The organism is Rhodopirellula sp. SH410 (assembly GCF_055811895.1).
Map to the genome: position 1 here is coordinate 4,090,422 of NZ_CM147949.1, position 57,671 is coordinate 4,148,092.

The 57,671-nt window shown below is 57.4% G+C and carries 34 protein-coding genes (2 of these 34 cut by a window edge); 15 read left to right on the forward strand and 19 right to left on the reverse strand.

The features are described 5' to 3' along the window. The 6 genes from SH410x_RS14800 to SH410x_RS14825 all read right to left on the reverse strand — a co-directional run. Positions 1–1,266 carry the 5' portion of a BatA domain-containing protein gene (locus SH410x_RS14800; protein WP_473668340.1) on the reverse strand. 969 nt of this gene lie to the left of the window's left edge, so the window shows 1,266 of its 2,235 coding nt (coding positions 1–1,266); it begins with the start codon at positions 1,264–1,266; its stop codon lies off the left edge, out of view. Beyond that, positions 1,263–2,261, reverse strand: a complete 999-nt coding sequence (locus tag SH410x_RS14805; protein WP_473668343.1) for a DUF58 domain-containing protein — start codon at positions 2,259–2,261, stop codon at positions 1,263–1,265. Before SH410x_RS14805 ends, SH410x_RS14800 begins: the two co-directional genes overlap by 4 nt. A 10-nt stretch (positions 2,262–2,271) precedes the next feature. Further along, on the reverse strand, positions 2,272–3,270 hold the full coding sequence (locus SH410x_RS14810) for an AAA family ATPase (protein WP_473677316.1): 999 nt from the start codon (positions 3,268–3,270) through the stop codon (positions 2,272–2,274). A gap of 241 nt (positions 3,271–3,511) precedes the next feature. Then, the gene (locus SH410x_RS14815; protein WP_473668345.1) at positions 3,512–4,366 is read right to left on the reverse strand and encodes a DUF4159 domain-containing protein; all 855 of its coding nucleotides are present in this window, start codon (positions 4,364–4,366) and stop codon (positions 3,512–3,514) included. Beyond that, the gene (locus SH410x_RS14820; RefSeq protein ID WP_473668347.1) at positions 4,363–6,990 is read right to left on the reverse strand and encodes a tetratricopeptide repeat protein; all 2,628 of its coding nucleotides are present in this window, start codon (positions 6,988–6,990) and stop codon (positions 4,363–4,365) included. Before SH410x_RS14820 ends, SH410x_RS14815 begins: the two co-directional genes overlap by 4 nt. Positions 6,991–7,187: 197 nt before the next feature. Next, positions 7,188–8,543 (reverse strand): hypothetical protein, encoded by a 1,356-nt coding sequence (locus SH410x_RS14825; RefSeq protein WP_473668350.1) that lies wholly within the window; start codon positions 8,541–8,543, stop codon positions 7,188–7,190. A 225-nt stretch (positions 8,544–8,768) separates the two neighbouring features. On the opposite strand from SH410x_RS14825, the gene SH410x_RS14830 reads away from it, so the two are divergent. From SH410x_RS14830 to SH410x_RS14850, 5 genes are all read left to right on the forward strand, one after another. Beyond that, positions 8,769–10,157 (forward strand): DUF1501 domain-containing protein, encoded by a 1,389-nt coding sequence (locus SH410x_RS14830; protein ID WP_473668352.1) that lies wholly within the window; start codon positions 8,769–8,771, stop codon positions 10,155–10,157. Then, positions 10,154–11,629 carry a DUF1501 domain-containing protein gene (locus SH410x_RS14835; protein WP_473668354.1) on the forward strand — a complete coding sequence of 492 codons (1,476 nt, stop codon included), beginning with the start codon at positions 10,154–10,156 and terminating at the stop codon, positions 11,627–11,629. The genes SH410x_RS14830 and SH410x_RS14835 overlap by 4 nt, the downstream gene beginning before the upstream one ends. 198 nt (positions 11,630–11,827) lie before the next feature. Beyond that, positions 11,828–13,243 carry a DUF1501 domain-containing protein gene (locus tag SH410x_RS14840; protein ID WP_473668356.1) on the forward strand — a complete coding sequence of 472 codons (1,416 nt, stop codon included), beginning with the start codon at positions 11,828–11,830 and terminating at the stop codon, positions 13,241–13,243. Positions 13,244–13,292: 49 nt separating this feature from the next. Then, a complete protein-coding gene (locus SH410x_RS14845; RefSeq protein ID WP_473668358.1) occupies positions 13,293–17,924 on the forward strand; it encodes a DUF1549 domain-containing protein in 4,632 nt (1,543 codons plus the stop codon). 9 nt (positions 17,925–17,933) lie between these two features. Beyond that, positions 17,934–19,280 (forward strand): WD40 domain-containing protein, encoded by a 1,347-nt coding sequence (locus SH410x_RS14850; protein ID WP_473668360.1) that lies wholly within the window; start codon positions 17,934–17,936, stop codon positions 19,278–19,280. A gap of 100 nt (positions 19,281–19,380) precedes the next feature. Here the strand turns inward: SH410x_RS14850 and SH410x_RS14855 are convergent, their stop codons facing one another. Further along, the gene (locus SH410x_RS14855) at positions 19,381–20,811 is read right to left on the reverse strand and encodes a DUF1501 domain-containing protein (RefSeq protein ID WP_473668362.1); all 1,431 of its coding nucleotides are present in this window, start codon (positions 20,809–20,811) and stop codon (positions 19,381–19,383) included. 579 nt (positions 20,812–21,390) lie between these two features. On the opposite strand from SH410x_RS14855, the gene SH410x_RS14860 reads away from it, so the two are divergent. The 3 genes from SH410x_RS14860 to SH410x_RS14870 all read left to right on the forward strand — a co-directional run bounded on the left by SH410x_RS14860 (position 21,391) and on the right by SH410x_RS14870 (position 26,232). After that, positions 21,391–22,875 (forward strand): protein kinase domain-containing protein, encoded by a 1,485-nt coding sequence (locus SH410x_RS14860; RefSeq protein ID WP_473668364.1) that lies wholly within the window; start codon positions 21,391–21,393, stop codon positions 22,873–22,875. Positions 22,876–23,506: 631 nt separating this feature from the next. Further along, the gene (locus tag SH410x_RS14865) at positions 23,507–24,748 is read left to right on the forward strand and encodes a sensor histidine kinase (protein WP_473668366.1); all 1,242 of its coding nucleotides are present in this window, start codon (positions 23,507–23,509) and stop codon (positions 24,746–24,748) included. A 68-nt stretch (positions 24,749–24,816) separates the two neighbouring features. Continuing rightward, positions 24,817–26,232 carry a sigma-54-dependent transcriptional regulator gene (locus SH410x_RS14870; protein ID WP_473668368.1) on the forward strand — a complete coding sequence of 472 codons (1,416 nt, stop codon included), beginning with the start codon at positions 24,817–24,819 and terminating at the stop codon, positions 26,230–26,232. 171 nt (positions 26,233–26,403) lie between these two features. On the opposite strand, the gene SH410x_RS14875 is transcribed toward SH410x_RS14870, so the two are convergent. The 3 genes from SH410x_RS14875 to SH410x_RS14885 all read right to left on the reverse strand — a co-directional run bounded on the left by SH410x_RS14875 (position 26,404) and on the right by SH410x_RS14885 (position 32,826). After that, positions 26,404–27,963, reverse strand: coding sequence for a PP2C family protein-serine/threonine phosphatase (locus tag SH410x_RS14875; protein WP_473668370.1), 1,560 nt, complete (start codon positions 27,961–27,963; stop codon positions 26,404–26,406). A gap of 151 nt (positions 27,964–28,114) precedes the next feature. Beyond that, complete coding sequence (locus SH410x_RS14880) at positions 28,115–31,225, reverse strand: efflux RND transporter permease subunit (protein ID WP_473668373.1); 3,111 nt, start codon at positions 31,223–31,225, stop codon at positions 28,115–28,117. An 89-nt stretch (positions 31,226–31,314) separates the two neighbouring features. Then, positions 31,315–32,826, reverse strand: a complete 1,512-nt coding sequence (locus SH410x_RS14885; RefSeq protein ID WP_473668376.1) for an efflux RND transporter periplasmic adaptor subunit — start codon at positions 32,824–32,826, stop codon at positions 31,315–31,317. 72 nt (positions 32,827–32,898) lie between these two features. Here SH410x_RS14885 and SH410x_RS14890 point away from each other — a divergent pair, with 72 nt between their 5' ends. Together SH410x_RS14890 and SH410x_RS14895 are read left to right on the forward strand one after the other, a co-directional pair. Further along, complete coding sequence (locus tag SH410x_RS14890) at positions 32,899–33,195, forward strand: hypothetical protein (RefSeq protein WP_473668379.1); 297 nt, start codon at positions 32,899–32,901, stop codon at positions 33,193–33,195. A 242-nt stretch (positions 33,196–33,437) separates the two neighbouring features. Continuing rightward, positions 33,438–34,580, forward strand: coding sequence for a ligand-gated ion channel (locus SH410x_RS14895; protein ID WP_473668381.1), 1,143 nt, complete (start codon positions 33,438–33,440; stop codon positions 34,578–34,580). 399 nt (positions 34,581–34,979) lie between these two features. Here the strand turns inward: SH410x_RS14895 and SH410x_RS14900 are convergent, their stop codons facing one another. Next, on the reverse strand, positions 34,980–36,302 hold the full coding sequence (locus SH410x_RS14900) for a Gfo/Idh/MocA family protein (protein ID WP_473668384.1): 1,323 nt from the start codon (positions 36,300–36,302) through the stop codon (positions 34,980–34,982). Between the two features lie 30 nt (positions 36,303–36,332). Continuing rightward, complete coding sequence (locus SH410x_RS14905) at positions 36,333–40,229, reverse strand: PVC-type heme-binding CxxCH protein (protein WP_473668386.1); 3,897 nt, start codon at positions 40,227–40,229, stop codon at positions 36,333–36,335. Between the two features lie 408 nt (positions 40,230–40,637). Here SH410x_RS14905 and SH410x_RS14910 point away from each other — a divergent pair, with 408 nt between their 5' ends. Continuing rightward, on the forward strand, positions 40,638–41,807 hold the full coding sequence (locus tag SH410x_RS14910) for a lactonase family protein (RefSeq protein WP_473668388.1): 1,170 nt from the start codon (positions 40,638–40,640) through the stop codon (positions 41,805–41,807). 80 nt (positions 41,808–41,887) lie between these two features. Here the strand turns inward: SH410x_RS14910 and SH410x_RS14915 are convergent, their stop codons facing one another. After that, positions 41,888–43,675, reverse strand: coding sequence for an aspartate kinase (locus tag SH410x_RS14915; protein ID WP_473668390.1), 1,788 nt, complete (start codon positions 43,673–43,675; stop codon positions 41,888–41,890). A gap of 280 nt (positions 43,676–43,955) precedes the next feature. On the opposite strand from SH410x_RS14915, the gene SH410x_RS14920 reads away from it, so the two are divergent. Next, positions 43,956–45,011 carry a GNAT family N-acetyltransferase gene (locus SH410x_RS14920; RefSeq protein ID WP_473668392.1) on the forward strand — a complete coding sequence of 352 codons (1,056 nt, stop codon included), beginning with the start codon at positions 43,956–43,958 and terminating at the stop codon, positions 45,009–45,011. 425 nt (positions 45,012–45,436) lie between these two features. Further along, complete coding sequence (locus SH410x_RS14925) at positions 45,437–46,462, forward strand: glutamine synthetase beta-grasp domain-containing protein (RefSeq protein ID WP_473668395.1); 1,026 nt, start codon at positions 45,437–45,439, stop codon at positions 46,460–46,462. 184 nt (positions 46,463–46,646) lie between these two features. Here SH410x_RS14925 and SH410x_RS14930 read toward each other — a convergent pair whose 3' ends face one another. From SH410x_RS14930 to SH410x_RS14945, 4 genes are all read right to left on the reverse strand, one after another. Beyond that, positions 46,647–48,092, reverse strand: coding sequence for a DUF3748 domain-containing protein (locus tag SH410x_RS14930; protein ID WP_473668397.1), 1,446 nt, complete (start codon positions 48,090–48,092; stop codon positions 46,647–46,649). Positions 48,093–48,116: 24 nt separating this feature from the next. Next, entirely contained in the window at positions 48,117–49,394 is a 1,278-nt protein-coding gene (locus tag SH410x_RS14935; protein WP_473668399.1) for a sialidase family protein, read from the reverse strand. Positions 49,395–49,592: 198 nt separating this feature from the next. After that, positions 49,593–50,783 (reverse strand): Gfo/Idh/MocA family protein, encoded by a 1,191-nt coding sequence (locus tag SH410x_RS14940; RefSeq protein ID WP_473668401.1) that lies wholly within the window; start codon positions 50,781–50,783, stop codon positions 49,593–49,595. Next, positions 50,780–51,553 (reverse strand): phytanoyl-CoA dioxygenase family protein, encoded by a 774-nt coding sequence (locus SH410x_RS14945; protein WP_473668403.1) that lies wholly within the window; start codon positions 51,551–51,553, stop codon positions 50,780–50,782. Before SH410x_RS14945 ends, SH410x_RS14940 begins: the two co-directional genes overlap by 4 nt. Positions 51,554–51,805: 252 nt before the next feature. Here SH410x_RS14945 and SH410x_RS14950 point away from each other — a divergent pair, with 252 nt between their 5' ends. After that, the gene (locus SH410x_RS14950) at positions 51,806–53,377 is read left to right on the forward strand and encodes a sulfatase family protein (protein ID WP_473668405.1); all 1,572 of its coding nucleotides are present in this window, start codon (positions 51,806–51,808) and stop codon (positions 53,375–53,377) included. 16 nt (positions 53,378–53,393) lie between these two features. After that, the gene (locus SH410x_RS14955) at positions 53,394–54,773 is read left to right on the forward strand and encodes a sulfatase-like hydrolase/transferase (protein WP_473668407.1); all 1,380 of its coding nucleotides are present in this window, start codon (positions 53,394–53,396) and stop codon (positions 54,771–54,773) included. 191 nt (positions 54,774–54,964) lie between these two features. Here the strand turns inward: SH410x_RS14955 and SH410x_RS14960 are convergent, their stop codons facing one another. Both SH410x_RS14960 and SH410x_RS14965 read right to left on the reverse strand, forming a co-directional pair. Further along, the gene (locus SH410x_RS14960; RefSeq protein WP_473668410.1) at positions 54,965–56,788 is read right to left on the reverse strand and encodes a multiheme c-type cytochrome; all 1,824 of its coding nucleotides are present in this window, start codon (positions 56,786–56,788) and stop codon (positions 54,965–54,967) included. 40 nt (positions 56,789–56,828) lie between these two features. Then, positions 56,829–57,671: the 3' portion of a DUF1573 domain-containing protein gene (locus tag SH410x_RS14965; protein ID WP_473668412.1), read on the reverse strand. Its footprint extends 423 nt past the window's final position; 843 of the gene's 1,266 nt are visible here — the last part of the coding sequence; its start codon lies off the right edge, out of view; its stop codon occupies positions 56,829–56,831.

Consider the following 57,671-nt stretch of genomic DNA (forward strand, 5'->3'; position numbering starts at 1 on the left):
TTCCTCAGGCGGCATCGTTTGGGTCGTCACCGTTCTACGGCTCGTATTGAGCGGCACCCGCTGCAAATAATAGAATAGGCTGCTGCGTGTTTGATTCGCCGCGATGGCGTTCGCGGAAACGGCATTGGAACCATCTCGAGAGCCGGGGCGAGCGTCCGAATGGATAGCTGTACCGGCAGCCTCGTTGCCAAGATGCAGCAACGTTAACGACTCAGGCTGGGGGCTGACGACGTACCAGGTGTTATCAAAATCGTGATCATCACCTTGCAAGGTTAGCGTGGTGACATCGGGTGTTGGCGCGGGCATCCGCACCACACGTGACTCGCCCGGTGGAACCTGGATCGGCATTGTCGTGGATTCGATTGGTGTGCCGTCAGTGCCGGTCCAAGCAACGCGAAACGAAGATTGATCGGCATCGGCTGAATTTGATACACGGACACGAACGCGTTCATCTTTCTCCGGTGCATTGTCGGCAACCGGCAACAGCTGCGCCGATGCATTCGTTCTCCGATCGCTGCTGACCTGGCGAACGTCCAGACTCAGCTGCTTGGGCCACGCATAGACTTGCAGGCTTTCGATCTTGCTGCCGGCCTGCATGTCCGTGACGAGAACCATATGAGCCGGTCCGCTGTCGCGGGACATGTCCCGTGCCGAGGCATCCTGTGGATCTGCGTCGAGCGGTTCACGGTCATCGGGTTCGTAGGTCACCGCTAGGTCAGCCGCGTAGCCAATCGCCCGCCCCAGGTCCGTGCCCGACCAAGAGGGCGTCGTCTCGGCGAGCAGTGAATTGACAGACGATCTGACTTGGCCGGGCGTGAGGCGGCTGGTTTGATCGAAACGCAACAGTGTCGTCGGTTCGTTGTCAAATGCCACCAAGGCGATTTCGTCACCGGGGCGAAGGTCCGATAGAACCTCATCGACATTTGACTTGGCCTGCTCCCAAAGCCCAGCACGTTGCATGCTAGCGCTCGTGTCGACGGCGATCACGATCCTCCGCGTCGGTAGAACGGCATCCGATTCGCTGGGGCTACGCAAGTACGGTCGAGTAAACGCAGCCGCCAAGAGCAACAAGGCCAGCGCACGAATCAAGAGCAGTGGCCAATTGTCGAGTCTGCTCCGCCGTGTCAACCGTGGCGGAGTCGCTCGCAAGAACATCAGCGAACTGAATTTGACTTCGCCCCGCGGTCGGCGACGAATCATATGGAACAGGATCGGCAAGCCGATCGCTAATGCTCCCGCGAAATAGAGTGGTGCAAGCAGGCTCACGATTTCCCTCCTGATCGATTCGCACTGGCGAGCATCCCGCTACGAGCCGTCCGAGCACTGCGACGCTGTTGCGAGTTGACCAAGTGGAACAACACCTGTTCGATGGGTTGGTCGGTCGTAACGGGAAAGAAGTCGACGCCGAGTGAATCACAGATGCCTTGGACCTGGCGCTCGTGCTCTGCAAAGCGTTCGACGTAATCGCGTCTGGCCGCTTCGGGATCAATGTAGATCTCTTGGCCGGATTCCATGTCAACAATCATGCTTGGCGACTCGATCTGCAGTTGCATTTCGGCGGGATCAATGACTCGCAGAATCATGACCTCGTGCCCGCGTGATCTCAGGTACGCGAGATTCGTCCGCAATGATTCCACGGGCGCCAGCAGATCGGAGACCAGGATCACCAGACCACGACGGCGAATCAGCGATGCGATCTGCCGCAAAGGGGTTTCCAGGTCGGTTCCACTCCCGCGGATTTCTCGCGACAGTGCCACAAAGATTTGACGTAAGTGGCCGGGACGATTTCGGGCGCTAATGAAATCTCCGATCACTTCATCGAACGTCATCAATCCAACGCTGTCTCGTTGCAGCGTCAGGTAGTAGGCGAGCGTCGCGACCAACGTCCGCGCATAATCAATCTTCGCGTAATCCAGTGAGCCAAACCCCATCGATTGACTCTGGTCCAAAACGAGATAGCAACGGCGATTCGTTTCGTCTTCGAATTTCTTGATGTAGTGCCGATCGCTGCGAGCGAATAGTTTCCAATCGAGGCCGCGGAGATCGTCACCCACTGTGTACGGGCGGTACTCGCTGAACTCGACAGAAAATCCGTGAAAGGGGCTCCGGTGCAGACCATTGTAGAACCCTTCGACAACCGCCTTGGCACGCAATTGCAGATCCTTGATCCGCATCACCGCCAACGGATCCGCCTGCGCCGCTGTGATCGCTCGCGGGTCCGCACCGCTCTGACGTTTGGTAATCGGGTCTACGCTGGCCATGAAGATCCGATCAAGAAGCCGAGGTCGAAACAGTCGTGATCAATCGATCGATCACGTCTTCGATCGAGACGCCTTCGGCCTCCGCTTTGTAGCTGAGGAGCACTCGATGTCGAAGTGTCGGGTGCACGAGTGCGCGAATGTCGTCCATGCTGACGTGTGCGTTTCCATTAAGCAACGCCCGAGCCTTCGCCCCCAGCACCAACGTTTGCGCGGCCCTCGTCCCCGCGCCCCAACTCACCCAACTGTCGATGAAGTCGGGCGTGCCCTCTCGTCCCGGCCGCGTTGACGCCGCCAGCCGAACCGCGTAGGCGCCGACCTCGTCGGCGATTGGGACTTTGCGGACGGCTTCATGGAACCGAATCACATCCTCGCCTGTGAACAGTGGCTCGATTGCCTCGGGCTGCGATGATGTCGTCCGCAACACCACCGCGAGTTCATCCTCCTTCGGAAGGTAGTCAATCATCACGTTGAACATGAAACGATCGAGTTGTGCTTCCGGGAGCGGGTAGGTTCCTTCCATCTCGATGGGGTTCTGGGTCGCCAGAACGAAGAAGGGCTCCTCCAGTTGATGGCGTCTGCCGGTTGCCGTGACCTGGTGCTCCTGCATCGCCTCGAGCAATGCAGCCTGAGTTTTAGGCGGCGTTCGATTGATCTCGTCAGCGAGTACGACGTTGGCAAAAATCGGGCCTTTGACAAACTGCAACTGGCGGCGTCCATCCTCGGATTGTTCGAGAATCTCAGTCCCCGTGATGTCAGCAGGCATCAAATCGGGCGTGAACTGAATGCGTTGGAACTTAAGGTGAAAAACCTTCGCCACGCTGCTGACCAGCAACGTTTTGGCGAGGCCGGGAGCGCCCGTGATCAGACAATGCCCGCCGGCGAACAAACAAATCAATAGCTGTTCGATGACATCCTGCTGGCCAACAATCACTTTGGAAAGTTCGCGGTTGATTTGCTCTCGTCCCGCACGGATCTGTTCCACAACGCGGGCTTCCTCTTCGAAGGACATGGTTTCCATGGGCATCGGCAAACGAACTTCCAGATGAGGTGTTGGGGCAATCCGAAAACGATCGCGATCTCCGCAGCAAACGCTGTCGGTTCAGGATTTTCGGAAGGGAAGGATTGAGGGCGAGGTGTATGAGCCGGTGGACGCCAGCCCCGGTCTATTGAGACGCTTCGCGTCCCGCAGACGGCAACCGGGGCTAGCGCCGACCGGCTCATTGCACCAGCAAATTAAGTTGATTTGAATTTCAGTGTGTCATGGCATAGGTCACGATATTGATCCCCATAGGATAGGCTTTCTTGACGGAGAACTCTTCGAAATACCACTGGTCTTCGCCTTCGCGTTCCCAGCCGTCACCAAGATCGGTGTTGTGGCATATGAAAACCATGATTCGGTCGGCGTCATCGTAAATTGCTCGGTAGTGTGGTACCGAGTTATCGCTTCCGTCCCAGGTTGGCTCCCAGGTACCAACGCTTCCGTCGAAGCCGCGGCGGGCAGCGTTGATGGCGGGGACCTGAGGTTTTTCCTTCAAGTCGTAGACGCAGTGAAAAATCTCATGCGAGAGTGGTACTTCCTGAGGAGCGCGGTCGGGAAAGACTCGCTGCAGCTCCAGACGCAGGTTCTCGTATTGAGAGTCGCCCCAGAAATCGTCCACCATCAAAAAGCCTCCGTTGAGGCAGTAGCGGCGCAGGGCAGCGACTTCCGCTTCGTTAAACACCAATGAACCGGGTTCGATGATGTAGATGAACGGATAGTCGAACAGCTCTTCGTCAGTCAGTTCCAAGACCTTCGGTTCGGGGTTGACTTTCAACGTCGTCAGCTGCTGCAAGCGGAGCGAGAAATTGAGATCGCTATCGCGGTAATCGGTGCGCCAACCGCCACCACGTCGCCCCCGACCGCCATAAGACTCGTATTTAATCCGCACGAACGTAAAGAGGTCGCCCTTGAAATTCTCGTCGACCTCCCAGTCCGGAACACCGTTGCGTTCGGTAGAGATTCCGTCTCGCCACCAACCACGCTGCGCCACAGCAACACCTGAGAACAACACCGCCATCACGGTGAGTCCGACCAGCAGTTTTCGAAATGAAAGACGAGCGATCATCGACTCACCTCGCTCGGTTCGAGTGCGGGCGTTTCATCGTCGCTGGGTGGCTTGGATGGTTTCTCAACCAATTTCAGCAACAAGCGATGCGCGTCGCGGTAGCGTGGGGCTTCCTCGAGTGCTCGTAGCACGTGATGCTTTGCTTGATCGGTTTCTCCCATCGTCGCCAGCGCCTGGGCGAGACGAAAGTCGATGGCTGCGGGATCGACCGGGTCCATACTTGCGAGCGCACGAAGCGAGCGCACGGTGTCGCCGGGTCGATGGAGTTGCTCAGCCGCCCGGGCCAACTGTTCGTGACCGGTCGGCAGCAGCGGGTTAATCGACAAGACGCGTCCGGCATAGTTGGACAATTGATCCCAGTCTTGGTTTTCGACGGCCATCTCCATTAAACGCCGCAGGGCCGGTAAAGCATCGCTCGAAAGTGAAACAATTTTCTCAAGCGTCTCGCGTTCCTTTTGGGGCTGGTCCGTTTCGCGATAAACCTCGGCCAACATTTCGAGCGGTCCACCTCGCTCGGCTGTCACCGCGTCAAGCTCACGCAGGCGTTCGAGCGGCTCACGCGCCTGCTCAAATTGCTTCGCTGAGACGCGTGCCTCGGCGAGACGACGCAGCCCCCAATAGTTATCGGGATGTTGTTCGCCCCATTCCTGGAGCTGATCGACCGACATCTTTTCGGGTAGGCCCTCTTTCGACCAATCAACATCAGGAGCAAAGTCCTCGGCTCTCTGGCGAGCAAAATCGGAGAACTCACTATCCAATTTCCCTAATGATCCGACCGAACGAACAAGCGCATCATTGATGGGCAGGCCGTCTCCAAGATCGTTGAGGACCTGTTTTAACGCATCGATTCCGTACCGCTCGATCAAGAACTCGACGACCAGAGAGGATTCAAAATAGGCGAATTGGAGATGAGTTGCTGAGGGGGGACTGAGAAATGCGGCGCTCAGATTACTGACCCTCGTCAAGTTCTTGTCCAATAACATCTCCCGATACAGCGGCGTCATCGACTCACCCCAGGAGGGATCACGCTGCCGCTCTTCGTAGACGGAAATCCCCTCGCTGAGCCAGCGTGGCATTCGATTCTTGGTTTTTTCCAGCGTGACCACGTGACAGAATTCATGCCAAAGTACGCTTTGCCAATTGCTGGGCCGTGGCCCTTGCGATGCGGGGCTGTTCGCTGTGATCACACGACCGAAACAAACGCCTAGGAAGCCTGCACCACCGGGCAAACCGAATGTTCGGATTGCGAAGTCTTTCTGGTCGGGAAAGATCTCAACGACAATCGGCGCTGTCGGTTCGACGTCGTACTTCGCACACAGGACCGCCTCAGCCTCCGTCAACAGCTCCAGGACCGCTGCGCCGTAGACCTCAGCCTCGTGGCGGTCCATCCGCACGTGAATGTCGCCCATCTCCAGGATACTAAAGTTCTTCAGCCGATCATGGAGCGTGATCAAGTTATGGGCAACGACGTTGTACTCGTCTTCTTCCGCAACGACATGGGCGAGTTCCCACCCCACATCATCGTAACCCAGACGCAACAGATCTTGAGCCAATTGGAAACTGGCGGCGGAATGATCAGGCTCCATCGCCAGCGCCCGACGCTGGTACTCCGCCCCCTCTTCGAACCGATACTTCTGCGACAGTTTACGGCCGATCCAGTGATCCACCTGCGGGTTGTTTGCCCACGTACTGAGCGCCGCAGCTCGCATCAAGGCTTCGATGTCGGCGTTTCCCTGCAGGTGGGCCAGCACTGCCCGCAGCGCCCAAGCCTGCTGCTCGTGCGGATTAATCGCCAATACCTCTTGGAGGGTCGACTCCGCCGCGTCGTACTGTTCCCGGTCGATCTCACGGTCGGCAACAAACAGCAAACTGGGGATGTGTTTCGGGTTTTGCTTGAGTGCCTCCGCGATTGCCAAGGCTGCCTTTTCCGAATCGCTCGGTTCCCAAGCTCGCGCCAACAGGTAGTGGATGCGCGGATCTGTTTCGTCGACCCGCTGGGCTTGTTGGAGCGTTTCGGCAGCGACTTTGAAATCACTTTTTTGCAGTGCCAATTCGGCTGTGGCAATGTAGGCTTCGAGAAAAGTCGGATCGGCATCCCGCACGCGATCATAAAATAGCCTTAGGATTTGCCGTGCGTCCTCGCCACGCTCGGAAAAATAACGCCCCGCGGCAACCAAGTTGTCACGGCTGGCCAGACGAGCGGGCGCCGTTTCGATGAGTTGCAGGATCCGGGCCTGCGATTCGGCTGCTAAGTCCGGCAAATGATTGTACCGGAACACTTCCACCCCCAGCATTCGCAGCGTTAGACTCGTCGGATAGCGAGTGATCGTCGCGTTGTACGTCTGCAGAGCGTCAGCGTATTTACCCGTCGTGAGTTGGCACTGGATCAGCAATCGAGGCCAGCGTTCATTCCAAGTCCCACGTTCTACTTCCGCGGCCGCGGCCGACGCCGCCTCCTCGTACTGACCGGCTCGGAACTGTCGATCCGCCTCCGCGTAAACAGCGCCGGAAACCGCCGAGACACCCAATGACAGAGAGCAGATACATGTCACCACCAGCACCACGACAACTCGCAAAGCGGGTCGGGCGTGAGTGCAAATCGACTTCGAAATCGAATCAGACATTCGTGAGCGGCTCCCTTTTCAGAAGATCTTAGGCCTCCGTCATTCTAGCGTTACCGCGAGCGTGTGGTGGCAAAAGAGAGCAGCGGCCAGGAAATTTCAGGAATTGCGTTCGCCTACCCGACACTCGAAACCGGCGGCCGATCGACGAGCCCGATCATACCTAGAAGGTCGAGGTACTGGCAGGACTGAGTTCAACTTCACTTTAATCGCGGGACGGCAGCCGTCGGCGTTGACTTCAAACCGACAGTGTTCACCGTGATGACCTCATACTCGTGTGCATCATCGGCGGCCGTGGTATCAGTGAACTCCATTTTTGCCAGCGGTTGGGCGGGCGTATCGCTGTACTGCAGGTTCTGAAAGAGCTGCCGGCCGAAGTGATTCGGGCCACTGCCGGTGACTTCCGCGAGGAACTTCCCATCACGCATCACGATGAACTTTTCAATTCCGCTTTCCAGGTCCGCCTCGGCGTTCCAGTGCAAGTGGCTGCCGTCGCGTTGGAGGTGCGTCGGTGCGGGCGGTCGGGATCCATCTAGGACGTCCGTGTCTTGGCGAAACTGCATCCACGCATGGGCGATGTTTTCGCCGGGTAACCATCCCATCGCAAGCGGGTCACCCTTGAAATCAGACGCCGGGATCGCGGTCGTTCCCAGCGGTTCGGCCAACCACGCGTTGTCGTCTGAAATCGCGTTCATCGGTTCGCCAGGTAGGCTAGGTAAGCGCAGCTCAAGGCATTTATCCAACCACGGAATCGCCAGGTAGCGAGAGTTGCCGCATTCGTGTGCCGTCAATGGATCAATCGCAACGCCCAGCAATCCACCGCGTCCCCGCACCTGCTCGAAGAAAGCGAGGTTGGCGGGCCATACGTTATTAAACCGACCGTCTTTCACCGTCACGCCTTCCTTCGTCCCCAGATTGCACATCATGGGAACTTGAAGCGCGGCATCGGGAAGTGAATGCGATTGGATCTCGGTTCGATCAGGATTCGGTTGCAGCAACGGCACGCCAGATCGCAGCCACGCCGCAATGATCCGTTCGGGCTGTGTCATCACCATGCCGCCGCACCAGTGACCACCGCCGCTGTGTCCCCACAGCGCAAGCGGCGCCTCGGCGAGTTCCGTGTGACCAGACATCTCGCCGAGGTCCTGCAATGCACGATCGAACGTGACTGCCGAACCGTTCCGCGGATCGCACCACATTTGACAGTCCGCTGCCTGGGGCTGCTCGTAGGACGGAGACAGCAATGCACAGCCATGCTTCTTCGCGAGAGCTTGCCAGTGCAGGTCATAGGCGCCGGTCAATCCGGAACGGCACGAACCTTCCCCGCAACCATGCTGATGGACGATGATGCCGTGAAGCGTCGGAACGTTTTCTGGAATCCAGACGGTGTAGTTCACCGCGTACTTCAACTCGTTCGGTTGATCGGATGCGGGATACCGGACGCGATAGTACGGGGGTTCGGCATCGGGGAAGACATCGTAGGGAGGTTGTTGCGCAATCGCATCCGATGTCGCGATCACCAAGATGGCTACGAAGAAACGATATAGGAGTGGCATGATCTATCTTGAGTTCGGGAAAGGAGGTGGGAGAAACAGTGTAATGGATGTCCGTCGGTAACGTTTTGATTGCCTACGGGAGCTCAGTCACGGGGCCCACAGAAAATCCAAAGAAAATTCAGCGGTTTGACATCCGCTCACACCCGAGTATGCGCATCGTGTAGAATGACGTTCCCGCCAACGAAGACTATCCCACCTCAAAACCTGCCTTTCTGGGAATCTCCCATGCTTAAGCCACTCTATGGATTGGATCGCCGAGGATTGCTGCGCGCCGCTGCGGCGGGTGTCGTGGGGGCCTCGCTGCCGAAAAGAGTTTCTCTGGCCGACGAGCCGATGGCTGGGAAGCCAGTCGGTTTTGGGAAGGCCAAGTCGGTGCTGATCGTGCTGCTCAGTGGTGGCCCGAGCCAGCTCGATACACTGGATCCGAAGCCTGATGCACCGGCGGAAGTTCGCGGTGAGTTCACGCCGATCTCGACCACGATTCCTGGCGTGTCGGTTTGCGAACACCTGCCGAAACTTGCCCAGCAGACCGATCGCTGGGCCATCGTGCGTACGCTCGCCCATCGCGAGCACAATCATTTGCTGGCGACACACGTCGCGTTGACGGGCCGCCCCACACCCTTGCCACGTGGTGGATCTGACTTAGATCGCGTCGAAACTCGGAATGACTTTCCCAATTTCGCTTCCGCCTTGGATTTCATTCGTCCGCGCAGCGATGGCATGCCTTCGGGTATCTCGTTGCCGAACTATTTAATCGAAGGTCCGTTGACGTGGCCCGGTCAGCATTCAGGATTCTTGGGCGCCAAGCATGATCCATGGCAGATCAATGGCAATCCAAACGACAAGGATTTCCGGATGCAGGCGCTCACGATGCAAGACGGTGTCTCGACGGGGCGACTCCAGTCACGACGCGAACTGCTCGAGGAGATGAACCAAGGTCACCATCGGCTGAGTGGCGTTGAGACGGAATCACTCCGCGATCAGCAGAAACTCGCGTTCGGCTTGCTCACGTCCGGCAAGTTAACGCAAGCGTTTGAGCTCGATCGTGAGTCCGACGAAACACGAGATCGTTACGGTCGGAACAAGTTCGGCCAATCGTTACTGCTATCCAAACGCATGATCGAAGCCGGCGTGCCCATGGTCCAAGCGACGATGGGCATCGTGCAAACCTGGGATACGCATGTCGACAATTGGGGCAAACTCAAGAACAAACTGCTTCCACAACTCGATCAAGGCTTGGCAGCGCTGACGGATGATTTAATGGCATCCGGATTGATGGACGACACCTTGTTGATCGTCATGGGGGAATTCGGTCGGACTCCCAAAGTCACCACCTTGCCCGGCCAAACGATTCCAGGTCGTGATCATTGGGCGCACGCGTATTCGGGTTTGTTTGCCGGGGCTGGGATCAGGGGCGGTCAAGTACTCGGCCAGACCGATGCCCAAGCGGCCTACCCGGTGTCGAATTCTTGGTCACCCGCGGATATCTGCAGCACGATTTTCAATGCCCTGGGTGTCGACTCAGGGGCGACCTTGATTGACCCACTCGAGCGCCCACACCATCTACTCAACGGCAACGTGATCTCGAATCTGTACACGGGAGCGACGTCATGAGCGACCGGTCTGCCCATCAGACGGCATCGACATGGCAACACGCGAAGCGTTCGCGCCGCGAGGCGTTGCAAGCCGGTGCGATTGGAATCCTGGGACTCGGGATGAATCATCTCACGGGGTTGCGCCAAGCGACGGCGTCGGAGGGAGTCCCGCCGAGCGGTAAAGCCAAGTCGTGCATCTTCATTTTTCTTTCGGGCGGCCTCTCGCAGCACGACAGCTTTGACATGAAGCCGAATGCTCCGGACAATATCCGAGGCGAGTTCCAACCCCGGGCGACCAAAACTCCGGGGCTGCATATTTGCGAACATTTGCCGAAGCTCGCCCAGCGCAGCCAGATGTGGTCGCTCTGTCGTTCGCTCACGCATAGTTCCAACGAACATTCCGCCGCCCATCACATCATGTTGACGGGACATTCCGACTTGCCGACAGGATTCAGTCCGAACAACGCGAGTCGATCCGATCGTGCGTCGATTGCGTCCGTGGCGGGCTACGCGATGCGGGCGAAACAACAGAACAACTTGCCCACCGCGGTCGTGTTGCCGGAGCGTCTTGTCCATAGCAGCGGTCGCGTGATCCCTGGGCAACATGCCGGTGCGATGGGGCCACAACATGATCCGTGGATGATCGAAGCGTCCCCGTTCCATAGCACGTCCTATGGCGCATTTCCCCAGTTCACGTTTGATCATCAAGATCGCGGCAAGCCGGACGGTCGCCTGTTTCAGGCACCTCAGCTTTCCTTGCCAGACGGGCTTGGCATGCAGACCATCAACGGCCGACTGACGCTGTTGGATTCGTTGAATCGCCAGCGTGAGAATCTCGCCTCATTCGCTCAGGTCGAGAACTTCGATCGGCTGCGGCAAGGAGCTGTCTCTTTGTTGACAGAATCCTCTGTCCATCAAGCAATGGATGTGACCAATGCGGATGACAAACACCTCGATCGCTACGGGCGCAACTCGTTCGGCTGGTCGTTGCTGATGGCCCGGCGATTAGTGGGTACCGGAGTCAGCCTGGTGCAGGTTAATCTCGGCAACGATGAAACGTGGGATACGCACGGCAACGCATTTCCTCACCTGAAAGACAACTTGTTTCCGCCGACCGACCAAGCCCTTTCGGCTCTGCTTGACGATTTACATTCGACGGGTGAATTGGAAGAGACACTGATTGTGGTCGCAGGCGAGTTTGGGCGGACACCGCAAATCACATTGCTTGATAAACATTACAAATTGCCAGGCCGTGACCACTGGGGCGCCGTCCAATCCGTGTTGTTTGCTGGCGGAGGAATTCAAGGGGGCAACGTGGTTGGGAAATCCGACGCGCATGGCGCGTATCCCGACGAGCAACCCGTCAAACCAGAAAACTTCGCCGCGACCATCTACGATGCGTTGGGAATTCCCGCCACAGCAGCCTGGCATGACGCAGAAAATCGCCCTCACCACATCTACGCAGGCGAACCCATCGCTGGTTTGAGTTAGTCGGCCGCGGAGAGCCTATGCCCAAAGGCTCCCCGGCAGGGATCTCGACCGCACACATTCGACCACCAATTTCCACCGTTAAAAGTCCTGGCTCGTTTCCTAGCAGCCGATCCGTTGACGTCCCCTTTCGTCCCACCGTTCTCTCCCACCGTTCTCTCCCGCCGTCGCCCCCCTCCGCTCCCTCCCACCTAGCAAACCATGTCATTTCGTGAAACGAGCATGCCTTCGGGCTGCCGCGAATTCCGACGATCCAATCGCATAAGCCGCCGGCAAGTACTGCAGGCGGGCTCCCTTTCAGCGTTGGGGCTTGGCTGGGGGGAACTGGAGGCGCGACTGGCCTTGGCACAAGAAGCCGGTCAGAGCTTGCCCCAGAAGCGTGCCAAGGCGTGCATCTTCCTATTCATGTGGGGCGGGCCCAGTCAGCTTGATACGTTTGACATGAAGCCCGATGCGCCGGCGGAGGTTCGCGGCAGCTTCAACCCGATTTCCACCAAGGTTCCCGGGACTCAAATTTGCGAGCACTTCACGGGGCTCGCATCGATGACGGACAAGGTGGCGATCATTCGCTCGCTCACGCACGACGATCCCGCTCACCTGTCCAGCGGCCATACGACTCTGACGGGCCAGCTCGCGCCGGTCGTCAAGAGCGATGCTGATCCGCCCAGTGCCAAGGACTCGCCCCATTTAGGCGCGATCGTCTCGAAGCTTCGCCCCAGCACGAATGGTTTGCCCTCGTTCGTCGCGATGCCCTGGAAAGCGTATCATCCCGCCGCGCCAGGCGGCGAAGCCCCCGGGCAACACGGTGGCTGGCTGGGCTCAGCCTACGACGGCATGTTACTCAATGGCGACCTGAATGATCCGAACTGGCACCCACAGGGACTGTCTCTGCCGGCGGACATCGGTCTCGGCCGTTTGGAATCGCGAGTGGAACTGTTGAAGACACTCGATGCGCAGCGTGCGAGCTTGCATCGCTCGCTCGGCGCGTCATCGTATGGAAACCACCAGTCGCGGGCGATGGAGATGATTGGATCGGGCAATGTGCGTTCAGCGTTTGACTTGACTCAAGAAAGCGACGCGACCCGTGAGCGCTACGGCCGGAATATTCATGGCCAGTGCATCTTGATGGCGCGGCGGTTGGTCGAGCATGGCGTCCCGTTGATCTCAGTGAACTGGCACAACGACGGAAAAAACTTCTGGGACACGCACGGGGACAATTTCAATCGTTTAAAGAACGACTTGATACCGCCCGCCGACAGGGCGTTGTCAGCGCTTTTGACGGATCTCGACGAACGCGGTTTGTTGGACGAGACGATCGTTGCCTGGGTGGGTGAGTTCGGTCGCAAGCCACAGATCACGGCGGCGAATGCTGGTCGAGAACATTGGCCGTTCTGCTACAGCGGCCTCCTCGCCGGCGGCGGGATTCGGCCCGGCATGGTTTATGGTTCCAGTGACAAACATGCTGCCTACCCTGCCTCCGATCCAGTCACGCCACAAGACTTCGCCACCACCATCCTGCATGCGATGGGGCTGCCCACTCAAACCGCTCTGCTCGATCGAGAAGAGCGACCTCACCGAATCACTTCAGGGAGAGTTCTGCATGAATTACTCGTGTGACATCGTCCGAACCGTCACGGACACCCCTCTTTCCAATCGAATGGATTCCATGCGAAATCGAATACTCACGCTCTGCTCTGCAAACCTCGTCTGGCTGTGCTTGGCACCTCTACTCTCGGCCCAAACGATCACTGCGGTCCAACCGCGAACCTGCCAGCCGGGGCAAACAATCGAGTTAGTCGTTCAAGGAACCGACTTGAATGATTCGCTGCGACTCGCATCGAGTGATCAATCGGTGCACTGGAAAATCTCGAAAGCGGAGCCCACCAAAGTCACGGTTGCGTTGACGGTGTCGGAGACCGCGTCACTGGGCCCCATGAGTCTTTGGTTGGCAACGCCGACGGGCGTCGTCAGAGCACACACCCTGTTTGTCGACGACCTGGATAGGGTCATCGACAGTGGCAACAATCATTCGATCGAAACCGCACAGGAGCTCGCCACGCAATCAACCGTCGAAGGGGTTTGCGCTGCATCGGTCAGCGATTTCTATCGGATCCACGTGGCCGAAGGGGAGCGGATTTCCGCCCTGGTCCACACCCAAGCACTTCGCTCAACAATGGACCCGGTACTGCGTTTATTCAACGCGGCCGGAGAGACGTTGGCCCAGGCCGACGACACGTCAGTCGGCCCCGACTGTCGGTTTCACTACACATTTTCGGAGGCAGGTGACTACTGGCTGGAGGTTCACGACAGCCGTAACTCGGCCGGCGGCGCACTCTACCAATTGCGGGTCGGTCATTTTCCGATCATCAACCAATGTTTTCCTCTGGCCGCTCGCGGTGGCGAGAAGACAGAGGTTGCCTTCATCGGACCCGATGGGGAGAGTTTGTCGTCACGCGAGATCGAAGTTCCCGCCGAAGGAACTTCCATCCAGCAGGTTCCAGCAAGATTCGACGATGGGCAATCGTCGAGTTGGGTGCCGATCTATCGCAGCGCGTATCCGCAATTCAGTGAGACGGCATCGACGGACAGCCTGACGTTACCGATCGGTATCAACGGCCGGTTCGAGCAACCACGAGAAGTTGACAACTATCTGATTCGCGGTGCCAAGGGGCAAGTCGTTCGTATCGCGGCGAAAACACGAAGCCTCGGCAGTCCCTCGCTCGTGCAGATGCAGTTGTTCAACGCTGCCAACGCAAAACTCGGCGGGACGAACGTCACTAATGCGGACGAGTGGAGCTTTGATGTGACGTTTCCTGAAGACGGTGACTATCGCTTGGAGGTGGCTGACTTGCTCAAACGCGGGGGTGAGGAATTCACTTACTACATCGAGTGCGTCCCATCGGGAACGTTCACCGTCGCGATGAAGGCAGACGCTAAGACGCAGGAAGATTTCCAGGTGGAACCCGGCCACGGCGCCTTGGCTCTGGATCTGCAGGTCTCGCGTTTTGGTTTCGACGGAGAGATCGAGCTCGCGTTGGCACACCCTGAGTCAGGGTTGCGAATTCTAAATCCACGCATCCCCGCAAAAGCCGTCGAAGCCAAAATCTACCTGGCTGCCAACGAAGGCTGGCAAGCGGACGGTCTGGATGTACTGCGAATCAAGGCGACCTCGGTCGAAACTCCGGGGCACAGCTGCTTCGTCGACAGTCGTGCGCTGCGACGCATCCAGGAACCATTCGTACTCGCGCCCGCGACCCGGGCGGATGGCGAGATTCTCGTCGCGGCGACAACGACCACGGATGCACCGTTCACGATGGAACCAACCGGGCCCGTACAGTTTGCCCGTCCTGTCCTTTCCCACTCAGCCGTACTGACGCCCAAGCGGCTCCAGGAAGCTTTCAAAGCGGCCGTTACCGTACTGCCCAATCCACTGCCGCCGGGTTGGAGCGTTACCACGGCAGTCGATAAGGAAACGTACACACTGAGCCTGACACGTAGCGATCGAGTCGCTGGGGAAAGCGGGGAACCTGTCGAACCCGAGCAACTGCCGCTGCTCGTCTATGGTGATTTCAATGGGCACGGCCGGATCGAAACGTACAACCTGCCCATCGCGTGGATTGATCCCGTTCGCGTCACGACTCAGTTCCCGGAACCATGGGTTCGGGGCGGGCGAGTTGGCGTGGAAGTGAACTTGATCCGCGAGGGAGGTGATCCGCAGCCCGTGACGATCAGACTGGCGGATCTGCCCGCCGGCATTACGGGTCCCGAGACAGTCGCGATTGCGGCAGACCAAGCGACTGCGAAATTCGAATTGCAAGTTTCTGGTGACGCGGCTCTCGACACGGCTCACGCGATCACGCTCACCCTCGCCAGCAAATTTGAGGGGAAGGACTTCACGGTTGCATCGACGCATCCATTACCCACCCTCGTCGACAGTCCCACCAAATTGGTCGTTTACCCGAGCGAAATTGTGTTAGCGGATTCTCGGGGCAGACAGCAGATCGCGGTTACCGGGACCCACCAACAAAACCTCCCGCGGGACTGGTCCCGTGATGCTCGCTTGACTTCATCGAACCCCGAAATTGCCGAAGTGCGAGCAGGAGTCGTGTATCCGATCGCCGACGGAGAAACAGAGATCATTGTCGAAGTCGGCGGCAATCGACATGTGATTCCAACCCTTGTTTCGAACATGGCAACGCCGCGTCCGATCGAATTCGAATCGGAGGTGTTGGTCGGATTATCGAAGCAAGGTTGCAATTCGGGAGCCTGTCATGGATCGCCAAGCGGGAAAGGCGGCTTTCGACTATCGCTACGCGCCTTCGATAGGAAGCTCGATGAGTTGACCATGATACGCGAAGACTTTGGCCGTCGGACTAACCCGATTGATCCCGAGCAAAGCCTGCTCCTGCTCAAGCCCTTGATGAACGTGGCCCACGGTGGTGGCAAGCAACTGCACAAAGACGACGCGGCCTACACGATCCTGCGAGATTGGATTGCCAGCGGTGCTGCCGCAGATCCCGAGGGAACCGCACGTATCACGAAGCTTGAAGTCTATCCGAATGCAAAACAGATACTGGCTGTCCAAGATGGTGGCCAGCAGCTTGCCGTTACGGCGCATTTCGCCGATGGCCGTAAACGGGATGTCACCCATCTCGTCGCCTACGAGACTTCCGACACCTCCGTCGCGACGGTGAATACCAATGGGTTCGTGACGCCACATGCTCGAGGTGAAGTTGCGATTCTGGTGCGGTTGTTGGAGTACATCGAATCCGTACCGCTGATGTTTGTCGAGAACCTGGAAGACTTTGAGTGGAAATCTCCACCGCCGAACAACTACATTGACGAGCTCGTCAATGCCAAGCTGCAACAGTTGCAATATTTGCCCGCCGAAACCTGCAGCGACGATGAGTTTCTCCGCCGGGTAAGTCTCGACCTGTTGGGCATCCTGCCGTCTCTCGAAGAGACGACTGCGTTCTTGGCCGACACCGGCGAAGACAAGCGCGAGCGGCTTGTCGACTCGCTGCTCGAGCGAGAAGAGTACGCCAAGTTCTGGGCGTTGAAGTGGGGCGACCTACTGAAGATGACCCGCAAATTGGTCGGCGATGAAGGAGTGTACAAATACCATCGCTGGGTCGAGCAGTCGCTGCACGAAAACATGCCCTACGATGAGTTCGCCACACAGCTGCTCACCGGCGCCGGTAGCACGTTGGCAAACCCTCCCGCCAATTTCTATCGCACGTCCACAGATATGAACGAGTGCGTCGAAACGATCTCCCAAGTCTTCCTCGGCGCGAGGCTGCAGTGCGCGAAATGTCACAACCATCCGTTTGAGCGTTGGACCCAAGACAACTACTACGGACTGGGAGCATTTTTCAATCGCGTACAGCGTCGAAACACCGAACGTCCCGGTGAGATGTTCGTCTACACCAGCTTCACTGGCGACGTGACACAACCGAGGACCGGCGAAGTGATGGCCCCTTGGCTACCTCAAGTGGGCAGCATCGAATCACCCAATGACACCGACCGACGCACCGCGTTCGCCGAGTGGTTAGTGAACCCCGAAAATCCCTATTTCGCTCGCATCGAAGCCAATCGCATTTGGAGCCAGCTTTTCTCACGCGGAATTGTTGATCCTATCGATGACTTCCGCGATTCGAATCCCCCGTCCAACACAGCCTTGTTAGACGCTCTGGCGAACGAGTTTGTCGAAAGTGGCTATGATCGAAAGCACCTATTGCGAGTCATCCTAAACAGCCGAACGTATCAGGCGAGCTATCGCACGACCGAGTTCAACCAGGACGACGCCAAGTATTTTTCGCATCAAGAACCGCGTCTACTGGGTGCGGAGCAATTACTCGATGCGATCAATCGAACCCTGGCACTCGAGCAGAAGTTTGGCAGTCTCCCCGCCGGAACGCTGGCGACACAGTTACCGGCACCGGATGTCGTCAAGGTCGACTTCCTGAAAGTGTTTGGGCAACCGGAACGCAGCACCGTTTGTGCTTGCGAGCGGGCGGATGACTCCACACTGGGCATGGCCATCGAATTGTTCAATGGTCCGATGATCCATGGAAAGTTACGCGACGCGAGCAACCGCTTTCGCAAGTCCTTGGCAGCAGGGAAACCGCTCGAGGATGTCGTTCAAGAGATTTACTTGGCCGCCGTTTGTCGCCCGCCGTCGGACGTCGAGTTGAAGGCGGCACTCCAGCATTGCAGCAAGAATCCAGATCCCGTTGTCGGAGTTGAGGATGTTTGCTGGGCGTTATTCAATACCGATGAATTTTTGTTTCAACACTAAGGCTGATCCATGTTAAGAATCTACATTTTAGCCGTATTCGTGTTTTGCAATTTCGGCAATCGATCCTTTGGCGACGATGTCGCTGCCGTTAGCTTTCGCAGCGACATTGCACCGATACTGCTAGACAGTTGTCTCGCGTGTCACGGCCCCAAGAAAGCCGAGGGTGGCTATCGCGTCGATACCTATGACGAGTTGCTCAAACCAGGTGACTCGGGCGAATTGCCGATCGCGGCTTCGGCCGATCAAGTCAGCGAGTTTCTACGCCGCATCACCTGCGATGAGTCCGAGCGAATGCCGGCCGAGAATGAAGCTCTCGCGCCCGAACAGATCGAGTTGGTCACGAAGTGGATTGCCGCTGGAGCGAAATTTGATGGCCCAAACCCCAGCGAGTCTCTGGCGCTGGTCATTCCACCGGCCCAGTACGCAGACCCGCCGGAAGTCTACAGCCGAGCGGTGCCGATCACGGCGATGACGTTCTCGCCCGACGGGAAGCAGATTGTTACGAGCGGCTACCATGAACTGGCGATCTGGAATACCGAAGACGCAAAGCTGATCCGCCGGATCAAGAACGTCGGGCAGCGAGTTTTCTCCTTAGCGTTCGCGCCGGACGGAAAGACGTTGGCCGTCGGTTGTGGTCAGCCGGGGCGAAATGGCGAGGTACGGCTGGTTGATTTTGAGTCCGGTGAGATCAAGGGAGTCGTTTCTCGAACAAGCGATGTTGTTTTGGACCTCGCATATCGGCCGGGATCCAATGAGCTTGCCATCGCTTCTGCAGACAGCACGATCCGTATTCTCAATGTCGAAACTCTCCAAGAAATCCGCACCATCGCGAGTCACGCTGATTGGGTCACCGCCATCGCTTGGAGCGACGACGGCACACGTCTGGCCTCCGCGAGTCGAGACAAGTCAGCCAAGGTTTACGATGGCGCCACCGGTGATCTACTGTCGAGCTATCTGGGTCACGGAGCCGCCGTACGGGGTGTATCCGTTTTGGCCGACAACCTGCAGGTCGTTTCCGTGGGCAGTGACAACAAACTGCACCGCTGGAACGTCGAGGGGGCGAAGAAAGTAGCGGAGATCGGCATTGGGGGCGAAGGTCAAAAACTGATTCGCGCCGGGACCAATCTCTTTGTCCCATGCTCGGACACTCGGCTCCTGCGAATCGATTTAGCCACCAACAAGATTTCGCAGGAATTCAAGGGACACCGTGATTGGGTGCTGTCAGCATGTTCCCAGCCGACGACAACGGGTGACGACAACAACCCTTCGATTGCGAGCGGTTCCTTTGATGGCGAGGTTCGCATTTGGAACCTCGCCGACGCAGCAATCGTCCGAGAATGGATTGCCAAACCGTAGCTGGGTTCGGAATAAAGAGGGAAACGACGGTCTAAACTTGGGTTTGAAGCTCAGTGGTTGGTGATCCCAACCACCGAGCATGCGGCCTGCTGTTTTCCGCTCAGCCAAACAAGTCTTTGATGGGCTGGCCCTCGTCGAGAAGATTATAGGGGCGTCCTTGCGAGTCTTCCGCTCGGAGGTCGTCGATGCCTGCCGCATGGTAGACCGTCTTAGCGATGTCTGCGGGTGTCAGAGGATGATCCGATGGGAACTCACCCAATCGATCACTCGATCCATAGGTCTGGCCGCCTTGGATTCCACCGCCGGCCATGATAACGCTCTGACAATGCGTCCAATGGTCTCGTCCAGCGCCACTGACGCCGCCAGAACGCGGGTCGCCGATTTTTGGCGTACGCCCCATCTCACTGTTCACGACCAGCAGGGTTTGATCGAGCAAATTGCGTTGGTCGAGATCCTCGACGAGGGCAGAGAACGCGCGATCGAATTCGGGCAGCAGGTGGTTCTTCAAACAATCAAAGTTGTTGCCGTGCGTATCCCAGCCGCCAGCACTCTTACACTGGTTCTTGATCGCTTCGTTCTCTTTCCAAAACACGGTCACAAACGGTGTTTCAGCTTCGACGAGGCGCCTCGCCAACAACAAACTCATCGCATTGACGCCCGTTCCGTATCGTGCTCGAGTCGCCTCGCTTTCGCTCTCCAAGTCGAACACCTCGGTGGTGCTCGACGACAGCAATAGATCGAGGGTTCGCTGTTGATGCATCTTCCAGGTTCGCTCGACCGGAGAACTCTCAAACTGACTGCGTGCAACATCGAGTTGCTTGAGCAATTGCTGCCGCGACTGCAAGTGTTCCGCTGTCACATCTCCCGAGAGCACCAGCGACGGGACTTGAAATTTCAACGGTTCGTCGACCGTTCCTTGGACGTACAGTGGATCAAACTCGACACCTAACCGGGCTGCGAATTGTCCCGGACGCGTGTAAGGCAGTTTGCTGGGTTTATGCGGCAACGTGATCGCGTTGGGTAGCCCATCGAGACTCGGTCGTCGTGATCCAACGACCGAACCCATGAACGGCCAATCGTCGCCGTAGGGGCGGCGATCATTACCCTGCGTTTTGAACGTCGTGTCGGGAACGTGACCGGTCAAATTGTAGTAGTACCCCGCGTGATGATCGTTCGTATTGACCGTTCCACAGACCGAACGAATCACGGCGAGATGGTGAGCTTGCTTGGCGAGCATCGGCATATACTCACAGCACTGGACACCGGGAGCTGAAGTCGAAATCGGTTGAAAAGGTCCGCGATACTCGGCAGGTGCCTGGGGTTTCATATCCCACATATCGACATGAGAGGCTCCTCCACAGAGGAAGAACAGAATCACAGATTTGGCTCGCCCTCCACTGTGGACACTGTTGGATCCAGGCGCTGCTGCGGATTCACCCGAGAGCACCTTTGTGGGCGTACCGAAGTGAAGTCCTGCGAAACCGCTCGCCGATGCGACGAGAAACTCGCGACGATTGTTAACAATGGTCATAAGGCCTTACCGAAAAATGGCTTGGATTGGAGTTTCGTTGGAGATCAACCATCCAAACGAACTGAGTCCGCTCAGGCGTCGCCACTCGCGACACGCCAACCGATCACGTCGAGCCGTGTTGCAATCCAAAAACGAAAACACATCGCATTCCGATCAGCAGCACGTCTCTCGATGATTCCTCTCACTTCCCAACGACTGATCGCACATTGTACAACGAAAACGAGCGTGATCGGGGCTGTGATGAGCCTGTTCCAACGGAAACACAATGTTTCGGTGAAGACGCTCAATCGAGTGCAGCAGGCGAGAGTAGACGGTGAGATTTCAAGGCATGGCGGTGGCATCTCGAAGACTGCAGAACGGGTTTTGATAAACGCAAGTGGTCGGCCGAACGCTGACTGTCCGACAGTAGCCTCCTAGGACGCGGGCCCGACGGAAAGCGGCCTTAGCAACTCGTGTTGCGTCCGTGACGGCGTTGCCGATCACCGGGTACACCAAGGCGACCGAACACCCACATCTGTTATGCTTCTGGCTCGAACGCTACTAACCAATCAGCTTGCCGGTTAACCCAAAGGACAAGTCATGACCACCGTACAGCCCTGTGTCGTTGGGACAAAAGCCCCGCGATATCACTTGCAAGCTGCTACCCCCGACCTTCGCCACTGCGCCATCGAGTCCGAGGACTATCGAGGACGTTGGGTTGCAGTCTTGTTCTATCCGCGTGATTTCTCGTTCGTATGCCCGACGGAGCTCACCGGATTCAGTGCGGAGAAGCATCTGTTCGACCAACGCGGCTGTGAGCTGTTGGGGATCAGCATTGATACGGTCGACTCGCACATGAAGTGGATGGAGACTCCGGCAAGCGAAGGTGGAGTCGAGGGGCTGCGATTCCCACTCGCTTCCGATCCCCAAGGCGACCTGTGCAAACGCTTTGGAGTCTGGCGGGAGGAGGACGGTCTTCCCAATCGAGGTTTGTTTCTGATCGATCCCGATGGAAAGCTTCGCTACGCCGCGAGCTACGACTTGAGTGTCGGCCGCAATGTCGAAGACGTCTTACGCGCATTGGATGCATTGCAGGCGGGCGGCCTCTGTCCAGCCAATTGGAAGCATGCCGATGGCGTCTTGGATGTCGCATCGATGTTGAAACCCGGCCGCGTCCTCGGCCATTACCGCATTGTGCGAGAGTTGGGACGTGGTGCTTTCGGGCAAGTCCTGGAGGCGGATGACTTGCGTCTCGAACGCAAAGTCGCCCTCAAAGTCATCTTGAAACAAGATGGCCAGACGGAAACCAAGCTCCTGCAGGAGGCGAGATCGGCAGCCGGCATCCGCCACCCCAACGTATGCACGATTTTCTCCGCTGATACGATTGACACGCTGCCCACCATCGTCATGGAATACGTGGATGGCCGCTCGCTCGCAGATATCATGGGCAGCAAACTCGACGATCACGACTTTCGTAAACTAGCCCACCGAATCGCCCTGGGGCTGTCCGCCGCCCATTCGCAGGGAATTGTCCACGGTGACTTGAAACCGGAGAATATTCTCCTGCGGGAAGGTAGCGAACCCGTTATCGTCGATTTTGGGCTCGCCCAATCTCTACCTCAAAGCGACGCCTCGATGCGAGCCACCAAGGCGGCAGCGACTCCCTCTTCGACGACCGGGAACGACAATGACGCGGCGGCGCTCAACGAGTTCCTGCAGGACCCGGATGAGACCATGGACCTCGATGTCAAGCAAAACACCAGCACCACGATTACCACGTACCGCTCAGGTCGAATCTGCGGGACGCCGGCCTACATGTCTCCCGAACAAGCCAGTGGAGATTGCTTGACAGAATCCAGCGATATCTTTTCGCTGGGACTGATCCTCACGCAGATGTTGTCCGGTGAATCGCCCATGGGCGACCTGTCGGCGATTGAGATCATCTCGGCATTGCGTCGGAGCGAATTTCTCGAGTCCGTTGTTGAACGCATCCCCCACGCGTACCGCAACGACCTTCGTGACATGTTTTCCAGTGTCCCCGACCAACGCCCCAGCGCGGAGGAAGTGTGCAGACGGATGACGTAGCGACCTCGACGAATGGCCATCTCGTCCGGCCTTTAGCAACAAGCGGAAAACGACTGTCTGATGTTGTGGCCGAACGCTCCGCGGTCGACCATTCCGACCGCGGAGCGTTCGGCCACTTATTTTCCGCTCGCGCCTAAAAACGCAGCAAGGGACGCCACTTAAAATCTGTCCTTACCGGTGGCCAGATTCTTCTCACGCAATCACTGCGGCAAGTCGGGGAAGGTGAGCCAAGATTGCCGTTCGACAGAGAAATATGCGTGCCAGACGCGGAAACCAACATGGACAGGCCTCAATTTCATCGCTGGTACGTCGATTGCGTTCAGACAAACAATCGGGCCGTCGACACGGACCCGCTTCCTCTCGTCAGCCGGGGCCCCCCTGCGAACGAGAGGTGCCTGGCTTCGAACCGCATCTCCGTTTTCAAGTGATCTGACGCATGCAGGCTAAGCCCGTGGTAAACTGTGAGCCCCCGGATACATTCTGCCAGCAGGTTCTCAGTGACGCAGAGGGTTCCATCAGATCGACCTTCAGAGCATCACCGACACGGCCTACAGAGACGTCTCCGCGACTGCACGAACTTCTGCATATGCCCAACCGAATCTCCGCACTTTCCACGATATTGCGGTCACCCATGCGAATATTGGGTTTGGTACTGACGCTGGTCTTCATCGTGGAGCTCGCTGTGATGTTTGCCCTGCCACGCGTCATACCTGGGTCGCTAGGCGACTCGGCGAAGGCGATCGCTGACGCGGTTCTCCTAACGCTCGTGTGTGCCCCCGTGCTATGGTTGGTCATCATCGGGCCGCTGCGTCGAATCGCGATTCGGGAACATGAACGAAGCGAAACGATTGTTGCCAACGCCAGCGAGAGTATTTTAACGTTTGATGCCGATTGGAGAGTGCTGTCATGCAACCGCGCCGCAACGGATCTGTTTGGCGTCGAGATGGATTTGCTTTTGGGGTACTCTCTGCAGAAACTATTGCCGGCCCTTCCAACGGTCCTTGAGAAGCTACCGGCCGAGTATCGATTCGCTGCCGCCCGATACAACGGCGAGCAGTTCCCCGCACAAATTTCGGTCAGCGAGTACCCATCGGAGACAGGGCAAACTCGAATCGCGATTGTCCGAGATTTGACGGCATCTGAAAAGGCTGCTGAGGAGCGAATCACGATGGTTCGAGAGACGGAAGCGTTACGGGCGCAGCAAATGGCCACGCTCGCGCAGCTTGCCACGGGGGTCGCTCATGAGATTCGTAACCCGTTGACCGCAATCAAGATGCTGATTCAGGTGAACCGCGCGAAGTTCGCCGGTGAAGGATTACCGACAGATGACTTGGAGTTGGTGGAGCAAGAAATCCGCCGCATGGAGCGATCGGTCAACAGTCTCCTCGATTACGCGAGACCAGAAGCATCCGAACTCAAAGAGTTCCCCATTCAAGATGTCGTCCGTCGGACGGTCGAATTGATCAAGGGACGTTGCCAGGCACAGAACGTTGACTTGGTCATCGAAGCACCAGATGCTCCGATTTTCATCATGGGCGATGCCGCTCAGATCCAGCAGTTGCTGCTGAACCTTGGGCTGAATGCACTCGATGCGATGCCCGAGGGCGGCAAGATCAACCTGTCAGTCGTTCAAGCGGGCGAACACGTATCAGTATCCATTTGCGATTCAGGATCCGGCATCAGCGAGAGCGTTCTGGGAAAGCTATTCACACCATTCGTAACGACCAAGGCCAGTGGCGTCGGATTGGGCCTGGGTATCTGTCGGCGCATCGCCGAAGCTCATCAAGGCGAACTGACAGGCGTGAATCAACTCACCAGCGGAGCCAAATTTCAATTGACGCTGCCCGTTTGCACCAACGCCAACCCGACCTGAGCCGACGCGATATTCTGCCCCGACGATCACCCGCATAAACTTTTGCCGAATCCAGCGACGGAGAAATGATGCAAAGCCTGTTAGTCATTGATGACGAAGCCGCCATTTTGCGAGCTTTTGAACGCGCCTTCACCAGTGACACGACGACGGTGCTGACAGCGAAAAACGCGGCCGACGGCGAAGCGACTTTCATCGAGGCCCAACCCGACGTGGTCGTGATCGACCTGAGTTTGCCCGACACCTCGGGATTGGAATGTTTTGAGCGTCTTCGCGAGATCGACGCACGGGTCCCGGTGATCTTCATCACAGGGCATGGCACCGTGGAATCAGCAATCGAGGCAACCAAGCTTGGTGCGTACGACTATTTATTCAAGCCACTCGAACTCGATGAGATGCGAACGCTCCTCGACAAAGCATTCAACCTGAGTCGGATGGTGCGAGTCCAGCCCGTTTTAGCTGATGAAGTCGATACCGTCGCCGACGCGATCGTGGGTCGCTGCAAGGCGATGAAAGAAGTCTATCGGGCGATCGGCCGCGTCGCCTCGCAAAACCTGACCGTGCTATTGCTGGGCGAGAGCGGGACGGGAAAAGAGGTCGTCGCCCAAGCAATTTACCATCACAGCGCGCGGGCAACCGGTCCGTTTCAAGCGATCAACTGTGCTGCAATCCCAGACGCTCTACTGGAAAGCGAAATTTTCGGGCACGAGAAAGGCGCTTTCACGGACGCCCATCGGCAACGCATCGGAAAGCTCGAACAAGTCGATCAAGGCACGCTTTTTTTGGATGAGGTCGGCGATATGTCCCCGATGACGCAAGCCAAAATGCTGCGGGTCCTCCAAGATCAAACGTTCGAGCGTGTCGGCGGAAATACGCAGATCAAAGTCGATGTGCGGATCATCGCCGCGACGAATCACGATCTGAAGCAACTCGTTTCGGAAGGCTTGTTCCGATCCGATTTGTACTTTCGCCTCAGCGTCGTGACAATCCAACTGCCGCCATTGCGCGAGCGGGAAGATGATCTGCGAGTGCTGTCTGAGTACTTCCTGCGAAGGTACAGCACCGAGTTCGGCAAAGACATCCGCTCGCTCGCCCCCGAAACGCTCGAACTGCTCCAGCAATACCATTGGCCGGGCAACGTTCGCGAGCTCGAAAGTGTGATGAAACAATCCTTGCTGACGGCCCGCGGCAACATTCTGTTACCCGAGTTTCTTCCAACGCTGGCTAATCAAAGTGCCAACCGCACCGGCGGCAAGCATGACGGCGACTACCTCACGGAATCCTACATCGCCGAACGCTTGTCATCCGGTAGCGTGAACTTGCACGCCGAAGCGATCGGCAAAGCCGAGTACCAACTTTTCCGGCAGGTCCTCCAGCATACCGCAGGCAATCAGATGAAAGCTGCGACGATTCTCGGAATCTCACGAGTCACCCTGCGAAGCAAATTAAAATCGCTGGGTATCGAGCCCAGCGATTTCAATCCATAGCGATCATTCTTGATCACTCAGACGATGAGTTTGTGGGCCATCGCGATACGACTCCCCCTGATTTCATCGCGTGAAGAAACGTTGACGTCGATACGCTCGCCCGAGCGGGGGATCCACCGTTTGGCGGCAGTCGATACGGGACCATTCGCCACTTGATTGTTCACGCGATGCCTAGACGACCTGCGGTTGGTACTCATCGAGGGACCTGTTTCGTTGTTCTCTCGTCGCAAAAGCATTGGTTTTTGCGTCCTTCCACTGAAATTCCATTAGCAACAATGTCACGTCATCGGTCTGCTGACCGGAACCGCGATGCGAGTCAACGATTTGGCGAGTCTGTTCGTTGGTGTCGGATAGGGAATGGTTTTGGTACGACAACAATGCTTCGAGCAGTCTTTCTTTGCTGAACATTTCATCGTCAGCCCCGAACGTCTCGGTAATTCCGTCAGTCGAAATCGCCAGCCGAGAGTTTGTGGTCATCGCCAAAGCGACCTCTTCCCACGACTCATCCTCGTCAATTCCCAGTAGCGTGCCCGTCGAGATGAGTTCTCTTGCGGCGCCAGATGCCTCGATCCACCAGGCTGGATCGTGCCCCGCATTGGCGTAGCGTAGCATTTGGGTTTCCGAATTGATTTCGATCAGAATGATGGACGCGAAATCTCCGAAGATCTGTACTTGCATGAAGATGCGATTCATTTCGCGAAGGATTTCCGCCGGAGAATCCGATTTTTCACTCGCTTGCAGAAGCAATGTCTTCAGCATCGCCGCGCTCATTGCAGCGGGGACCCCGTGACCCGTTGCATCGGCGACGCAGATCAGCCAACGATTATCTCCTTGGGGTAGAATATCCAAATAGTCGCCCCCCACTTCTTCGGCGGGAGAGTAGGTGATCGCGATCTCGACCTCTGGGATTTGTACATCATGCGGAAGGAGGTTCTGCTGGATGTCACGGGCCTTCTGCAATCGCGACTTGCGATCACGCTCGGACTCGGCGAGCGAGTCGCTCATCGCGTTGATTTCCGATGAAAGAAAATTCAGTTCGCGAGTGCGAAATCGAGGCGACTGTACTCTGAAATCTCCTTGACCCACCGAACGCACCTGATCGGCCAGGCATTCCAACGGACGTACGATCAATCGGACGAGCAGGAGACTGACAAACCCAGCGGCGATGGTGCCCATCAATCCGATTCCCAGAAGCCGGAAGAGTTCATCTTCAAAAACGGCAGACCGCAACTGCGAAATATTCTCGCTAACGACGACCTGAGTACCACCCTCAGAGTAGCTTGCCAACAGCACGTCATCATCTTGCAATCGTAGTCCAGGCTGTTGAGCGTTTGCCGCGGCAAAGACCTCGGCAAGTCGCTCCTGGGGGACAATCTGTGACGTGTCTGCTTGAAGGTAGAGATCACCATCAAACCGAATCGCGATGTGGTGTTCCGGCGAGTTTTCGTCATCCATTCGCACGCAAATGCTATCGATGTATTTCTGAATTGTCGCCGTCCCATGATCCTGCAAGTGCACAACGCCCGGCAGAACGGTCCGAGCTTCGTCCACGAGGTCAGCGTACTTTTCGTCAAAGTGATGACCGATTTCCCTACGATAGTCCAGTGTGATGAGAATCCCAACGAACAATAAAATCACGCCACTTGTTGCGGCCAGCAAGCGAACCCGAATGGAATGCAGCCGCGTCGAGGGGGCGGTTGGATTGGCAATTGCTGTTGTAGAAGCAGACATGGTTAAAATCATCAGGTGAAGGAGTACTGCAATTTACGGACGCGACACCAAAGAGGTCGTCGCTGGGATGGGCTCGGTCTCATTCGAAATGTCCCAAGGTATTCCTGCCGGTGACGGACGTGCCAAACGCCCACCCTCGTCGGCTTTGGATTCAGTGCGATGTCGGCTTCGATTCGCCTTGATGAGTCAAATCCATGTGCTGGAGACCACGAGCAAACCAGGGGTACACGCATGGAACGAATAACGACGTCAATAGCGTCGATGTGATCAGCCCGCCGATCACCACGGTCGCCAGTGGTCGTTGCATCTCGGCACCGTCGCTCGTCGACAATGCCATGGGCAGGAAGCCGAGGCTCGCAACGAGCGCAGTCATCAAGATGGGACGGAGCCGAATGAGTGCCGTTTCATGTGCGACCAACCTGAGTGGCATGCCCGATTCCCGAAGGTTTTCGGCGGCGCTGACCCAAACCAAACCGTTGAGCACTGCGACCCCGAACAACGCGATGAACCCAACTCCCGCTGAAATACTAAACGGCATCTCCCGAAGGTACAACGCGATCACGCCACCGGATGCGGCCATGGGGACCGCTAGAAAAATCAAGAATGCGAGACGCATCGAGCCGAGGCTGGTGTGTAAGAGCAGCATGATGATCACCAGCACGATCGGCGTGATGATGGCAAGTCGGCGACTGGCTGATTGCAAATTTTCAAAGTCACCGCCCCACCGGATCTCGTACCCAGCGGGAATGTCCACTTTCTCCGGGACGACGCGCTGCGCCTCGGTGACAAATGTTGCCACATCACGCCCGCGTACGTTGGCGGAGACGAACGTCCGACGGCGATTTCCTTCGTGTTCGATCGTTGGCGGCGTTTCCTCCAAGCGAATGTCGGCGAGCTCCTTCAGTGGAACAGACTGCCCATTTGAATCCGTTACGGGAACTTGTTCGAGTAGCGTCAGATTCTCACGCCACTTCTGTGGCACACGAACGATGATCGGATAGCGAGCCCGCCCCTCGAAAATCTGGCCAACCTGATGCCCTCCGAGTGAGGACACCACATCCAAGACGACCTGAGCGTCAATGCCGTACTGCGCAAGTGCCTCGGGCTTGGTTTGAATGGTCAATGTCGATAGGTTCGCTTGATAGTCTGCTTTCACATCGACGGCGCCGGGAATCGATCGCAGCACCGCTTCGATTTCCTTTCCCTTTGCTCCCAACACTTCCATGTCGTCGCCATAGAGCAGCACGGCTACATCCGCCTTGACGCCGGCAACAAGTTCGTCGACCCGCATTTCAATCGGTTGCGTGAAACCGAATGCGACACCGGGAACATTTGCATTCAACTCTTCCGACATCTGTTCGATGAGCTCATCACGCGTCTTCGGCGTCGGCCAATCATGAATTGGATTGAGCAGCACCCAAACGTCGGTTTGATGGACGCCCATCACATCGTTGGCGATCTCGGGGCGACCCGTCTTAGAGAAAACGGTCTTCACTTCAGGATACTTTTTGAGGATCGTCTCGATCTGAGTTGACATTTCAACAGAGCCTTCCAACGTGGCGCTCGGCAATCGTAACGCTTCAACTAAAAGGTCTCCTTCTTCCAATCGCGGCATGAACTCGGCACCCAAGTTCGCACCCATCGGTAGACTGATCGCGAACAACGTCAGCGCGGTGGCGATCGTCACAATGGGGTGCTTGATCGCGCGCGAAACAATCGGCTCGTAGAACCATTTGACGATTCGTACGACGAACACCTCGTCCTCACTCATCTTCTTGGGCAAGAATATCGACGCCATCGCTGGCATGAACGACAGCGACAGGATCATCGAGCCACCCAAGGCGAACAGCACCGTCAAGGCCATGGGACGAAACAACTTCCCCTCCGTCCCTTCGAGCAACAGAATCGGCAGAAAGACGACGGCGATAATGAGTTCGCCGAACATGGTCGGCTTGCGAACCTCGACCGCAGCGTCGCGGATGATGTCTTCGTGTTTCGCGTCGCCATTGTCATGCGACAATTTTCGAATACAGTTCTCAACCATGATGACGCTGCTGTCCACGATCAAACCGAAGTCGATCGCCCCGAGGCTCATCAGACTCGCGGTGACTCCCGTGACGCCCATCACGGAAGTTGCGAACAACATTGATAGCGGAATCGCGAGTGCGACAATGATCCCAGCACGGAGATTTCCCAGCATGAATAGCAGTACCACGACCACCAACATGCCGCCTTCGGTCAGGTTCGTCAGCACCGTCTTGAGAGTCCGCCCGATCAATGCCGCACGATCGTAGGTGACGTCCAGGTGCACGCCCTCGGGCAATGTGATTTCAATCTCTTTCAGGCGTTCTTTCGCAGCGGTCACGACCTCGCGGGAGTTCTCACCGATCAGCATCATGACCAATCCAGTGACAATCTCGCCGCGGCCGTCGCGGGTGACTGCACCTTGACGGGTCATCGGTTGGATGCTCACGCTCGCGATATCGCGAACGAGTATCGGCGTGCCGTCTGCCTCACGACGGACCACAACATTTTCAATGTCCTCGGTCGAGTCGAGCAGTGACACGCCACGAATGAATCGCTGCTCACCGTGGTGAATAACGTACCCGCCGCCCGACGTGTTGTTATTGTTCTGCAAACGCGAGAACAGCAGATCCATGGCGACGCCATAGCTGCTCATCCGATCCGGGTCAGGCTGCACCTCAAACGTTTTATAGAACCCGCCGTGGGTGTTGATCTCGGTAACGCCGGGCACCTGGCGCAGCCGGGGCGAGATATCCCACTCCAGCATCGTTCGCAACTCCATGGGAGTGTGCCTGTCGCTACGAACTTCAAATTGTAGAATTTCGCCCAACGCCGTCGTTAGCGGTCCCACAGCAGGAGTTCCGTAGCCAGGTGGAATAACGGCCGCCGCATCCGGCAACCGCTCGGCAACCAACTGGCGGGCCCGATAGATATCGGTGCCCTCTTCAAATACGATCGTGACGACCGAGATACCGAACTTAGAAACGCTGCGTAATTCCTCGACGTCGGGCAATCCACCCATCGTGTTTTCGACCGGATAGGTCACGTAGCGTTCGACTTCAACAGGTGACAATGAACCCGCGTCGGTCACGACCTGCACTTGCACATTGGTCATGTCGGGGACCGCGTCGATCGGCAGCTTCAACGCCGAATAGACACCGGCACCCGCCATCAACAACGTCAGGATGATGACAAGGCCGCGATTGACGACCGAGAATTCAATGATTTTGGTGAGCATGGTGGCAGTTCAATAGTGCAGAAATGTGGAATGGGCTTGGGGGCCCGTTCATTCGGAGCAAAGGGGGTGGCGATGGAACCGAGGGGTCACTATTCGCCTTGGAGCAGCAGTTCAGACTTCAACAAAAACGCACCATGGGTCACCACCGACTGACCTGGCGATAGTCCCTCCGTCACTTCGATCCAGTCATCCGATGCAAGTCCTGTTGTCACATCCACTCGTCTGAACGTGCCGTCGTGCATGTCTAGAAATACAAACGACTGGTTTTCGTGCTGGACGACCGACTCTGGTTTCACGGACAGAACGTCTCGGGACTCGCCCATAGGAATCGTCACGCGAACGAACATGCCCGGTCGCAACAGGCCTTCGCTATTTTCAACCGTCGCCACCAACGGGACCGAGTTCGTGTCGGCTTGAACTTCGCGACCAAAATATCGAATGCGGGCTTCGAAGATACGATCATCGAGGGCGGGCACGGTCACCGAAATGACCGTACCTTGATCGAGCGAAACCGCGGACCAATCACTCTCACGGATGCTCGCGGCGACATAAAGTGAAGTGGTATTGGCAAGCACGAAAAGCGAGTCGCCTCGCATGACACGCTCGTTGTTTGCGTAACCGTGCGCCTCGACGGAGCCCGCGAACGGTGCTCGAACTTCGAGTCGCGATAAGGCATCGTCGTCGCTCAGATTGACGGATTCTTTGTCATCCTTGTACCCGAGCAATGTCTCAACCACTTGCCAGGCGAGATTCAGCTGACGATCCGCCTCGGATAACTTGGCCTCCGCATTGAGCTTGGCTTGGCTGGCTGCATATGTTGCCTGATCTCTTGAAGTTCTGAATGCCGTCTCAGCAACCTGGCGTTCAGTCTGACGCTCGCGAATCGTGCGTCCGGCAATCGCACCTGAATCGACAAGTGGTTCGATTTTCGCCAGAATCGCAGCGGATAATTGAACTTTTGCGTAAGCCGAGAGGACGTCTTGCCGGTAGCTTCCCATCGCTCGATTGCGAAAGATATCTTCAATCGCGTCGGCCGATTCGCCTTGGTCCAACATGACCGACATTTCTTCCAGGTTCTTCGCCAGTGCCACCTCTCGCTCGAGCACTTGCTGAGCGATTTCGCGTTCCTTCTTACGCTTGAGGATTTCCGCACGCGCTTTTCCAATCTCGGGACTACGGAGAACGGCGAGTAGCTGACCACTTTCGACATGTTGCCCGGTCGAGACCAATACTTCCGCGAGAATGCCATCCATCGGAGCCTTCACATCGACGTGCTTGGTATCGTCGTACCGAATGCGACCGGGAATCGTGTGAAAGTGTGCAACCGATCGAATCTGTGCCGGGACGGATTCGAATTGCGCCGCGTCAACTTTACCTGCGGGCAACATCAACATGTCCGGTATCGCCTCTTCGCTGGCAACGGCAACCTCCTCTTCTCGCTGGCCACTGGTCTTGATCTGATGAACCGCCAACCAACCGCCCCCCATGACCGTGAGCACAAACAGGGTCGGCCCGAATTTTGTCATCGCACGAAGCAAACGCGAACTCTGTGTCTCGATGCTTTTTTCAGTGCCATGCGTGTTCGAAGGTTCGGTTGTCATCACAGTTCGCTATGGAAAATTGGTTCATTGTTTCACGATGAACCTTCCTAAAGCAGGAACTGTGCCAACGCCTTGAAACCCCCGTTTCTCCCGTGTTTCACGTATGTTTGGAATGCAGCCGTCAAGGCCAGCGTCCGTAAAGAGAAAGACATTCACCAACGCCGTGGAAAGAAACTGTCCACGGCTGAAATGCGATGCTCTTCTGCAGAATCGGTGCGCAAGAACCATTTCAACGCCGCCGACAAAGTGCTGCTGAAACAAGGCATGCGTGACCTCATCGCCAACATTAGCGGTAGGGGAGAGTACGGTGAGGAGTGGATCTTGGACGCCAACTTGACCAGCATCCCAAACGTGTCCGCTGATTCTTGACGCGATGGCAAAGTACCTTTTCGTCTGCCGAGGCAACGCTATACTACGTTTCCTTGCAAGCCGCCGGACGGGCGTGGGCGAATGCTAGAGACGTTTGGACTGGGCGGTGAAATCCGTGAGATGCCCCTATCACGACTTGACAGAATCTCGCCTGAATGTACTGCTTCGCACTTGGAATACCTGAACGCGCCGGCATTCCGCTTCACCATCCTGAGTCACGAAGAATAAGCGAGAATACGTTGGTGGCAGACAAAATCGACGCGAACCCCGAATCCAGATTCCACTGGAGCACGGCATGCAAGCGGTTTGCCAGCGCGGTTCAATTCGCGTTGTTGGCAATATGCTGTTCGCTAGCGACCGCGGCCGAGCCTGTTGCCGCACCGACTCAGGCACCGGTGTTTAAGCCGCATCCACTCAATCCTCCAAAATCGGTTGGGTCGGTGTCGGTGCATGCGACTTTTGAACTTCTCAGTATCAGTGACATTAACGACGAGGCGGAGCAGGTCGGGTTGTCCGGTATCCTCACGCTCACGTGGAAGGACCCTCGGCAGTCATTCGATCCGGTGCAAGAGGGCGTGAGCGAGAAGGTCTTTTCTGGCGATTTTCAGTTCAACGAGGTTTTCGTCGGCTGGTATCCCCAGGTCACCCTTGCGAACACGGCTGGACAGTACGACAGCCTCGCGGTCGTGCTCCGCGTGAAGCCAGATGGAACCTGCACCTTGAGCCAGGCAATCGAGGCGGCTGCGAAGGTAGATCTGAACATGCGGCGGTTCCCCTTCGATCGCCAGCGTTTGGAGATCATATTCAGGCTATTCGGATTCGATTCCCATAACATCGAGTTTGATAGCGAATCAACCGCCGTTACCACGAAAGAATCGTTTACCAAGGTTCCACAGTGGTCCCTGAGGAAGATCCAAGCGTCGAATCGAACGCTCAACGCGTCCAACACCGTCGGGATGGGCGCTGCTTCCGCGTTTGTCGTGGCCATCGATGTAAAACGAGAACCGCTGTTCATGCTCCGACTCGTCGTGGTGCCCTTGAGTTTGATCGTCTTGCTCTCGTGGTCAGTGTTCTGGATGGACCGCTCCTCCGTGGGCGATCGCGTCAGCGTGTCATTCGTAGGGATCCTCACAGCAGTGGCTTACCAGATCACGCTGGTGGGAATTGTGCCCAACGTATCCATCGTCACGATGATGAATGCGTTTTTGAATCTCAGTTTATTAATCATGTGTGCCCCCGTCTTCATTAGCCTGTACGTGGGCACGGTCGATCGAAGTGGACATAAACGGGGTGATCGCATTGACCGGCGTTGTCGCTGGCTCTTCCCGCTCACCTACATTGGGCTCAACGCGGTCATACTCTTGGTGTCCTTTTTCGTACTTTAACCGGGAATCGACTGAGGGAATGTCGGGAAACATCTCAGGTGCCCTTCGGTCGCAGGGCCGAGCCCGGTGGCCGTCCGGAAACGTTGCGCAATTTCACGACAGCGCGGAGAGATGAGCGTGTCCCAATGGGTTGCAGAAGCCCTCGATCGAGATGCCATTCTGGTCGATCACGTGGGTCTGGGCAGTGAGCGGCGTGGCGCCCATTCGATCACGCTGCCGGAACCGCTCTAAGCTCCGATCGACCGAGTACCACGCTCCATGCGGGATGGTGTCGGTCGATCGAGCGGTTTCGTTCCTGCGAAAATAACCAACCGATCGATACGACGATCGGTTGGATTGCCAGCCGCGACATTTCACCAAGCTAGGTGATGCGGCTGCATTGAGTTACTGCAAGTTCGTTTAAACCTGCGGCGCCCAGCCATCGGCATACTCGCGGCCCCACAGGTTTTGGGCGTCGGGATTGTCCTTCGGTTTGCCAGTCGCGGGATCGACGTGCAGCGTGGAACTGGTGCGATAGGCCATGTTGCCGAGATGGCACAGCAGGGTGCTCCGGTGTGCTTCGGCGATATCCGCATTGGGCAGTCGGCCGGTGTGGATGCAGTCGATGAATTCTGCGATATGAGTGGCGTCGCCACCAGAATCGCTGACCGTTTCAATCTCTTTGTTGTGATCGTCGAACAATGTGTACCCAGTCCCGAGCACGACGAGGCTGCCCTCGGAGCCGTGAAAACTGACGCCGACTTGATTGTCATGGGGGCCCATGGGCGACCAACTGATCCCCTCCCATGTAATGGTTTTGTCCTCAGGGAAGTCGTAGGTGACCATCATGGTATCGGGTGTTTCCTGATCGTCGTCATGGCGGTACTTTCCACCACCAGCGGTTACCCGATTGGGATGGGTCACTTCCAATCCCCACCGAGCGAGATCGAGCATGTGGATTCCGTTATTACCAAGCTCGCCGTTGCCGTACTGCCATTTCCAGTGCCAATTGTAATGAACGAGATTATCGACGTAGGGTCGCCGTGGGGCTGGCCCTTGCCACAGTTCCCAATCCAACCAGTCCGGCACGCTAACCTGTTGTCCCATACCGATCGATGGACGGCGACTGTTGTACCAGGTTCGCGCGTATAAGGCTTTGCCAATTCGACCGGACTGAACCAGATCGATGGCCTTGATGATCGCTGGCCAACTGCGACGCTGGGATCCCATCATCACGGTGCGATTGTGTTTACGGGCCGCTTCAACAGCCCACACGCCCTCTTCGGCGGTATGACTGCAGGGCTTCTCCACGTAGACGTGCTTGCCTGCCGCACACCCCATAATCGTGGCGGGAGCGTGCCAATGGTTTGGCATCGCAACGACGATCGCGTCGATGTCCGAGCGGTCGAGTACCTTTCGAATGTCCGTCTCAATGTCGGGTCGGTGCTGGGACAAGTCGGCTACCATGGCAGCCGCCTTTTCAGCCGCTCGCGAATCAACGTCGCAAACGCAGACGACGTCCGCATCGGGGTTGGCGATGAACCCCTTCGCAAGCGCTGAACCTCGGTTGTTAACCCCCAGGATGGCGATGCGTTGTTTTTCGCCCGCCGGAGCCGCGGAGCTCGATTCGGATTCCGATGTCGTATCGGCGAGAGCACGTCGGCTGAGCATGGAAGCGCCGATGGCTACACCGCCTTGCAGGAACAATCGCCGATCGCGTTGATGTTGTTGATGAAGGGACATTTTTCTACTTTCGGAGGGAAGGGAGGTAGGCTAGCGAGAGGGTTGGATTAAGTACGCGATGAGGTCCGCCATCGCTTGGGTATCGATTGCGGATTCAAGACCTTCGGGCATGAACGACTTGCCCGTATTACGGAGTTCCTCGATATCAATTCGCAAAATGGTCTCGAGTGAATTGTCCGGCTGACGGAGCGTGACACTTGTGGCGCCCTCGTCAACGATCATCCCTGCAACGATCCGATCGTCCGCCGTCAGGGTAACAAAATTCAGATATTGAGGATTGACTTCACGGTTGGGATCCATCACCGACGCGATCAGCGTCTCAGCTCCTCGGGTCGCGATGGCGGCCAAGTTCGGCCCCAGTTCGTGTCCCACGCCATCGACTCGGTGACAGCTGCTGCAGTGCTGTTTGAAAAGATCTCGGCCTCGCTGGGTATCACCTGTGAGCTCCAATGCGTCTCGGTAGCGAGCGACGACGGTCTCCCGATCAGCGATCTCTTGAGCCGACCGCCCCGTCGCCTGGCTGAGGTTGCTGCCCGTTGGTTTCGAAGAATCCGGATCGGAATGCCTCGCTCGGGCCGCGATCTGAGCAGTGAGTTGTTTTTGAAAATCTTCGCCAACCTGCTCTGCCAGCAATGGTTCGGATTCCAGGGTGCGAGCGAGCGTTCCAGCGGCGTCTCCGATCGCTGTTTGCACTGCCACTTGAATCCACCGGTCAGTCGGGTCACGTCGTAGGATCGCCTCGAGTCCCGAGACACGTATTTCAGGCACTGCATCGGTGAGCGCGAATGCCAACTCATAGCGAACCTCCATCGAAGGGTCAGACGCCAATTCGACGAACCGCTCTCGAATCGCAGGTGTGTCCTGCATCGCTCGCGATAATCGCACCGCGTGGCGACGAACGTGGGCATCCGAATCATGAAGACCAACGAGCAGCGTTTCCGCGTCCAGTGCATCCATGCCATCGAGTGCATAGATCGCGTGCATCCGCCCCAATGCTGATTTCTCATTTTGCACCATCGCGATCAGCAATGCAATCGCGGACGGGTCTTGACGCTCATACAACAATCGCGAGGCGGTCTCACGCTGCCAAGCGTTCTCGTGGGCGAGCAATGAACACAGCTGCGCAGTGGTCGCTTGTCCCAAGTCGTCGACTTTCCGTTGCTGGAAATCGTCGTTAACAATCCGGTATAAGCGACCGCGATCGCGTCCGGATGTGAGATCGAGATGTTTCTTAATCTCAGTGGGCAGGGAAGCGGGATGCTCGATGACTTCGCGGTACATGTCGATCACATGCAACGAACCGTCGGGGGCGTTGGCGAATTGAGCTGGTCGAAACCAGTTATCCGTTGACCTGACGAACTCGTCATCGACGTCGATCCGACGAGCGATGAATTCCAACCCCTGTTTTTCGAGTCGCTTGCGATGGATCAGGTTACTGCCCACGTCGCCTACGAACGCTGCTCCCTTCCACTGTGTCGGCCAAGCATCGCCGCGATAAATGGTCACTCCGCTGGCGCCAGTGAAATAGCCTGCTGCCCGTCCGCCCCCTTCAACGACGCCCTTGGACAAACCAGAAACTCTCAGCCGAGTCCGCACCTTTCGCCACGGTTCGACGGGGCTCGAGCGATAGACCTCGGCTTGCGGACCGTCCGCGGCAATCGAAATACGCGAGGGGGGCGGCGAATAATATGGGTTCGCAGCAACGTCCTGATCGCGATACATCACCTGTTGAATGTGGTCACTATTGGACGAAACAAACTTGTTTCCCCAATCATCGAACCCCGTTCCGTGCTGGGCCGCACCGCTGGTGGGTTCGAATTGATACGTCTTTGGATTCAAAGCCAAATCGCGGCCGCGAATATTCAGTGCCTGTTCGTCACCAACCGCATAGGGGTTGCGAATTTCGCCTCCCACACTGCTGCATGCGATATGGATGCGGTTGTCCAAACCCCAGCGAAATGAGTTCAGCAAGCCTTGCACGTTGGAGGTGCCAAATCCGGTCAACACACGTCGCTTGAGATCGGCGACGCCGTCACCGTCGGTATCTTTGAAATACCACAAATCCGGTGCATCGCCAACAAACACGCCACCGTCGTAGGGGAATACCGCCGTGGGCCACAACAGCCCATCGGCAAAAGTGGTTCGTTGATCGTAGACGCCATCACCATCGAGATCCGTCAGTCGCGCGATGCGAGAAATCCCAGCTTCGCGGTCTTCACTGTAGCCACGCATTTCGCAAACGTACAATGCCCCGCTGGCATCCCACTCCATCGCAACAGGACTTGCGACGAGCGGTTCCGATGCGATCAATTCCATCCGAAATCCATCCGCAACGTCAACCGTCGCCAACGCCTCGGACGGCGGTGTGGGATCAATTCGCGGCAGCTCATCGGAATAGTCCGGTGTTTGAGACAAATCCGCGGAAGTGTCGACGTCTTTCTCGCTCGCTGCTTCCTCCGGCTTCTCGTTCTCGTTCTCGTTCTCGTTCAAAAGTACTCGCATGCCATCCATCAACACGGCCTCGACTTGAGGGGCCACCTTCGATGCCGCATCGCTGGTTTCGTAACCGCCTTGACCGTAGGCTTCCTCTGTCCCGATGTAACCGGGGCCATAATCACCGTAGGCAGCCATCGCGACGTGCAGGTCCGGACGCATCGCCTTGGCAGCGAGCTGGTATTCGACAAATAGCTCGCCGGGCATGTGCAGGACACGAACGTCGCCGACACTCAGGCAGCCCAAATCAATCGCGTGCTGGCTCTCGCTGCGTAGTACCCATGCGAGCTTGTCTGCGGCACCCCAATAACTAACGCCATCCCATTCGGTGAGCGATTTCAGCAACGCTTCGCGATCAAGATGCGCCGCCAGTGGCAGATGGACCGGTTCGGTAGTCCAACGAACGTCGTCCGGAGTGACGGCGAACTTTTCCGTGTTGGCAAATGCTTGACTCATGCCATCGGCGACCCGTCCGGCGAGTACCATCCGGTTCGCGGGAGAGCCGTCATTGTATTTGCCGGCACCGATGTTTCCGCCTGCCCCATTGAAGTGAACGTTCAGTGTTTCTGGCATGGCCTGTCCGCGAATGAAACGAGCGATCCCAGGAAAGTCGGGGCTCGGTACCCCCGTGCGATAATAGCTCTGCGGGTGACAGGCATAGTAAGTCAGGACGGACACAGGCTCATCTTCGTTCCAAAATGACAACGAACAGAGTTCGGCATCAATCGTGCCCTCCGGCATCGCCCGAATCGCAGGATCCCTCGTCGCGGTATAACGCGTCACGGTCACTTTACCGCTCTCATCCTGGATACGTCGGTTCGACGCGACCTGTTTGACCTTCGCGGTGCCAAACCCGGCATGCGTGATTGGTTGGGCCGACTCGAGCGACTCCTGCAGCGCGATTGCGAGTCGATCAATCACTCGACGGGCGAAGGTGCCATCGTGGGCCCCAAGATCAGGCGCACCAACTTGCTGTAGCAATGACTCCGCACCAAAATTACTTCGCGGCGCGTCGTGCTGATGCAGTGTATGAACGGCAACTCGCTGTGGGGTCGTTCCCACAGCCTCAGCAATCCGCTCACGAAACGCATCGTGACTCTGGTTACTGATGCCGATCCAGTCCACAGCACACAATACGATGGGTTCACCGGCCCCCAACAAAACAATGCCGCGACAACGTAATTCTAATTCATCAACTCGGCGTACGCGGTCATACGCCATCATGAATCCGACCGGCGGTGTCACGTCAATGTCAAAGGTCGCAATGGAAAGCTGCGGCGCCGACGCCTTCTCGACGGGGTCCCCTTCGGCACTGGCCGTTGCTGGGGCAAACCACACACTGCATAGCAGAATGCCGAGGCATCGAGAGATATTGAGCAGCCCTCGAAAGGATTTCCGAGTGTCGCTCGATAATGTCATATCGTACTTGATCATCAAATTGATGCTCCAAAGCGATGGGGTGGGGGATGGGGGGGAGGAAGGCGGGGCGACTGGCCACTGCTCCAAGGTGACGTGCATCGGTCGTTGCATCAGCATAGCCGAACAACGCGACGCGTGGGCGCCCGACCGAGCGTGAAACGAGCGTCCCCACCCCATGGATTGAGCACCTCATCTCGTCTCGGCCGCCCGTTGCCGGCAGTCATCATACTTTCACACTCTGGCGAATGCGGCGATTCCGCTGCCTTCATCCGCTGTCGTGTTGCGGGCGTGCGTGAGTATCCATGAAATCCAAGTATCCTTGCTCTCAATACAAGGGCGGCGACAACGCGGCAGCGTGAAAAGCACTACAATGTCGGCAACGATCCCCTTCCCTTTCCTTCATGAGTGACAAGGCTCCTGTAAATGATTCGTATGCGATATTTGGCATTCTTACCCGCTGTTTGTTTTCCAGTGGTGGCGTCGATGGCTTCCGCGGACATTGTCGATGTTTGGTTTGGCACGACGACGCCGAAGGGTGGCGAGAGCCGTGGGATCTATCACAGTTCGCTCAATACGGAAACCGGCAAGCTGACTCGACCCACGCTCGCCGCAGAGTGCGATAACCCCGGATTCCTGGCTCTTCACCCGGACGGCAAGACGCTCTACGCAACCGGCAAGCCGGGATCGGCAGAGGGCCCCCGCGATGCTGTCTCCGCCTTTCGGGTCACCGGCAAATCGGGTGGCAAGCAGATTGAGTTTATCGACGCGGTCGGGACGGGTGACGGTGGTGCCGCACACGTGTCAACCGATCGTGCGGGCAAGCTGCTTTTTTCGGCCCAGTACGGTGGCGGATCGACTTCGCTGTACGAGCTTGGCAAAGACGGACACATCGCTGGTTTGGTCGAGGTCAAGGAGCATGCCGAGCTCATGCCCAAGGTCGGTAGTGGCGTCGTCGAAGGCCGGCAAACGGCGTCTCACGCGCACTGGACGGGTACCTCGCCGGACGATCGATTTGTCTTCGTACCTGACCTGGGCATGGACCGTGTCGTGATCTGGAAACTCGATACTGACACGCCTGCACTGACCCCTCACGGGTTCGGCGTTTGCCCTCCCGGAAGCGGCCCACGGCACATGAAGTTCAGCGTTGATGGATCGAAAATCTATGTTCTCAATGAACTCGCCTTGTCCATCACCGTTTTCGACTACGACGCCGAGCAAGGTGAGATGACTCCGGTGCAAACAATACCGACACTCTCCGCAGCGGTGAAAGCGAAAGAGACGTTCAACAGCGCATCGGAAATCCGTGTTCACCCCAGCGGTCAGTTTGTGTACGCGGCCAATCGCGGACACGACAGTATCAGCGTGTTCCGCGTCGACGATGCAGGCAAACTCGTCGCCGTTGAAGTTGAACCGATTCGTGGAGGCTGGCCGCGCAATTTCAACATCGACCCCACCGGAAAATGGTTGATCGCTGCCGGTCGTGACAGCAATACGGCAACCGTATTCTCGATTGATGCCGAGTCAGGCGCCTTGACGTTCATGCGTGAGACCCAGCCGGTACCCACCCCCATCTGCGTGCTGTTTGGTGAATAAGGTAGGTTCAATACCTACATTCCCAAACGCCACGGACACACTCGGCGACTCACGAAACGACTGCACGTGAGCGCCGGTTCCTATCCGAGTGCTTCGGCAAAGGCCGCACGGAGGCATTTTTCGGCGTCATCACCGCGTGACGAGTCAATCACAACGTTGACCTGGAGTTCACTCGTCGCGATCATCTCAACATTGATTTTGGCGGCGGCGAGTTGCTCGAACAGCACGGTACCGACTTGGGTGTGACTGCGAAGTCCAATGCCGCTGACGCTGAGTTTGGTGATCCCGCCGGAGCCGCGGACGTCGCGCATGGCGTTCTGCTGGCAAAGAGTTTTAGCGACTGCGATCGCCGGTTCGAGATCGGCTTGGTCGATCGTAAAACTGACGCTGGTGCTGCCGTCTTGGCCATCGTAGCCCTGCACGATCATGTCGACAAAGATGCCCGCCCGGCCGATTTCCTCAAAAATGTCCGCCGCCACACCCGCGCGATCAGGGACTCCGTCGAACGTCACCCGGGCCTGACCTGCGAGAATCGCGATGTTGGTGAGCGTGAGAGCTTCGAGCGCGTCGTTTTGCAAACGCGTGACGACGTCGGCGACATCGGCGTGGCGACTGGATTCAGCTTGGATTTCAACCCATGTTTTCGCGTCCGCGGGGCGTTGGTCGAGCTGGAATGCTTCGTGCACGGCCCGCAGTGCGTTCGCGGCATGGCTGCGAGGAACGAGAGCGGAGATTTTGATTTCGCTGGTCGTGATCATGTGAATGTTCACGCCCGCATCGGCGAGGGCGCGAAACATACGCGCCGCGACAGCTTTCTGCCGCGCCATCGCCAGACCCACGACACTGACCTTGGCCACGTCAGCATCGTAGGTGATTCCGGATGCTCCGATCTTAGTCATGATCGCGTTCACCGCGTCGAGCGTCAGTGTGAGTTCATGACCGGCAACGGTGAACGAGACATCGGCTTTTCCTTGGGCGCCGACGTTCTGCACCACCATGTCGACGGCAACTTTGTGGGCGGCGATTGCCGAAAAAATCGCTTGGCTCATGCCAGGAACATCGGGCACGCCGAGGACCGTCACGCGAGCCTCGTCCTTGGTAAGTGCCGCACCGCTGACGGGCGAGCTCTCCGATTCCGCCTGCGACACGATCATCGTGCCCTCGCGATCCGAGAAACTGCTGCGGACATGAATGGGTACGCCGAACTTTTTGGCGAACTCGATCGAGCGTGAGTGCATCACTCCCGCGCCGAGAGACGCCAGTTCGAGCATTTCGTCGTAACTGATCACATCGACGCGGCGCGCTTCAGGCAGCAAACGTGGATCGGTTGTGTAGACGCCATCGACATCGGTGTGAATCTCACACGCGTCTGCCCCCAACACGGCCGCGAGTGCGACCGCCGTGGTGTCACTACCGCCACGGCCGAGAGTGGTGATGTTGAGGTCATCGTCGATGCCTTGGAATCCTGCCGCGACGACGATGTAGCCCTCATCGAGCAGCGATTCGATGCGTGAGGTGTCAATCGATCGAATTCGGGCTTTACTGAAGCTGTTGTCCGTTTTCATGCCGAACTGGCCCCCGGTCAGGCTCACGGCCTTGGCCCCAAGGTCGTCAATGGCCATGGCCACAAGGGCCACGCTGGTTTGCTCGCCGGTGCTGAGCAGCATGTCCATCTCACGTGCTGGCGGCTTCTCGCTGACAGCGCTGGCGAGGCGGAGCAACTCGTCGGTCTGCTTGCCCATCGCGCTGACTACCATCACGACCCGGTGTCCCTGATTCTGAGCGCGAATGGCTCGACGGGCCGCAGCACGAATCTTGTCAGGATCGGCAACCGAGGTGCCGCCAAATTTCTGGACGATTAAAGACATGGTCAAACGAATTCTAAGTTTCGCGGTGAAGGCTTGTCGTGGCGGGAAATACTCGAGCAGGAGCTTACCAGGGACACGATGTTCCTAAAAGCCGATTGTGCACCACACTGTGCTAGGTTAGTTTTCTGAATAATGTTGTTTAACTGGACAATGTTGCATTTTTTCAGGGCGGTTCAGAGGCCGGCGTTTTCGGGCTAGCGGTTTCGCTCAAGCAAGCACCGCCGGTGATGTGGTGATGTGATCACGGAAGCCTAAATCTATCCGGCGAGGAAATTTCCCGATGGCTCAAATTCGTCCTTTTCAAAACTCGGATCTACCGGGGATTTTTGAAGTTTGGATGCGACACTGGGCGGCCACCCGCCAGTCGCCACCGGTCAGTGTCTCGATTTTGGAGCGGGCCGTACTCGCTCGTGCCTTCTTCCGCCCGTCCGATTTGATGGTCGCGTTGGCCGATGAACGCGTGATTGCCTGGGCTCACTCATTCTGCGACGCCCCCTCCGGTGAGCGGTGCAACACTGAATTGGACGCTCAATCCGCCACGGAAGCGGTACCCGCTCAGAGTGGCCCGAGTGCCACGATCGCTGCGTTGTGCTTTGCCGACGAACCCGGGATCGCGATCTGTGACCAACTGCTCCAAAGCGTTGAGGCGGGACTGCGTGGCGCGGGCGTTAGTCACATCCATGTCGGTCCGGTGCGTGACGACCGGAATGGTTACGCGGGGCTCGCACCGATCGGCCATGGCATCGGCGTGCCCGTGTCGGACGCGCGCACCGGATCGCTGCTCTCTCGCAACGGATACCACGTCGCCCGCAGTGTTGACCGCATGGCCGTTCAAACGTCGACGTATCGCCCACCGATCAACCGCTCATTCCTGCAATTGCGACGCAGCACGCGACTCGACCATGTGCCCTTGTTGCCCGCTGACGAACGTGTCGCCGCCGCCATGAGCCATTTCGACATCGAGCGACATACCCTGGTCGACCACCAACAACAGCAGATGCTCGCGACCTGCGAGTTTTGGCTCGGTGACCCAGAGGTCCAAGTCATGGAGAGTTCTCGTGCGATCCTCTCGCTCAGTCCGATGGGCGGGTATCTCTACAACGGGCAACCCGTCCCCATCCCCTCGAAGCGTTTTGTCGATCCCGAATCGCGTGAACTTTCGGTGGAATGTCAGTTTCTGATTTCATCGCTCGTCCAGTCGCTATCAAACCGCCAGGTTTTAACGGTGGAGACGGCGATCGATCGTGATGACCGCAAGCTAATCGAGCAATTGGGACAACTGAAATTCGAGTGCGTTGAGCAGGGCAAGCAGTGGACCAAACAGTTGGGGGCGTGAGTCTCGGTCGGGAACTGCCCCCATCGGCTTCCCATCGTGTCCATGAGTGAAGCAAATTCTTGCGGTATTTTGGGTCCATCGGCAACCGATCAGCGATATCGAGAGGGGTTTCATTGGGGCGGGATTCCGGCCCAAACCACGAGAGAGCGGACAGGGGGACACCGCCACCGGATTACCTAACACTGGGGGGCGTGTGTTGGCGACAATTGGTGCCCGCATCGCACCGCCACGCTTTCCGCCTGACCACTGGAAAGCTGCGCGAATTCCGCTATTTTAATGGGGTTAGCAGACGGCGGCGGGTGACCCTGCTCAGTCGTGTGGACAGGTGCGGTTGGGTAGATCGTTTTTTGTCCCAATGTTTCGATTCCAGGCCATTGCGAACATTCGTTTCGCTGGCCCTACCAGTCTGAGGAGACTCCCGTTTTATGACAAAGTGCAAGTTGGAGTACATTTGGCTCGATGGCTATCAGCCGACCCAAAGCATGCGCAGCAAAACCAAAGTTGTCGAAGATTTTAGCGGCAATTTCGAGGATGCTCCTGTGTGGTCGTTCGATGGCTCATCGACGCAGCAAGCTCCCGGCGGCGCCAGCGATTGTTTGCTCAAACCGGTTTTCTGCTGCCCCGATCCTGATCGCTCCGGCGTCGGGTTCCTCGTCATGTGCGAAGTCCTCAATGCCGATGGCAGTCCTCACCGCAGCAACGGACGGGCAACCATCATGGACAAGGATGATGATTTCTGGTTCGGTTTCGAACAGGAATACACCATCTTCGATCCTGAAACCAATCGTCCGCTTGGATTCCCCGCAGAAGGCTTCCCTGCACCCCAGGGCCCGTATTACTGCAGCGTCGGTGCGGGCAAGGCAACGGGACGTGACCTCGTCGAAGATCACCTCGAATTGTGCCTCGAAGCTGGCCTGAACGTCGAAGGCATCAATGCCGAAGTCATGATGGGCCAATGGGAATTCCAGATTTTTGCCAAGGGCGCCTGCCAGGCGGGCGACGAGATCTGGGTCGCACGCTTCCTGCTCGATCGCACCGCAGAGAAGTACGGCCTGGTTATCAATTACCATTGCAAGCCTATGCAAGGTGACTGGAACGGCAGCGGCATGCACGCTAACTTCTCCAACACGTTGCTGCGAACCTGCGGCAGCAAGGAAGTTTATGATGCGGTTTGCCAAGCATTCGAGCCTCGGATCAACGAGCACATCGACGTCTACGGTGCCGACAATGATCAGCGTTTGACTGGATTGCACGAAACCCAGTCGATCGACAAGTTCAGCTACGGTATCTCCGACCGCGGTGCTTCGATCCGGATTCCGATCTTCACCGTCGAGCATGGCTGGAAGGGTTGGCTCGAAGATCGCCGCCCCGCCTCCAACGCGGATCCATACATGGTCGCCAGCGCGATCATCGCAACCGTGCGGACCGCCAAGATCCCCGAAACGGTGTGATCGACCTTTGCGTCCACATGTGAAATGACAAAGAGCCTGGATTGCCCGTGCAGTCCAGGCTTTTTCTTTGCCCGCTTCACTTTTGTTGGCGATCACTTTCGCCGGTGGCCCACCGTCGCTGGTTACCCGCCGCCGTTGCGGGGGGTTATGGCCCCAAGCGAACACTGCCCCGAGCGACTGGATCTCACTCCAAGTCAGCGTCGAGCTTCAACGCAAAGATCTGATTGACCCGCCGCGATCCCACTGCTCGGTCATCACCCGGCACGCGGCGAACATACGCGATCTCATCTCCACCGGGGGAGAACACGCACGCCTCGGGCCGAGGAGCAGACGAATCCGGACAGGCCGCCGTCAACCGCAACGTGGCGCCCGTCGATGCGTTGGTAACGCAAACACTCGTATCCATCACGTGTGCAATCCACTGTCCATCAGGACTCCACGTGAACGCAGAAGCGATGTCATCCGTGTTGCGTGTCAACTGACGCAGCTCGCCATCGCGCGGTGAGACGGTCCAGATCTGAACGACACCGGCGTCATCTTTCATCAGGAACGCGATTCGCTCGCCATCAGGCGAACTTCGCAGCCAATGACGCGGCCCCTGAATACCAGGGAACTTGCGATCACTGGTGTTTGTTAGACGACGCTGCACGACACCTTTCGGTGGAGACGGCCGCGTCGTGGGCGTACCGGCCAAGGGCTGAACTCCCGCCCGGGTCAGATCATCGGGCAAGTCAACCACGTAAACCTCGCTGTGATGCCGGCCTCCTTGGCTAACGACCTCGCCCTGAAAAGCAATCGCGCGGTGCTGTCGGTGGTTGTCCCGATGCAGGTACCCGTCATGCCCGACCCATGCGTCTTCAAATGCGCGGCAGATCTCGTCGGAACCGGGAGTGGGATGGTCGTGAGTGCGTGTGACGAGCACTGAAAAATACGCTCCGCCATGATTTCGCGGGTGCTTGGAGTCGACCAAGACAGACCGACTCGGCAGGAATTCCGCCGGCACGCTCACGCCCACCTCACGCTGATTCAACTCATGATGCTGCGGCCCCTCGAACTCTGCGAGCACATGGTCTTCATAGGTAAACGCGACCCATTTTCCATCGGGCGAAAACGTATGCACGTGACTGCCGCCGCGCAGGGCACCTGGGGTAAACGGCGGCACCAAGTCGCGGGCATCCAAGTTAATTGCCGCGCCGCCTGGATCGACATCAACAATCACCCCGCGACGATGCCATGCGTTGTACCTCCAGTCCTCATTCGGGGCGTCAGGCCCATGAATAAAGACGGCCTCGTCGGCCGTAGGAGACGCTGTAACGACTCCTACACAGGCATCGTGATGAGATTGATAGACGACTTCCACAACACCCGTTCGCGCATCGACTCGCTCGATTCGCTGCCCATCGAAGATCTCTCCAGCGGCGTCACTGCGTACGTCGTAATAGATCCATCGACCATCACGCGACCACACATTCGCATTGGTCAGGAGATGGTTCGTTGGCCCCGAGGTGACTTGGCGCTCGCTGCCGCGCAGCGAACGCGTCCCAGGGGTCGGCGGACTCGCGAAACCGCTAGAGGACATCAACGTTAGGCTCAGTGCGCAGGAACAAAAACAGGAACGCAAAATGGTCATGGGCGATTTCTGCTGAACGGCCATTCAATGGGAACTTGGCTGCGACGGATACCCAAGCGTTTTGGGGTCGACGACCGAATCCGACATTTCCAGATTCCGAAAGTCGCTAAACCGATGAAAGGTCATGTAGTTGGCATCGTGAGCACGATGGGCACCACCTTCGCCGTCATCATACGCGGTGCGGATTGCAGCGATCAGGTCATCTCCATCGAACTGCCAATCCGGATACTGGAATGCATGCTTTTCGATATCGGGATGGTAGAGCAGAATGCTCTTCATCTCCCAATTCCTCAGATCCGTCGATTTCATCAGCGCAAGTGTATTGCGAACTGAACCTGCAACGGCTCCTGATTCGCGTGCATGGGGCGTGACGGCATTCGTCAGTGACCAGTACGCCTGGGACTGCGGATCAAAACGAATCGTAAACTTTTTCGCGCCACCGGGGAAATCAATCACATCCTTGTTGGGATCGAACGTCGCCTGCTCTCCGTCAGCACTGATTCGCACGATTGCAGCTTTGCCGCCTTGCCCGCCGTAGTGCATCCGCAAGATGTCGAGGATATCCCCTTGCGGCGTGGCGACCGCATTCCCTTCTAAAAACGCCTGGAAACTTCCTTCCATCCACTGTGGGTCGCGTTGAACCACGTTGGAAAACGTCCAGCTCTCGCGACTCAGCAAGTCTGCGTCAACGGGAGCGGACATCATCATGGCCCCATATCGAGCGCCCCACCTTTTACCATTGCTCGCATCCTCTACGGCACGCCATAGTCGCCCCGCATGAACCAGCACCGGGACCGCCGAGGTGTGGTACTCGCCTGTTTCAGTTAACAATCCCGATTCGCCGTCGAGCGGCTCGGTCCAGGTTCTCCCGCCGTCATCGCTACGGCGAATGACCAAAAAGCCGTGATGTCGGGTCGTCCCGAACACGTACAGCGAACCGTTGTGGACAAACAAATTGGACCAGAACGCGTCCTTGAATTGGGTCGTCTTTTCCCAGCTGCGGCCGCCGTCCTCACTACGAAAAATCACGGTCGTCGCCGACGAATGCTCGTCCGACTTGGGGCCAAAGAAGTCATGCGAGGCAACGTAGGAACCGTCCGGTAAAATCGCGATGCTTGGCGAACCAATGTACAGCCCGCTCGCCGCAGGCGAATGATCAATCACCACGCCCGGAACTCGATCCTGGCCCGACACCGCTGCGGTGGCGCGAGCATCGGCCGCGGCCTTTCCTTCATCCGCCCACCCCCGGCCACGATCCCCCCAGCCCGCGACAACAGCTCCGATGGCGATCGTGGTGAACAAAATTGTTGCACGAGTTCTGTGGTGGGAACTCGTATTGCATCCCTGGATGATTGTCATTCCGCGTTTACCCTGCCTATGTCTATAGATTATTATTATTGTAGATGGTAGTCGATCGAGACCTAAGTTCAAGGCCACGGGCGTCTCGGGCGCAGTTCGCAGCGGCCGCCCGCCCCCGGAACGGGCTCAAGCGTCACGTTCTCATGATAGGCGATGACTCAGCGCTCCGGTCGACTTGTTCCGAAGAATCCTTTTGATGCGGCCGTCCGGCATCCGCTCCTCCTTCAACAGCACGTGCTCGTCGTCGAAGTCGCGGTTCGCCACGGGACCATCGAATACCTCGTCCGCTCGCCAAATGGGTAGGTCGATGGGCTCCCAACGCTTGGTTTGGATCGATCGGTAACTCGCATCCATGATGGCGTTGACGATGTACCCGTCGTAGAAGGTCTCGGTGGGTTCGCGTCCTTGGTCGATGGCATCCAACATGTCCGTGAACATATGGGTGTACCCGAGGGCTGCGACCTCGTCGCCCACCGGGAACATCCAACCGCCGCTGCTCTCAGACTTTTCAGCTACGTAATCGGTCGTCCCCTTTGCCGTATACATTTCCATGCCCGTGCGCAACCAATGGTTCAGCCACAGCGTGCCTTCGGTCCCGGCGACCTCATCACGCAGGTCCATGCCGCCGCGAAAAGCCCAACTGACTTCGAACTGTCCGATGGCACCGTTCTCATAACGCACCATGCCGACGGCGTGATCTTCGGACTCAATGGGATGGACCTGGGTGTCGCCCCAGCACACGACTTCGACGGGGCGGATGTTTTTGCCAATGAACGAGCGTGCGATCTCGATGCAGTGACAGCCCATATCAATGATCGCGCCGCCACCGGCTCGCTCTTTGTCCCAGAACCAATCGCTGTGCGGCCCCGGGTGTGTTTCGCGCGATCGCACCCACAGAATTCTCCCTAAATCGCCGGCTCGAACGGACTGCAGGCCCTTGAGTGTCTTGGGTGGGTAGACGAGGTCCTCGAGGTATCCGTGAAAGACGCCCGCCTCCTCTACCGCCCGAAGCATTCGCAGTGCCTCGTCAGCGTTGCGGCCGAGCGGTTTGGTGCACAAGACGGCCTTGCCCGCTTTCGCCGCCGCCACAACGGCTTGCTCGTGCAGATCATTGGGTAACGCGACGATCACGACGTCGATCGCCTCATCGGCAACGGCTTCATCAAGGCTCGTTGTCCAGCGTCCCACGCCCCACTTCGCCGCGAATTCGGCAGCGTTGTCCGGCGAGCGTGAATACACCATTTCCACCCGATCACGGCTGCGCCCCCCATGCAGGGCTTCTGTGTAAAAAGATCCGATCAGCCCGGTCCCGAGCAACGCGATCCGCGTCATGAGCTTGCCCCCGACCGAGAGGTCAATCGCTCGTGGACGCGAGCGTCGTCCCAGCGTTCCAGAGGGCTGTAACTGGCGTGCTTGCCGGTGAGGAAGGGATCGTTGTGGCGAGTGTTGTAGCAGCAAATCAGCGACCAGCGCGGATGCTCACTTTCATTCTTGTCGCTGCGGTGCAGCAGATTCGCATGGAAGAATAAGACGTCCCCCGGCTGCATCTCACAGTGCACCAACTCATGACGCTTCATCGCCTGCTCGACACGCTCCATATCCGCGCCCACCTGCTGCCCCGACTTGCCATGATCGACGCGGCCGATTTGATGGGAACCTCGCAGCACCTGCAGGCAACCGTTCTCGCGGTTGGCACGATCGACCGCCAACAGCGCACTTCCCATATCCGGATAGAGACACCCGAAGTTGTACCAGTACCCGTAATCTTGGTGCCATTCCCAAGCACCACCGACCCGCGGTTCCTTCAACATCATTTTGTGATGGTAGTGGTAAATTTCCGAGCCGAGGAACGCCTCCATTGGATCAACGATCCGGCGTGAACACGCGATTGCCGTGTACATCGAGTCTTCGTCGAGATCATTCCGCACCGCCAAGCGAGTCTCGCCTCCGCTCGCGTCCTGCCGAGTCTTTGCCTCCGCATCGAGCGCCTGATCACCTTTGGAATAGCGGAGCAGCCCCGCCATCTCATCCGCATCAAACACGCTCGGGATCAGCACATACCCGTCGCGGTGAAAGTCCTGAATTTTTTCGGTCGTAAGCATGGGGCATCCTGGGAGGGAAACGGGAGAATCACCATCAGACTGATTCATCGTCAGATTGTACGGGGAGTCGTCCCCCTAGAGAAGTTCGCGTGGAAGAAGTCGGTGCCCATTCGATGATTCCAAGACGCGAGAATGGTCTTGCCTCGCCCGTTCCACCGGATACGTTTCGAGACCATGTGAATGCCCACGTCATTGCTGCTATGATTGCGTGCTCGATGGACACCTAAGAATTCCCCTCAGAGAACTTTTCGCATGCGTTTTCACCCGCCTGTCAAGCTTGCCCTCTTCCTCCTGCTGTCTCTTCCGCTGACTGCACTGACGGTTCCACTCGGCGCCGGGGCCGCGGATCTGCCTGCGGTCGGCAAACGTGAAAACGTCAAGCCGCGAAACGTGGTCTTCATTCTGACGGATGACCATAGCTACAACACGATGGGGTTTATGAACCATCCGTTCCTCAAGACGCCTCATCTCGATTCATTGGCGTCCAACGGCGTGCACTTAAAAAATGCGTTTGTAACCACTTCGCTGTGCTCCCCCAGTCGCGCTTCGATACTGACAGGCCTGTACACGCACAAGCATCGCGTGATTGACAACAACCGGCTCGTGCCGGAGGGAACAAAGTTCTTCCCGGAATACCTTCAAAAGGCGGGCTACTCAACCGCTTTTATTGGGAAATGGCATATGGGAGGTAGCCACGATAGCCCGCGACCGGGATTCGATCACTGGGTGAGCTTTCGTGGCCAGGGCCACTATTGGCCCCCCAATCCAAACTACACACTCAACGTGGATGGCGAACGTGTGAAGCAAAAGGGATACATCACGGATGAACTGACCGACTACGCCGTCGATTGGATGAAAGAGCAGCAGGCTTCCGACAAACCCTTCTTTCTCTATCTGTCTCACAAGGCCGTCCACTCCAACTTCACGCCGGCCGATCAAGACAAAGACTCTTATGCGGACGAGGACCTCAGTTTCCTGCCACGCGGCAAAGGGGTTACTGCCGATAACAACGCACCCCGCTGGGTCCGCGATCAACGCAACAGCTGGCATGGGATCGATTTCCCCTATCACAGCGATAAAGGCATCGACTATCTCTATCGCCGCTACTGCGAAACACTACTGGGCGTCGACGATAGTGTCGGTCGTGTCCTCGACCAACTCAAAGAGATGGGGCTCTACGACTCAACGCTGGTCGTTTACATGGGCGACAATGGTTTCATGTGGGGCGAACATGGCTTGATCGACAAACGCGTCTCCTATGACGCATCGATGCGGGTACCGATGATGATGCAGTGCCCCGATCTCTACCCAGGCGGCACGGTGGTCGAAGACATGATCGGCAACATTGACATTGGGCCCACGATCATGCACGCCGCCGGACTGCAAACGCCGGACTACATGGACGGGACCAGCTTTCTGGACCTGCCCAACGGCCATGAGAGTAAATGGCGAGACTATTTTCTGTATGTCTACTATTGGGAAAAGAATTTCCCTCAGACGCCGACCCAATTCGCGCTCCGCGGCGACCAATACAAATACATCAGCTACTACGGACTGTGGGACGTGGACGAACTGTACGATCTGCAAGCGGACCCCGGTGAGAAGCACAACTTGATCGCCGATCCGAAATACAGACCCGTTGCCAAGAAAATGGAGCAGCGACTCTACGAGATGCTGGGCGAAGCCGGCGGCATGGACATTCCGATGAACCAGCCCGCCGGGGGCTCGCAGAACAAACGCTGGGCAGAAAAAGACGGGGAACATGCTGCCGATTTCCCGGCTGCCATCGTCGTGGACGAACCTCTCAATAAAGAAGCCCACTAAAGAAAGGACCTCGATGATGTCGCGAATCACTCTACTTGTGCTCTGTCAATTTTTCCTCGCGTCGACGACGGTGCGTGCCGCCGAAAAGGTCAAGCCGACCGCGGCGCCGAATCGTCCCAACGTGATCGTTTTTTACACCGATGACCAAGGGTCGCTCGATGCGAACTGCTATGGTTCGACGGACTTGATCACGCCGACGATCGACGGACTTGCGGCCACGGGAGTGCGTTTCACCCAAATGTACTCTCCCTCTGCAATCTGTTCGGCATCGCGGGCGGGGTTGATGACAGGGCGATATCCCGCTCGCGCGGGAGTCCCAAGTAACGTCGGCGACGCGGTGGCCACCGAAGGCATGCCGCATGGTGAAGTGACCATTGCCGACATGCTGCATGACGCCGGATACCGAACCGCCCACATCGGCAAGTGGCATCTCGGCCATCGCCCCGAGACTCGCCCCAATGGCCAAGGTTTCGATTTCTCGTTCGGCCATATGCAGGGCTGCATCGATAACTACTCGCATTTTTTCTACTGGCACGGCCCCAACCGTCATGACCTATGGCTCAACGGTCGCGAGATTCATCGAGATGGTGAGTACTTTGGCGACCTGATGCGAGACTACTGCAAACAATTCATCAGCACGCCAAGCGAACAGCCATTCTTTGTCTATATGGCCATCAATTGGCCGCACTACCCGCTCCAGGGCAGCAAAAAATGGCGGGATCACTACGCGCAACGCATCGACGATCCTCAGCGGCAACGCTACGCAGCACTGTTGAGCACGGCGGACGAATTGATGGGTGAGATCGTCGCTCAAGTCGAATCGCTCGGCCTGCGAGACGATACGCTCATCGTGTACCAATCCGATCACGGCCACAGCGTCGAAGAGCGTGCCTTTGGAGGCGGAGGGAATCCGGGAGAGTACCGTGGATGCAAGGGCAGCCTGTTTGAAGGTGGCTTGAGAGTTCCCTCGGTGGTTTCATGGCCTGCCCACCTACCGAGCAACCAAACGCGAGACCAACCCGTCTTCGGCTGCGACTGGTTACCGACAATTGCCGATTACGTGGGCTGCCCACCTACCGCAAATAAGCTGGATGGCAAAAGCATTCGGTCGGTCATCGAGTCCGCCGACGCCCCGAGCCCCCACGAGCATCTGTACTGGCTGCTCGGTCAAGGCAAGCAAGCCCAATGGGCAGTCCGTCAAGGCGATTGGAAGCTACTGGGCAATCCCAAGGACCCTCGACAACCCGGCACGCTAGGCAAAGCGGACAAGCTGTTCTTGGTCAACCTCAGCGATGATATCTCGGAATCCAAGAACGTAGCGGCTACTCATCCTGACAAAGCCGCAGAACTGCAAGCGATTCACGCTCAGCATCAGGCTGAAATTGAAGGTCGCTGATCACGGGATCAGCAACTTCGTCGTGGATCGCTCCGTCGATCCACCGTTTTCATGACGAACTGTCCGCTCACATCAGCCGGACGGGCGGCAATCAATGAGTCTGATCGACGGAGCGATCAGCGACTTTGCTAGCGAAAACGATTGTGAACACACCGACGCATTCGGCTACCCAGCATCGTATTTCAGATTGCTCAATCGAGCCCCTCGTGCTCGACCTCAGCCCAGTAATCGTCGAAGGCACCGTCTTTGTGGAAGTCCGGGCTGTTGTCGAGATCATGGCACTCCATGCACTTCTCGCGAGCTTTCGCAAGCGGCAGTTTCATCGCCTCGCGAAGCTGTTCGCGGCGCGCGTCAGTCACCTCGAGGTCGCCATTTTCCACAGCGACATGGGATGCGCCCGGGCCGTGGCAGTTCTCGCAGCCATTGCCATGGAGATGCTTGTCCACTTCCAAATTCAAATATCCCGACACGTAAGGATGGTAGTTTTGGGCGTTCCAACCGGTGACGTGACACGAGATACACTCGGGATCGAAGTGCCGCGGCACATCACCACGCTCGCCGGGATGAACGAGACTCTCGGTCGCGTTGAAGTGCGGCGAGTCTTTCCAAATGTCATACGCCGTGGTATGGCACTCGCCACAGGCTTCTGAACCGACGAATTTTTCACCCGAGGGATGCGGGATCGGTTTGATTCCGAGATTCTCCAGACCGAGATCACGGAGTTGCGATTGATATTCAGCCATCAATTGACGCATCTCCGGTGCATCGCCGAACGAATCATCGAGCGGGACGCGGGCGTATCGCATTTGCGAGTCCTTGTAGAGCCCGACCAATCCGACATACATGCCTTTGGCGCCGGTCAAAATCATCTTTGTCGCAGTGCCGTCAATCGGTTCGGGTTGGTAGGACGGTTCACCGTAGCCGCCAGCGACGACAACGAGGTCAAAACCAGGGACCTGGCGTACCAGCTCCTCAGCCTGCTCTTCCTTTCCGTAGAAAGTCAAAACTTTGAAATTCACGTGACTGTATTTTAGCTTTTCCATAATCGATCGCGCCGAAATCACGGGATCGTTCAACGTGATGTCTTCGCTCAGCGGTGACGTCAGCGAAGCGGGATCGAGGATACTCGTGATGCCAACTCGCAATCCATTTCGCTCGATGACTCGGTGATCCTGCATCAGCGATGGATCCAACAGCACGACGTTTGCGGAGCAATAGATCGCATCCTCGGGTGTTTCCGCCGCGGCTTCTTGGATCAAATCGCCGACGCCGATGCGCACATCGTCGGGGCCAAACCCGACGGCATCGTATTTCATCTCGCGAAGGGCCTCGAGTGAGCGATGGAACTTAATTTCTGCTTGGCGACCAAATCGTCGAACCAAATTACCCGCGTCGATCGGCAGCAACTCCCAGCCCGATTCGCGGAGCTGGGTCGCGAAAGTCATCCGCCGCGCCACGCCGCCTTTCTGATTTTCTAAACCCGTGCAACCACATGGCTCGATATATCCGTGCTGTTGACCGGTCACGAAGAGCGTCAGTGCGGGGATTGGCCAGGTGGTATAGTCGACCGGTCCCGACAAGCCATCGCTGGACAGCGATGAGACGGAGTCGCCTTCCGGGGTCGCCGGAACAGGAGGTTTTCGCACGGCGTAGGCCGGCTCAGATGGCCCCCTCGCAGTGGTAGCGGCCTCGGCAGCCTCGCCCTGCTGTGCCGCTGGCGCGAGAACGCCATCCGGATTTTGGGATTGGCCGCTATCGACTGGGGCGGTCACCAAGGTCAGACGCCCGATCGCTCGGTCATCCTGCGACAGTGTTGCGGGGGCATCCTGCGACAGTGATGCCGGGTCGCTCGACGACTCGCTCTGGTGAGCTGAATGTGAGGACTCAGTCCAAGCGGCGGGCGAGCATCCGGTCAGGCCGAGCAGCAATCCCGGCAGCAGGCATCGCCATCGGTTCGATTGAGGACGTGGCGAACCTGAGTGAGATCGGACGGGGTGCGTAGCGGGGGGGCGCATGAATTTCCTTTGTCAGTGCGATGCGAAGTATCCGCCCAGCCTACCGCGCCGGCAATGCAAATTTCAGTGCCAATTTTAGCGGCGGAACTTGGGGGTCATCGGATTCGATCATCACGAATCCATAATCTCCTCTGTTCATTCCTAACCGGTCGACGGCTGACGCCCCGGGCTTCAATTCCAGTTCGAGCGGGTAGAGCGTCATACTTCCCTGTCCGATGGGCTTGCCGAGCCTTGCTTCCACATTACTCGCCGGGCTGACTTCACCGATGGACAGTTTCGCGGATGCGTGATCGGCGCCTTTGAACCGTACGAACGCTTTCGCCGTCATCGGATCGTCCTTGCCGAGAATGCCGAAATCAAAGATATATCCGCCTCCGGAAACACCTTTCAGACGCGAATTGGGCAACATGCTCAACGCGCCCACAATGCGGCCGCTCAGTGGGATGTAAGCCACCCGTCGACTCGGGGATGCGGTGTCGCCCTCGCTCTCGGCGTCACCACCCGATGTCGCATCACCGCCCTGCTTTTGCAGCGTCAGCATCACGTTGGAGCTGATCGGACCTTGCTTGAGCCCCGGGCGAATCGTGCCGTGGACGTGGAATCCTTGCGTCGCCGTTTCATTGACACCGTCCTGCTCGCTCGGCTCGAACGGTGTGACCTCTAAATCGGTGAGCCCATTGATCGTATCTTCAACAACCCTGGCTTCCCCCGCCTCCATGGGGGCGTCCATGTAGCTGAACACGTTGACGTCAAATTCGATATTTTCGCCTGCAGCAGCATCGCCGAAAGCAATTTCTTCCGGAAACATCTTCAGGTCGCGGACGACCGTACCGTTAATTTCGAATCGAATTGCGATGTTGCTGGGGTCGTTCGTCCGTAGTTC

Bases quoted from the DNA above. Each gene is read 5' to 3' on its own strand.
- SH410x_RS14900 (WP_473668384.1), bottom strand. From the start codon at position 36,302: ATGTCCCTTCATCAACAACATCAACGCGATCGGCGATTGTTCCTGCAA.
- SH410x_RS14870 (WP_473668368.1), top strand. From the start codon at position 24,817: ATGCAAAGCCTGTTAGTCATTGATGACGAAGCCGCCATTTTGCGAGCT.
- SH410x_RS14910 (WP_473668388.1), top strand. From the start codon at position 40,638: ATGATTCGTATGCGATATTTGGCATTCTTACCCGCTGTTTGTTTTCCA.
- SH410x_RS14930 (WP_473668397.1), bottom strand. From the start codon at position 48,092: ATGACCATTTTGCGTTCCTGTTTTTGTTCCTGCGCACTGAGCCTAACG.
- SH410x_RS14845 (WP_473668358.1), top strand. From the start codon at position 13,293: ATGCGAAATCGAATACTCACGCTCTGCTCTGCAAACCTCGTCTGGCTG.
- SH410x_RS14835 (WP_473668354.1), top strand. From the start codon at position 10,154: ATGAGCGACCGGTCTGCCCATCAGACGGCATCGACATGGCAACACGCG.
- SH410x_RS14815 (WP_473668345.1), bottom strand. From the start codon at position 4,366: ATGATCGCTCGTCTTTCATTTCGAAAACTGCTGGTCGGACTCACCGTG.
- SH410x_RS14850 (WP_473668360.1), top strand. From the start codon at position 17,934: ATGTTAAGAATCTACATTTTAGCCGTATTCGTGTTTTGCAATTTCGGC.
- SH410x_RS14945 (WP_473668403.1), bottom strand. From the start codon at position 51,553: ATGCTTACGACCGAAAAAATTCAGGACTTTCACCGCGACGGGTATGTG.
- SH410x_RS14865 (WP_473668366.1), top strand. From the start codon at position 23,507: ATGCGAATATTGGGTTTGGTACTGACGCTGGTCTTCATCGTGGAGCTC.
- SH410x_RS14905 (WP_473668386.1), bottom strand. From the start codon at position 40,229: ATGATCAAGTACGATATGACATTATCGAGCGACACTCGGAAATCCTTT.
- SH410x_RS14920 (WP_473668392.1), top strand. From the start codon at position 43,956: ATGGCTCAAATTCGTCCTTTTCAAAACTCGGATCTACCGGGGATTTTT.
- SH410x_RS14915 (WP_473668390.1), bottom strand. From the start codon at position 43,675: ATGTCTTTAATCGTCCAGAAATTTGGCGGCACCTCGGTTGCCGATCCT.
- SH410x_RS14940 (WP_473668401.1), bottom strand. From the start codon at position 50,783: ATGACGCGGATCGCGTTGCTCGGGACCGGGCTGATCGGATCTTTTTAC.
- SH410x_RS14820 (WP_473668347.1), bottom strand. From the start codon at position 6,990: ATGTCTGATTCGATTTCGAAGTCGATTTGCACTCACGCCCGACCCGCT.
- SH410x_RS14810 (WP_473677316.1), bottom strand. From the start codon at position 3,270: ATGTCCTTCGAAGAGGAAGCCCGCGTTGTGGAACAGATCCGTGCGGGA.
- SH410x_RS14885 (WP_473668376.1), bottom strand. From the start codon at position 32,826: ATGACAACCGAACCTTCGAACACGCATGGCACTGAAAAAAGCATCGAG.
- SH410x_RS14880 (WP_473668373.1), bottom strand. From the start codon at position 31,225: ATGCTCACCAAAATCATTGAATTCTCGGTCGTCAATCGCGGCCTTGTC.
- SH410x_RS14875 (WP_473668370.1), bottom strand. From the start codon at position 27,963: ATGTCTGCTTCTACAACAGCAATTGCCAATCCAACCGCCCCCTCGACG.
- SH410x_RS14960 (WP_473668410.1), bottom strand. From the start codon at position 56,788: ATGCGCCCCCCCGCTACGCACCCCGTCCGATCTCACTCAGGTTCGCCA.
- SH410x_RS14855 (WP_473668362.1), bottom strand. From the start codon at position 20,811: ATGACCATTGTTAACAATCGTCGCGAGTTTCTCGTCGCATCGGCGAGC.
- SH410x_RS14860 (WP_473668364.1), top strand. From the start codon at position 21,391: ATGACCACCGTACAGCCCTGTGTCGTTGGGACAAAAGCCCCGCGATAT.
- SH410x_RS14840 (WP_473668356.1), top strand. From the start codon at position 11,828: ATGTCATTTCGTGAAACGAGCATGCCTTCGGGCTGCCGCGAATTCCGA.
- SH410x_RS14955 (WP_473668407.1), top strand. From the start codon at position 53,394: ATGTCGCGAATCACTCTACTTGTGCTCTGTCAATTTTTCCTCGCGTCG.
- SH410x_RS14925 (WP_473668395.1), top strand. From the start codon at position 45,437: ATGACAAAGTGCAAGTTGGAGTACATTTGGCTCGATGGCTATCAGCCG.
- SH410x_RS14830 (WP_473668352.1), top strand. From the start codon at position 8,769: ATGCTTAAGCCACTCTATGGATTGGATCGCCGAGGATTGCTGCGCGCC.
- SH410x_RS14805 (WP_473668343.1), bottom strand. From the start codon at position 2,261: ATGGCCAGCGTAGACCCGATTACCAAACGTCAGAGCGGTGCGGACCCG.
- SH410x_RS14950 (WP_473668405.1), top strand. From the start codon at position 51,806: ATGCGTTTTCACCCGCCTGTCAAGCTTGCCCTCTTCCTCCTGCTGTCT.
- SH410x_RS14825 (WP_473668350.1), bottom strand. From the start codon at position 8,543: ATGCCACTCCTATATCGTTTCTTCGTAGCCATCTTGGTGATCGCGACA.